Here is a 57,671-nt window from a genome sequence, read left to right as displayed (position 1 = left end):
TAGATCAAGCAGAGCAAACGAATCCATATGACCAAAATAGACAATTCCAACTTCCAATCTCTTTTCCTGGCACTGGAAATCGTCAATTAGAAAGACGCGTAAATGAGCTTGAACAAAGAGTACGTCAACTAGAAAATACAGTTGAGCGCCATACACGTAGACTCAACCGCTTAAACCAACGTTTACGCACAGTAGAAAACAGACTAAACATTCCATTCGCAGCATTAGAAGACGGATTTTAATTGAGAAAATAAAGTAAAACTTTAATCAGTGGGGGTTTTGTTCATCCCCACTGATTATTAGCCCTCACCAATCGGGCTTTTACGGGCATCCCGCCCCCCAACTAACTTCTTTGCTTTCTCAGAATTTTGAGGTGGGGGTCTTACTGCCCAGCAAATAGCGGGATAAAAATTATATAAAGGAAGGGGCTCCCCCTTCCTTATATAAATTGACGAAAGTTTTTTCCATCTCTATACTGATAAGAGTTAATGAAATGAAACAAGGTGATAAATATGGATTTTGAAATAAATTATCTTTCCTTTTATGTTGTACAAGTAGAAGGAAAAGGTGAAGCAGTTGATAAACGCTACAAACATTTTCAAACTTTAGACGCTGAAGAATATGAAGATAGCTCCTTAAAAGAATTTTTGAATGGTGAGTTATTAAAAATATCGAAGCGAAAAGTAGAACGTCATGCAAAAACAGAACAAGCCCCAACAAAGATTGGTCGCTTTATTGTAGAGGAAGGGCACGAACTTGATTCAAACCCTCATTACAACCTTTTTAATCGTATTCGCTTTGCAGAAACAAAGGACAACTTTAAAGATATGAGCGAACCTCTCGTTTATACATATCTTGACACAAGCGCTGTACGCGGTGGTGTATTTTTAATTGCTCAGGCAAAACTACGCAAATACTTTGATGATCCATTTGTATTCGTAATGAAATGCGACTTCGAACCAAAGGTTGCTTCTATTTCTGATGAATCAACACTGATTCGTAACGTTGAAATGGCCATCACAACAAAGAATATGAAATCTATCCAATACCCATACATGCCTGAAGAAGGTATGGTTGAAGTAGGCGAACTAAAAATACACCAAGCATCACATGCCCGCTACTTTGAAGACTTCTTAAAATTCGTCGAATATGAACGCTCTATGCCTGAAATTATGAAAACACAGGTAATGGACATGGTATACGACCAAATTGAAGATGTATTTGAAGAAGGTACGGAAGAACGCGAACAATTCGACCAAGCGATGGAAGTATGGGCTGCCAGTCCGAAGCGGGAAATTATGGAACAATTTTCAACCGAAGAAGTAATGGAAGCTACCGCTCAAATCGTCGAGCACGCTCCTGAAGTGGAATTAAAACTAAAAGCAGATCATATCTCTGTGAAGGCTTTGCTTGCTGATTTCGGGGATCAAATACATATTGCGAAGGTAAATGACCGATATGTACTTATGATTGAAGCAGACACACTTACGTTTGAAAAAGGCTTCTCTCCGATTGAGTTTCTGAAGCCAGATGAGCTGCAGGATGTGATTGAGCGGATTGAAAATAAGCAACAGTATTCGTATGATCCGAGCGGTATTGAATAAATACTTCCATATAATTATTTTTTACTGAGCGCTTTTAACAAGCGCTCTTTTATTTTGAGCTTAGTTGATGTTTATATTAAAAAACGATTCTTAATAGAATCGTTTTTCCTGATTTATAACAAAAATATGCTTATTTTTAAAAATTATTATTGATTCAAGATATCAATTGTCACAGAATCAAGTAAATTCCTTCCTTGTTGTACAAGCGTATTTCCATTAGAGTAGTCACTATGTATGTTGGTAAAATGAAAACTTCACTTCACTACCTCAAATTTATTATACTCGTAAAAAGATAATTGAAAACGATATTCCGGATGCTCTCTCACCCAATCGTAGGCTTCTTCTAAAATTCCCATTTTGTTTTGCAAGTCATTAAGTTCACTACATTTGTCCTTTTTCTGTTTGCACAGAGGGCAGAATCCATTTACTATGTCGGCACTTGTCGCCCTAATAGTTTTACTTTTTAAGTCAACTACTAAACGAAGAAGAAGAGAATGCTCAGCTTTTGTAGTCACCGTCATTTCAGCAACCCCATCCTCATTCCAAAAGACACCGTTTAATTCCATCTGTACGGTGACGTCTTTAATATCCAAGTCTATCACTATCACACCTCCCTTGTATAAAACTCATATTTTACTCTTCGATTTTAATCTTTAATACACCACGCTTTAAAGATATATTAAGCTTTTTCCAATTCTTCTTCTTTGCTATGAAAGGAAGTATAATTACTGCTGATAGCGTGGCAAATATTATCCCCAAAACTAAAACTGTTACAATTTTAAAGATTGCTTCCATTTAACTCTACCCTCTTTCATTTCTATGGGCTCTAATTTTATGAATGTATTTAAAAATTCTTACCACCCCTTAATTTTCAAAGCAATTATAATGGCCCAATCACAACAAATCAATTCCTATTTAATATGAATACTTTATTCATCCATCAGTATAATGATGTTAAATTTATGTAGCTAGAAATAGAGGAGAATGTCATTTAACCTCTACATTCTCCTCCATCTCAGCCAAATACCTAATCTGCCGTTCCGCTTTTCTCACTGCTGTACGAAAATGTTTTTTCAGGAGTTCTACTGTATTTTCACTTATATAATATCTTTCCGTTATACTTTCCCACGTGTCACTACTTTCAAATGTACTCCATTCAAAAGGGCGTTCTGTATTTTTCTTTAGTTCTTTAAACACCCATTTTCGCATCTTTTTTTTCGCTTTTTCCGTTAGTTTCCCGTTCTTTGCAAGTTCAAGTTCACCATGTCTTTTGTATCGCTTATAAATATCTCTCTCGCTATACACTTTAAGAAGTATATTTGCTGTATTTTCGGCATCTGCTAAAGCACGGTGCTGTTTCCCTTCCCACGTTAAAGCGAGTTGTTCTACCGCAAATTGTAAACTTGGCGTATGTTCAAACAATTCCTCATATGCTTGGAAAACAAATTTTTGCAAATCAATTCTACTTTCTTTTTCTATAATGGGGCATTCAACACCATGTAATGTACAATCATGAGATAGAAAGCGATAATCTTCTTTTCCCCATGAAACAAATATAGAATCTTCTCCGATAAACTGAATAAATTTCTCTATAATTTGAGGGAATTTGTCTACAGCCATTAAATCTTTTTTCGTAATACCGGTTAATTTTGTTGTATGACGAGTTAATCGTGCACTTGGTTTTACTAACTCCGAAAATTCTTCAATTATCTTCATTGTACCTATTTCTATTTTTACAGCTCCGATATCAACTATTTCTGACGGATCTTCTGATTTATACGGTCTGAAATTCCTCTCAATATCAAACACAATGAAATGTGTAGCGTTTTTCAATTTATTTACCTCTTTCTAAATTCCTTTTTCACACAAACACTCTATTTTCAGTATTTATTTATTCATGTACTTTATACAAAAATCCCCTGAATAAATAAATGAAAATTCAGTCTTATTATGATATGTAAGTAGGAGGACATCTATAAAAATGCAAAAAAAAGAAGGGTGAGCCCTTCTTTTTTCAAAAATTACTTCTTGTTTACGTTAGTAGCTTGAGGTCCACGGTTACCTTGTTCTACTTCGAAAGTAACTTCTTGACCTTCTTCTAAAGTTTTGAAGCCTTCGCCTTGGATAGCTGAGAAATGAACGAATACGTCTTCTCCGCCTTCAACTTCGATGAAACCGAAACCTTTTTCTGAGTTAAACCATTTTACTTTACCGTTTTGCATGAAAAAAATCCTCCTACAATGTACCTATATGTACATATTCATTTTCAACCACCTTACAATAATAAGCCAGATGTTAAAAAACTGCAACCCCTGAGGAGATTTAACATTGCTATCCTCCTCGGAAGTTACAGCTCATTTAAATCTCTATATTATTAAAAGTAAAATGGTTTAAACATACTATATCATATCAATATAATAAAAGTAAAGTTTTTTCTTAAATTATTTTTTGTTCCCACTGCATTGCTTTTAATTCACCTGATCCAGCTACTACATAACCATCTTTTTGATTAACAATGCGCCATCCGTGCCCTTTAACTGAATCACATACTGTAACAATACCTTCGTCAAGAAGTACACGGCACACACTACTAATACCCGCCTTATTTTGCGTTGAAGTTGTATATAAGACATGTTGGTCTACACTTAAGTCTAAATAACTACTTGCTTTCTGCTCACTTTGACATGTATGCCAATATATTTTTTCACTCGCAATACTGTCATCTATTTTACAATAAGAAATATTCCCGCTAACTCCCTTGCACGATCCACTTGCCGCTACTAAATAAGAATTGTGTAAAGTCAACGCAGAGATCATTTGATTCATCGTAATTTTAATCCTCTTTAATTTACGTGTCTTCAAATCAAAGAGCCAAACACCACCATACTTAGCATGTATTTTCGTACCAATAAATAAGTAATGTTTATATAAAAATAATGATCGAATAGACGGTGCCGCACTGCCATACTCAAGAAATGGATGAATAGTTTCCCATGTCGAACCGAAATTATTAGAAAGATACAGCGTTTTTTCTCCATGAGCAACAACAGCTCCTTGTACATTGCTACATACATTCCAACTCGTTGCTTTTGTTGGAAAACGCTGAATTGTCCAGTTCTCTCCACCATTCATACTGCGAATAAAAATCCCTTCGTCACCTACACCATAAACTACATTATCTTCGCTATGTAAATCCCTAATTCGTTTTTGAAAACCATTTAAAATTCGTCTCCATTCTCCGTCTTGTTCAACAAATAAGCCATTATATGTAGTAGCTAACAACAGTTTTCCATCTCTTAACTTTGTAATAGCAGTTGCACTTAACATTGTCTCCACGTTGACACTCCCATTCTTAGAACTTCTCAGCAAATGCAATTGCAAAATTACTGCATTTTTCAACATCCTCTTCATCTTCTGGAGCTAATTCAATTTTCAGCCCTTCTTGTACAAGCTCTGCACCGCGTTCTACAAGACGTTCTTCAAATATCGTTACCGCTTCACAAAACAGTTCATACGCCGTATCCCCTGATCCGAATACCGCTACCTTTTTCCCAGCTAAATCTATATTTTCTAAGTCATCATGAAAATCTTCCGCTTCAAATGGTAATTCACCATCACCCCACGTATAAGATCCTAAAATGATTCCATCATAAGCTAATAATTCTTCAGCATCCATGCCTTCCATTTCTTGCAATACTACTTCATGATCAAAAGCATCTAAACTAACTTTAATTAAATCAGCAATACTCTCTGTATTTCCTGACATACTTGCATAAGCTATTAAAATTTTTGCCACTTTGGCATCCCCCTCTAAAAATAAATGATTCTCATTCTCATTATATTAATAATGAGAATCAATTTCAATTAATTTTTTTCTACTTTTATTTACATTTCACATTACTTATTTCAATTAAAGTGAAAGTTTAATGAATCCTCACCAATCAGGCTTTTTCAGAAAGCCCACAAATAGTGGAATAAATAAAAAAGCACAGATGACTATACAATCATCTGTGCTTTTTATTACTTTTTAAAAATACCAAACGGCTTTCCAACTGGTAAAACAACTTTTCCGAAGTGTGTGTTTAACACTGCTGCTGCTGAACCGTAGAAAGATAATAATGAAATAAGAAGTTCAGAATATGCTGCTAAATTATGCATTGCATGCGGCATAACACCTAAAGTACTTAATGAAAGACCGATAAATAAGAAATCAATAAGGACGAAAATCATAAATAATACTTTATGTGTTTCCATTGCACCAATTGTCATAAAGATTGTGAAAATCAAATATCCGATAAAGGCTACACCAAGCTGTTTTGAATCTGCAGCTTGTGCTAATTTTTCGCCAAATACTCCAAGTTGAATTAACCAAGTCATTCCAACACCTAGCCAAAATAGACCGTACGCACCGAATGCTGTTGTACCGAATGTATTGTTATGCTTTGCATCATGAATGCAAGCAAAGATTTGTGCAAATCCTCCTAAAAAGATTGCCCACGGTAATACAAGTGAAACGCCATCTGTTAAGCCTAACTTTTGAGATGATGCTACAAGTGTTACCATCGCTAATCCAAATAGACCAATTCCAGATGGATCCGCTGTTGTCATTTTCACATGATGTGTAGTAGTTTGATTGCTCATATAAACCTCCTGATTATAAACATACTCGAATACAATACTTAAATCAGAAGACTATGTCAATGGTTTTTTTTGTATGTTGTCAGACGTTATATTTTATAATGATTAAATATATTTCTGACCACTTCATAAGGTTTTATATTCACTTTTTCCAACTCGTTTATCGGTAGCCATAACGGAATATAATTTCCCCTACCTTCCAGCTGAAATTCCTCAGCTGTTCCGCTTCCGAACACTCCGCCTGTAATATAGGCAGCATAATAATATTCATTTCCTTTATATTTTACCTTTGCAATAAGGTGCTCCACTTTTATATGTACCCCTAATTCTTCGTATACCTCTCTTTTCGTTGCCTCTTCAGGCGTTTCACCTTCCTCAATCCCTCCGCCAGGAAACACATAATATGTTTCCTCTTCTCGAATACGTTTTATAAGAGCGATTTTTCCTTCCTGTACAATGATAGCCGCTCCGCGATTTCTTATCATTTTATTACCTCAATACGAATCGCAACTGTTCCCCACTCTTTTTCTTGTTCTTTCGTATATATTTTGTATGTACTTTCTAACATTTCCTCTAAACTATCATTTTCACAATCCAATAATTTTTTATCGATTTGTTCATACATGGCTTTAAAGCTCTCGTATCGCTTTATTTCCGTTACTTTTACCGTCATCATTTCTTTTGTCGTAAGATTCGTAAATACGATTTCATCGCCTTTGTTTATTAGTTGACGTTTTTCATCGTATAGGCGTACTTCATATACTTTTTTTCCTGATTGAATTGACTGAAACGGTTTATTATATAGACCCATTTCGTATCGCATACATCCCACTTCCTTTTGTTCATTTCACCTATTAATACAGTTCACATTACTACATCTTGCATATAATATTCCATACGTATCACTTAATTGAGAAAGGAGGCTGAAGAAGCATGTTATATTTAAATCAAAAACCTGAATATAATAAATATGATATTGGTGATTATACTTATAGTAAAGTAGGGCCAACCATTTTTTCTTGGAACGATGAAACAAAATTAAAAATAGGTAAGTTTTGTTCATTAGCAGAAGAAGTCGTTTTCATACTTGGCGGTGAACATCGCGCAGACTGGATAACAACTTATCCATTTAATGCACTTTTTGATGAAGGAGCACATATTACTGGTCACCCTTCTTCAAAAGGTGATATCGTAGTCGGCAATGATGTATGGATTGGTTATCAATCCTGCATTTTATCTGGTGTTACAATTGGTAACGGGGCCATTATCGGCGCCAGGAGCATTGTTACAAAAGATGTACCCCCGTATGCAATTGTAGCTGGTAATCCTGCAAAATTTGTTCGATATCGTTTCCCGCAAGAAACGATTGACAAACTAGAGAATCTCGCGTGGTGGGACTGGGACATTTCTGTTATAAAAGGAGCCATTCCATTACTACTCTCCGACAAAATCGACGAATTTTTCACCTCACCCGAAAAAGAATCTACATGATAAATACAGAAAGAGCATCCTTTTTTCCGGATGCTCTTTCTGTATTTATTTTTTATTTATTTGCAAATGATTACACGGAGAACATTGAAAAGGAATTTTCCCTAAGCAATTAAGATTCGTTTCACAAATTTGTTCTATCGTTGGAACAAATGGAATGACAACTATGTTACTTTCTACCATTTGTGTAACAGGTGGCAATACTGTGCCTACTTGATGTTCGAAACGAATACTCGCTTGATTTATATAATTTCCTGAACCATTTGGCGCGCTCTGCACTACTACTTGGAACGAAACTGTCCGTGCTTCACCTGGATTTAAATTTCCTATATTAAAACCTGACACTGGGTTTACATTTGGCACTGGCGTATTATCAATCGTTACAGTTCCAAGGACAAATTGAACACTACTATCTAACATATCTTGAAAACGAATATTTTGTATTGCTGTATCCCCCGTATTTGTAATAACTGTCGTAAACGTAATAACATCGCCAATTGTTGCTGCCTGTAAATTTGCCATTTTTACGACTGTCGTTGAGACATTTTGAGGAATAAACGGGATAACAACTGTATTGCTATCACCTTCAACTACTACTGGCGGCTCATTCGGATTTACAGTTGCGAGCCCATTTGCTATAGCAGTATTTGTAACTAAATTATTTACTTGCCCTCCTGTTATTACAACTTGGAAATTAATAATTGCTGCATCATTTGGCTGAAAATCACCTAACGGAATACCAGTATTCGGATTAGCAAATGGAAGAGGTACATCATTTACCGTTACCGTACCATTTATAAATAGCGTATTCGGATCAATGATATCTGTTAACACAATATTGGTCACAGGAACTGTACTATCATTTATAACAGCGATTCCGTAAGTGACAACATCTCCTACCATCGCTACTTCAAAGTTTGCTCCTTTTGCAACAAATAAGATTGCAGTATTTACCGTCACTATAACTGTATTGCTCGTATCCATCACTGTAACTGGCGGCTCCCCTGGTACTAAAATATATTCTGCTAACGCCCCAGCAACGTTCACTACTGTACCACCATCTGGAAAGCTCGTAATCGTAGCTTCATATGTTATAATCGCCGTCTCACCGACTGGAATGTCTACAATCGTAAATCCAACCTGCGGATTTACTCCCGGACGAGCTACTCCATTTACAGTTACACTATTTGGTACAAAAACAGCTTCCGGAGATAGGACATCGATAAATTGAATATTCATCGCATCAGCAGTACCAGTATTTAATATTCGAACCGTATACTTTACTGTTTCTCCTACTCCAACAATTGAATGATCTACTTCTTTTTGCATATCTAAACTGCCTCTATTTACTGGTGTGACTGTCGTATTACTTGAATTCGTAATTGTAAACGGAGGTTCTCCTGGAATTAATTCAAAATCACCCGTTACTCTTGCTGTATTCATAATGCTACTAGAAGGCGGAACTGCGATTACATTTACTTCAAATGTAATTAATACGCTATCCCCTACTGCAAGATTAGGCAATGCAAAGCCTACAAATGGATCTAAACCTACTTGCGGAATCCCATTTATTTGTACACTTCCAGGAACGAATTCTAAACTAGGTGATGGAACATCGCTAAACTGAACGTTCGTCGCTGTTACCGTCCCCGTATTTGTAACTTGCACACTATACGTTAACGTATCTCCTAATCGTGTCGCTTCTTTATTTACAGATTTTATAACGCTGAATCGTCCTCTATTCACTCTAGTTATCGTCGTATTACTCGGCTCTGTTACTACAACCGGTGGCTCTCCTGGCACTAAAGTAAAGCTTCCTGTTATATTTGCAACGTTCGTAATTGTTCCTGATGAAGGAATGGTTGTAACTGTCGCTTGAAACGTCACTATAACGGTTTCACCAACGAGTATATCTCCAACGCCAAATCCAGTAATCGGATTTAAGTTTGGTTGCGGGACTCCATTTACCGTCACACTATTCGGTACAAATGATGCTCCTGCTGAAATCGTATCAATAAACTGAACATTGTTAGCTGTTACTGTTCCTGTATTCGTTATTTGCACTGTATACGTCAATACATCTCCAACTAGAGTAGCGGCTCTATTTACTTGTTTAATAACATTAAAGCGTCCTCTATTTACAGTTGTGAGTGTTGTATTACTTGGCTGATTTACTATAACTGGTGGTTCTCCTGGTACTAAAATAAAGCTTCCGGTAACATTTGCCGTATTGGCAATTGTTCCGTTTGACGGAACGCTAACAACTGTTACTTGGAATGTGACTTCTACACTTTCACCTGGAGTTATATCCGGAAGTGAGAAGCCAGTGTTAGGGTCTAATCCAGGCTGTAACGCACCGTTTATCGTTACACTATTCGGTACGAATGTTATAGAGGATGGTAATACATCACTATATTGAACATTCGTCGCTATCACTGTTCCCGTATTTTGAACTACTGTTGTATATGTGATTGTATCGCCTACTGCAACAACCGGCTGACTTACTGATTTTAAAACATTCAAACCAGATTCATTTATTTCTGTTAATGTCGTGTTACTTGTCGTCGTTTCAGTAATAGGCGGCTCTGTTTCACTTACAGCAAATGTAGCCGTAACGTCCACAAAGTTAACAACCGTTCCACCTTGAGGTATGCTTGTTACCATCTCCTGGTATGTGACAAGTACAAAATCACCTACAGGTATATCTGGAACTGTAAAGCCTATGAACGGATCTAATCCTGGTTCTGGTACTCCGTTTATACTCACACTTCCTGGAACAAATGCTACACCACTCGTACTAGAATCAAGAAATTGGACATTCGTTGCCGGTACCGTTCCAAAGTTAAAAATTAGTACATCGTAGGTTAATATTTCCCCAACCGTCGCTGCCTCTTTATCTACTATTTTTACTGGGAAAATTGAAGCTATATTAATTGTCGTAACGACTAAATTCGTTAATATCGTTTGCGTAATCGGTGGCTCCTGCGGATTCGGCTGTGAAGTAAATGTAACGTCAGCATCATTTAATATAACTTCATTATCAGGAATTTCCGTAATAGTCACTTGGAACGTTACAGAAATACTCGCACCAGCATTTAATAACGGACTAACTGTAAAGCCTATTTCTGGATTTAATCCAGGTTGCTGTATTCCACCTATCGTTACACTGTTGTCAACAAACGTCGTCCCTTCTGGAATGACATCTTGGAAGAGTACATCTGTAACAGGGATAATTCCTACATTCGTTATTAACACTGTATACGTTAATACATCCCCAACAGCCCCAGTTGCAACATTTACTGTTTTTGTTGCTGTCACTTCACCAGGAGGAGGTAACGGTATTGTAACTACCGTTGTATTACTTGAGTTCGTTGTTGTTACAGGTGGTTGTAAAGGATTCAATAAGAAAGTAGCTGTAGCAGACGCTGTGTTTAGAACTGCCCCAAGCGTTGATGGTGCAACAACTATCACTTGGAACGTTACTGTCAATGATGTGCCAGCTGCAATAGTAGGAAGCGGGAAACCTACATTTGGGTCAAATCCAGGTTGAGGCGTTCCATTTATCGTTACACTATTTGCTACAAATGTTGTTTCTGGAGCAATCGTGTCAATGAAAGAAATATTTGTCGCTGCAACTGTACCTGTATTTCGTATAACAACTGAATACGTGTAAGTCTCTCCAAGTACTGCTTGTTGTACAGATGAAGATTTTTGTATAGTTAGTCTCGCTGTATTTACTTGTGTCACTACAAAATTACTATTTGTAGTAGTCGTTATAGGAGGTCCTGCTGGATTTATAAGGAAGCTTGCAGTAACGTTCGATTGATTTCTTATATTGCCACCACTCGGAACGCTTGTCACTGTCACTTGGAACGTAATTGTAGCAGTTTGCCCAACTGGAATATTTGTAACAGGAAAACCTGCTATAGGATTCGCACCTTGCTGAACAACTCCATTGATCGTTACACTATTCGCTACAAATGTAGCTCCAGATGGGATTGGATCTTGAAAAATAATATTCGTCGCAGGAACAGTTCCTGTATTTTGAATAAGAATCGTATACGTTAACGTATCTCCTACACCTGCTTGTGGTGTATTCACACTCTTTATTACATTAATTGATCCTACATTCACTCGCGTTACAACGACATTACTAATCGTTACAATTGTAATTGGTGGTTGCAACGGACTTACTTGGAAATCGGCAGTGACATTTGCATTATTCGGAAGCACTCTATTCGTTGGTACACTTGTGATTGTCACTTGAAAAGTGACTGTCACCATACCTCCTACCGGAATATTAGCAAGTGGAAATCCAGTTGTCGGGTTTAAACCTGGTTGAGATGTCCCGTTTATTGTTACACTATTCGCTACAAATGTTGTTCCAGATGGAATCGGATCAAGAAATGTTACATTTGTCGCTGCTACCGTTCCGCTATTTTGTATAGCAACTGTATATGTTAGTATATCTCCTACACCTGCTTCAGTAGCGCTTACACTCTTCATTACATTTAGTCCTGAGGAATTCACAACTGTCATAACAGTATTACTTGGAACCGTCACAGTAATTGGTGGCTCTGTTGGATTTACAAGAAAATCTCCAGTTACATTCGCGTTATTTACAACATTATTCCCTGGCGGAATTTCATTAATTAATACCTCAAATGAAATAATTACACTCGCGCCAGTAGGTAAATCATTTAATGGGAATCCTATTCCTGGATCTGCTCCCTCTTGTAAAACACCATTAACCAATACACTATTTTCAATAAATAATGTCCCTTGTGGAATTGAATCTTGGAAAAATACATTTGTAGCTGGTACACTACCTGCATTTATAACTTCGATTGTATATACTAAAACATCTCCTACCGTTGCAACATCCGTATTCACCGCTTTCACAACTTCAAAATTCCCTGATTGTACAGTTGTATTCACTAGGTTACTCGGAATAGTAATCGTTACTGGTGGTTCACTCGGATTGACTTGAAAACTTGCTGTGACATTTGCGCGGTTTAAAATATCTTCATCACCTGGATCCTGTACAATTAACACTTCAAATGTGACTACAACTGTCTGAGCCGCAGGAATATTTGGAAGAGAAAATCCTGTATTCGGATTCAATCCACTTTGTGGTACTCCATTAATTGTTACAGAATTTGCAACGAAAGAAACAGCGGAAGAAATAGTGTCTTGGAATAAAACATTTGTTAGCGGAACGTTTCCTGTATTTTGAACGGCAATCGTGTACGTTAAAGTGTCCCCTACTGCCGCTTGCGTTGTATTCACTTCTTTTATTACATTTAAACCGCCTGTATTAACTTGTGTCACAACTGTATTTGTTTGTCTATTAATCGTTACTGGTGGTTGATTCGGAATAACGACGAAATTAGCAGATACATTTCCGCGATTCGCAATCGTACCTCCTGATGGCGTAGAAGTTACTCGTACTTGAAATGTAACTGTCCTAGTCCCACCTGGAGATATGTTAGCAACTGTAAACCCAGTTGCTGGATTTGCTCCAGGTTGCGAAATTCCATCTACAGTTACACTATTTGCTATAAAAGTCGTTCCAGTTGGGATTGGATCTTGAAAAATAACATTCGTCGCAAGTACATTTCCTGTATTTTGAATTGTTGCCGTGTACGTAAGAACGTCGTTAACCGTTGCAAAAGCTTTATCCACTGTTTTTCTCGTTGTTATATCAGCTATATTAATTGTCGTAACTACAGTATTACTTGTCGCTTGCCCTGAAACTGGTTGTTGACCAGGCACTGGAGTAAAGTTAAATGTTACACTCGCACGGTTTGGAATTGGATTGACAAGAGGGTTCGATGTTACTCGAACTTGAAAGCGCACTACAATCGTTTGCGATGCATTAATACTTCCAAGATTAATACTACTTGCTGGATTCGCTCCTGGACGTGCTACTCCATTCACTGTAACGCTATTTGGAACAAATGTTGTTCCAGCAGGGATACTATCAACAAAAATAACATTGTTCGCAGCGACGTTTCCATTATTCGTTACATTAACCGTGTACGTTAATACATCATTAAGTGTTGCTGTCTGTAGATCTACAGACTTTTGCATACTTATAGTTGCTTGATTCACTGTCGTTTGTACTATATTTGAAGTAGATGTGCTTGTAACGAGTGGACTCCCTACAAAAGGACGGAATTGATAAGATACCATTGCACGATTTGGAATAGGATTTGGGTTCGGAAACGATGTTATTCGTACTTGAAATGTAACAACTCTTTGCGTGTTATTTGGAATTGTACCTAAATTAATTCCATTAGCAGGGTTTGCACTCGGCTGTGTTACTCCACCTACCGTTACACTACCAGCTATAAATGTTGTGCCGTTCGGAATACTATCTTGTAATACAACGTTGTCCGCACTTCCTGTTCCTGTATTCGGAACTGTAATCGTATAAGTGAGAATATCTCCTATACCTGCAACTGCTTTATCAACAGATTTGACAGGATTTATAATCGGTCCCGTCGCATCAATTTGAACACCAAAACCAGCCGCTGCATAACCATCACCATTTGTAACGAACCGAACGGTTGCTGACGTTTGATTATTTACTAATGATGATGAAGCATCTACGTTTGTAATATCCCAACCTTGTCTTCGAACAGCCAAAGCTATCCCTAATGGCTGATTCAAATCTCCAAACGTTCCGGTTGTATCTAATTCCCCAAAGTCATTACAAATTTGAGATTGAAAGAAATTATTTGCCGGATTTCTCGGTCCGAATAATGCAACTGTAGCATTTGGGTTTGGTCCAAAGCGAAGTTGATCTCCAGAAATGTTGGAATCTCCCTCTTGAACAGTTACGAGCACTCTTCCTGTAACAACTCCTGTAGCTGGAGTAGCAAATCCTGAAATAGTAGCATCAACTGGCGGGGATGAAGCCTCAATAATTTCTTGTCCTGCATACACTGATAAATTCCTTAGTGGTAAACTCGCATTTTGATAAACTACCTCAAGCGTCCAGCCAACTGAACGACTTATTGTTGAATCAGCTGATGTTCTTGCTGCAGGCACAGCACCTGTTGTATATGCGCCGGCCCCAGCCGCACTAACAAGGTTCGTTACATTAGCAGAGCGACTATAATAAAACTGCTTCCCTACTGAACCTTGCTGCGCAGTTGCTGGGTCTGGTGCAACAGAAAATGTTCCCACTGGTGTTGTAAAGGTGATATCATCATTTAAAAACGCAGTAACATCCTCCGTATCAGTCCGGTATGTGCCAGCCCACACAAGTTCTGCGTATAAGACGCTACTTCCTGCTGGAAGATTCAAAATTGCACTTGAAGAATTTAATGGCCAATCATTCGTCGTTCCTGCTGGGAATCCAGGTACTTGAAGTGATGTATTCACCGTTGTGAATACATCAATCGTACCAAAGTTATTACCTGGTGCAGGTGATGTCGGACTTAGTCCTAACGTGTTCCCAGTGAACGTGACGGCACCAGTTACTGTTGTCGTAAAGCGATTCATAAAAGGCACACAATCATCTCATTTCATTTATAGTAAAAAGTGCTCTATACTATAAAATGTAGACAAACTATACAATGTACGTTGTCCAACAAAATTCCGCACATATGAGAGGGGTTTATAAAACTATGCGCTACGTTATCATAACAGGAACTTCACAAGGTTTAGGTGAGGCAATCGCTACGCAATTATTAGAAAAAAATACAACTGTCATCTCTATTTCTAGAAGAGAAAATAAAGAGCTTACGAAACTTGCAGAGCAATATAACAGCAATTGCATTTTTCATTCCCTAGATCTTCAAGATGTACATAACTTAGAAACTAACTTTAAAGAGATCATTTCATCTATTAAAAAAGACAATGTATCCTCTATTCATTTAATTAATAATGCGGGTACAGTTGCACCTATGAAGCCAATTGAAAAAGCTGAAAGCGAACAATTCATTACGAACGTTCACATTAATTTACTTGCACCTATGATTCTTACATCTACATTTATGAAACATACGAAAGACTGGAAAGTAGATAAACGCGTTATTAACATTTCATCTGGTGCAGGAAAAAACCCTTACTTTGGCTGGGGCGCTTATTGTACAACGAAAGCTGGTGTAAATATGTTTACACAGTGCGTAGCAACTGAAGAAGTAGAAAAAGAATATCCAGTAAAAATCGTCGCTTTTGCACCTGGTGTTGTTGACACAAATATGCAATCACAAATTCGTGAAACAAATAAAGAAGATTTCATAAATTTGGATCGCTTCATTGCATTAAAAGAAGAAGGAAAACTATTATCACCTGAATATGTTGCGAAAGCTATTCGTAACTTACTAGAAACTGAGGACTTCCCTCAAGGCGAGGTTATTAGAATTGATGAATAACAAAAAGGTGTGCTATTTTAACACACCTTTTTGTTTTACTTCTCTAAAAATATGAGCACAGACTCCGCAATTTGCTCATAACCAATTTCTTGATAAATCTTATTAGATGTTGGATTCGCTAGATCAGTATATAACGTAGTCGTCTTGTAACCTTCCTCTAACATACGTTGACTAAGTGCCGCTACACAATTAGATGCGTATCCCTTTTTCCTTGCTTCTTTCGGCGTATATACAAAATTAACTGTTATATTATTTTTAGTTGGTCTCGTTTTTGCAGCTACAGAAACGAGTTTTCTATCCACTTCCAAACCAAACAGTCGATTTGTAGTTATTAATGTATGCGCAGTTTGTTTTGCTTCTTCTTTCGTAGTAGGAAGCTTTACGTCTTCACAAAATTGATATATCCACTGTTCTATTAATGGTAATTCATCATTATTTACCGCCCGGAAAAGTCCATTCGCATTACACTTCTTCTTTACTCTGTTCAGCTCATACACACCTTGCTCCATTACAACATTCGTTTTCTTATTTTCTAATACCGCAATCTCTTCCGCTAATTTCTGTACAATTTTCTTATTACCGATCAATCCAGGAATATCCGGATATACTTTCGTTAACTCTTTTGCAAGTTCCTCAATAGTTACTCCCGCAATTTCAGAAGTTGCAACAATGATTTGTTTCTTCTCTTCTGTTTGCAGAAATACAACCGCAATCTCTTCTCCTTGTTTCGCTACCCCCATAAATATCGGTTCTTGAACCATTTGTAATACACCTAATATGAGATTGTTTTCCTGCTCATTCTTTTCTAGAAATGGTGTAACATCTTCTTTAAAATGAAAAATCTCTTCATATACATGTAATTGAATCATCGACAATCTCTTCTCTCTATTTATATTTTAATTAAGTATTGGCGATTAATTCATTAAATCCCTCTTTTACGATTCAATAATATTCAAAGCTAATGTATTCAAGGCATTTTCAGCTTGTAAAATTCTCTGTTTTTCCTTTTCAAATACATCTTCTTCTTTTCGAAAGGACTCTTTTCGATTTTTAATCATACGCTTCATTTCTTTTTTACTCGGTCCACCGTATACATTTCTTTTTTGAATAAAAGCTTCTGGCGATATAATTTCTTTCCACTCTTTTTCTAATAAATTTATTTTAAAATGTTCTTGCAAGTACATATTTATCTCTTTGAAGTGTAATTCATGTAGTTCTTTTTTCTGCTCCAATGACATATTTGCAATAGCACTTGCTGCATGATGAGCATGCCGAAATGGAATTTCATAATTTTTCGTTAAAACATCAGCGAAATCCGTTATCGTTATTGCATGTTTATAGGAACGACTTTTTAACGTTTCTTCTTCTACTTTCATCGTTAGGATCACTGCATTCATCATACAAAAAACACGAATCGCCTTTTCAATCCCTTTATATAAATATGGCTGCAAGTCATCTTCCGTATCGACAATATCACCAAATGGTGTATTATGAATCATTTGAAATACTGTAAATGCTTCTCCTAAAGCACTACTCGTAATTGCACGAGCGTGTTCAATTGAAACCGGATTTCGTTTTTGCGGCATAATACTACTAATTTGTACATATGGCTTTGCAACAGTAATACCGTCATATTCTTTCGTTGCTAACAACAAAAAGTCATGAATCCATCTACTCGTATTCGTCATCATTACCATAAGTAGCGAGCTAACTTCTAATAAATAATCCGCTCCGGCAACAGCATCATATGAGTTCTCAATTACAGTTGTAAATCCAAGTAGATGAGCAACTCGTTCTCGTTTAATCGGGAAACTTGTTGTAGAGAGTGCAGCCGCCCCCATTGGAGACTGATTTAAAAGCTGGTACGTTTTTTTCATTCGTTCTAAATCTCTTTGCATCGTATCATAAATTGCTAAAGTATAATGACCAAATGTTGTTGGCTGTGCCGGTTGTGTATGTGTATAAGCTGGCATGATCGTTTCCTTATGATCATCAGCAAGTTGCAGTACACTTTCTTGCAATAGCAAATGATGTTCCATTAATCGTAATATATACCGCCTTAAACTCATGCGATACATCGTTACACCCATATCATTTCTACTTCTACCAATATGCATATTACTTACAAAATCGCATTTCGCTTCTTGAGAAATTAAATGTTCGACTAAAAAAAAGAGATCTTCATGCTGCTCTGTATAGAGCAATTGCTCTTCTGGAATTCCCTCTACCTTTTTTAATGCGTGTAATATAACTTTAGCTTCTTCCTTTTTCATTAAATTTTCTTCCGTCAGCATCGTAATATGTGCTTTATGCACTTGAAACATATCTTTCAATAAGTAATTTCGTTGAAAATCAAATACATGTTGTAATACACAATCCACATATGTTTTCCCAGGGAAATCAGCGCCTTCACTCTTTATAAACTCTTCTTTACTTTGTTTCATCACCTTTTCCCCTCTCACCTAAGTATTACTACCCATCATACCCAGAGATAGAAAAAAAGTGCTTGTACATAAAAATAAACTCGGTGCTCTCTGCACCGAGTTTATTTAATAAAAGTCGCATCATACTTATCACTTTGCAACACTTGGAAATGTAAGTTTGCTAAATGTTTCCGTATTTCTGCACTATCGTCTTCATTTAAATTATTCGCCAAAAACACAATTTCTGTACAGTTTCCACGTTTATCCATAGCATAAACTGCTTTTGTAACCGTCCATGGTGTGTAACCATTCTTTTGCCCAGCATGTCTGAATGTTTTACGGTATTTCTTGGCACTCATGTCTGTTTCAACGATATTTGCCCACACTTTTTCTTCAGCCTCTGTCAAGCCACCTTTATGGTTTGCCTTTTGAAGTAATACCATATAATCATTTGCAGAAGCTGCTGGTAATCTATCTGACCAAATTTTGTCGTAACGTTCCTCTAAATAAAGCGGAATTTCCTTCTGTAATAATGGTCCCTTCTTCTTTAAGCGTTCATGAATAATCATCGCATATTCACGATATTGCTCTTGAGACATTTCTTTTAACTTTTTCTCTATTTTATATTTTGGAACATGTAATTCTTTATGCAAATATCCCGGGATATACAAAGATGAAACGATTGGAAATAGTGGTTGATGTGCAGGAAGTGATAAACTTTGTAAATTTCGATTGATGTTATCTAATCCTAACAATTCCATTAAGTATTCAGCATTTGCATTCGAACTAAACTTAACCATTCCTTTTGCCACTTCTTCTAAAGAAACCGCTCCTTCAGTTATCTTGCCCGTCTTCTCCAAATACTTTTGCCATCTATCTTGTGCACCACCATCTGTATTCGGCACATAATAGCGATTCACATCGTTAATCGACACGAAACTAGAAGAATCAATTTTCCCTTCAGTAACTTGTTTCGTATATTCAAGCGCCACAATTAATTTCATCGTACTAGCAACTGGCAATACAACATTTGGGTTTACAGAATAAACAACTTTATCATTTCTCTTTACTAGAAGCGCACTATTTTTTTCATCTTTATGTTCTTCAATAAAAGATGCAATATACTGTGCATCATCATTATTTGAACTCCACACTTTTTTCACTAAAAAGTTACCCGATATTAGCAAAACAAAAATACCCACAATCACTGCGCATACTATAGTTTTTTTCAAGTAAAATTCCTCTCCTATTGTGTAACTCTTCTCTATTTATCATTTAAAAACAAAATAATGGAGATGGTCATTTAAATAACCATCTCCATTATTTTAACTTGTATGCTCCTATTATGTCTACGTCATAAATTTCACAAAATCCTCAAGAAACTTTTTATAATGTAACGACCAACCAATTCGCACCCAATTTTTTAATGCTTTTGCATCAGGTTGAGGCCGAAAATCAGCAATACTCTCTCCTTTTGCAATTCCAGCTGTATCTACATCGACACGACGATATACATAATCTAAAAGGGATGGATTTGCCGCAACCATCATTGTAACGACGTCATGTACTGGACTTCCTTTTATTTTCGGATTTAACTTTCTATAAGCTTTATAATAGTACGTAAATATCGGCTCGATTAACTTATTAAAACTCGTTTTAGAGTGTTTCGTAATATATTTTACCATTTCCGGTGTAATAATTGCTTCAGATGTAACGTTAAGTGGCACTAATGTCACATTTTTGGCATTTTGCATAACTAATTGTGACGCAATGGGATCACCATGAAAGTTCGCCTCTGCGACTGGTGTTACATTGCCAGGCATTAAGAAAGCACCGCCCATTATATAATATTCTTTCACATACTTCATCATCGGCTTTTCTAAAATAAATGCTGTCGCTAATGTTGTTGATCTACCAGCATCGACTATTATTAATTCTCCTTTATATTTTTCAAGAAGATCAAAAAATGTACAAAAAGGCTTTATATTTGGTGAAAAAGTTTTTGGAGGTTTAATTGGCCCTAAACCGTCTGTCCCATGAATTTCTGGATAATACGTCGTAATATCTCCGGATAAAGGAATTTTCGCACCATTAATAACAGGTATATCTTCCCGTCCTGCCATTTGCAATAAATATGCGGCATTACTTGTCGCCTTTTCTTGTGTTACATTTCCATATCCCGTTACTACACCAACAATATCAATATCAGGATGCAACAATCCATACATAATTGCTAAAGAGTCATCAATTCCTGGGTCTCCTAAAAATAACACTTTTTTCATCGACCTCAACTCCATCCCCTCAGTTGTTATTAATTTATGAATAACCGTGGATATACAGAATAAAAAAGAACAAATTCATACGAAAAAACGCAGTCTTATAAGGACTACGTTCTTCAGCTAACCTATACTGTTTTTTTTACAGCACTCATACTTCCAATAACATAAGCGATAAACGCAAAACAAATCGGGAAGACAACTGTATGTATACCGAACGGATTTTGATAGAAAAGATGAATACACATATATGAGCCTACCCCAACTAAAATAGACGCAAGCGCTCCTGTAGCATTTCCTTTCCTCCAATATAACCCTAATACGATTGGCCAAATGAATGCTGCTTCTAATCCACCGAAAGAAAATAAATTTAGCCATATTAAAAAATCTGGTGGTTTAATCGCCGCTGCATAAACGAGTAGTCCTACAATACCAGTAATCCACAAACTTCCTTTTTTTATCGTACTGTCTGCTGCATCTTTATTTATGTAATTTACGTATATATCTTTAATGATTGATGAACTTACAAGTAATAATAGTGAGTTTACTGTAGACATAATCGCTGCCATCGGTGCAGCTAAGAAAACTCCAGCTAACCAAGGAGGTAACACTTCCATCGCGAGTAGCGGCATTACTTTATCTGGTACCGTTATACCTGGAAGTACGACTCGTGCAAATACACCTGTTAAATGCATACCAATCATAATTGTACCTACAACAATCGTCCCAATTATTAACGCTTGATGCATCGCTTTTGAATTTTTATAAGACATGGCACGCACGCTAATTTGCGGTAAACCGACAACACCAATTCCAATTAAAATCCAAAATGATGTAACATATGATTTCGTTAAACTGCCATCTGCTCCGAATGGTGTAATTAACTTTGGATTAATTTGAACAAGTTCCTGCATAATCTTTTCAATTCCACCACCAGCAATGACAGTAGCAATTAAAATGATTGTCGTTCCAACTAACATAATGATTCCTAATAATGTATCTGATAGAGCAACTGCACGAAATCCACCAATTAATACGTACACAAGTACAGAAAAAGTAAATAAAAATAGTGCTGTTGTATACGATAGACCCGTTAGTGACTCGATTAATCGTCCACCACCGACCCACTGGGCTACTGTCGCTGAAAATAAAAAGATAATAATACATAACGCAGAAAGTATAACAACTGCTTTATTATTGTATCTCCCTTTTAAATAATCGATAAGAGTAATTGCTTCCATCTTCCTGGCGATAATTGCAAACTTTTTACCGATAACCGTTAAAACGATATACCCTGTTACAACTTGAATCGCAGATAACAGTACCCATCCAAGACCCATATTGTAAGCAATACCAGGGCCACCAATAAAGCTACTTGCACTACCGTACGTAGCAATCATTGTCATCGCTAATAATAAACCGCCTAGCTCACGCCCACCAAGAAAATATTCTTGTAAAAATTTATTATGAGCAGTTGCTTGCACACGTCTTGAAGCATATACACCAATTAAAAATACAACGATAAACGAAATTATCATTGGAATGATTACATACCAATTCATCTATTATTCCTCACTTTTTTCTTCCTCATCGAGTGAAATATCTTGAAATACAAAACGAACAACTAAACTAAGTAAAATAACCATAACGATAAATCCAACGATACAGCTATAAAAAAACCATGCGGGAAAACCTAATACATATGTATATTCATTCGGATTTTTACTACCAAGCCCATAAGCAAATCCGTACCATATTATAAAATTAATAATAGCAAGTCCAAGACCAATTAACGCTTCTCTATGGGCTATTCGAAAGCGTGGATCATCATGATAATCTTTCATTTTTACCCCTCCTCTCACGATGTATTATTGTACCATTGTTCTTCTAGTTTTTCCTACTAGAAAGCAAAAACAAGCAGGATTTTTTATAATCATATAGAAGATTCTCTTACATTACATATTTTTTACAATTGTAACACAAATGAAATTTGAATTTTCAGTATTTCTTAATTATGATTTTAATTAGAGGCTTTCCATCTAGTTTCCACATCCTTGATTTCGGAATAAGCGCCGTCTCGTACTGCGTTTACATTATATTTTCAAGGGGGTTATACAATGAGTCAACTAGCTGTAAATCTTCATGAAAAGGTAGAGAAGTTTCTTCAAGGTACAAAAAAGTTATATGTGAATGGATCTTTCATCGAAAGCGCTTCCGGTAAAACATTTAAAACACCTAACCCAGCAACTGGTGAAACACTTGCCGTCGTTTTTGAAGCTGGTCGCGAAGATATTCATAAAGCTGTAGTCGCAGCTCGTATGGCTTTTGACGAAGGTCCTTGGTCTCGTATGAGCACCGCTGAGCGAAGCCGTCTCATGTACAAGTTAGCTGATTTAATGGAAGAACATAAAGAAGAGCTTGCACAGCTCGAAACATTAGATAACGGAAAGCCAATCCGTGAAACAATGGCAGCAGACATACCACTTGCAATTGAGCATATGCGCTATTACGCTGGCTGGGCTACGAAAATCGTTGGTCAAACAATTCCTGTTTCCGGTGATTACTTTAACTATACACGCCATGAAGCTGTTGGTGTCGTTGGTCAAATTATCCCTTGGAACTTCCCGCTTCTTATGGCAATGTGGAAAATGGGGGCAGCGCTTGCTACAGGATGTACAATCGTTTTAAAACCTGCAGAACAAACTCCACTATCTGCTCTATACTTAGCTGAATTAATTGAAGAAGCTGGATTCCCGAAAGGTGTTATTAATATCGTACCTGGATTCGGTGAATCAGCTGGGCAAGCTCTCGTTAATCATCCACTCGTTGATAAAATTGCATTTACCGGTTCTACTCCTGTCGGTAAACAAATTATGCGCCAAGCATCCGAATCATTAAAACGCGTTACACTTGAGTTAGGCGGTAAATCACCAAATATCATCTTGCCGGATGCTGATTTATCTCGCGCGATTCCTGGTGCACTTTCTGGTGTTATGTTTAACCAAGGACAAGTATGCTCTGCTGGATCACGCTTATTTGTTCCGAAGAAAATGTATGATAATGTCATGGCTGATCTCGTCCTCTATTCTAAAAAACTAAATCAAGGTATCGGTCTTAACCCTGAAACAACAATTGGCCCTCTCGTTTCCGAAGAACAGCAAAAACGTGTAATGGGCTACATTGAAAAAGGGATTGAAGAAGGCGCTGAAGTACTTTGCGGAGGAAGTAATCCATTCGATCAAGGCTACTTCGTTTCTCCTACAGTATTCGCTGACGTAAATGATGAAATGACGATCGCAAAAGAAGAAATTTTCGGTCCAGTTATTTCTGCAATACCATTTAACGATATTGATGAAGTAATTGAACGTGCAAATAAATCACAATTCGGCTTAGCGGCTGGTGTGTGGACAGAAAATGTTAAAACAGCACACTATGTTGCAAGTAAAGTACGTGCAGGTACAGTGTGGGTAAACTGTTATAACGTCTTTGATGCAGCATCTCCATTTGGAGGATTTAAACAATCTGGTCTTGGCCGTGAAATGGGATCTTATGCATTAAATAACTATACAGAAGTAAAGAGCGTTTGGCTTAACTTAAATTAATGAGAAAGAACCTGACCTATCCGGTCAGGTTCTTTTCATTATGCATTCCTTTAAACTTGCAGTCCTCCGCTCACATTTAATACTTCACCTGTAATATAAGATGCGTATTCTGATGCTAAAAAAGCTGCTGCGTTCGCAATATCTTCTGGCGTTCCAATTCTACCAACTGGAATCGCGCCAACCATCTTTTCTTTCACTTTATCTGGTATCGTTTTTGTCATATCTGTATCCATAAACCCTGGACAAATCGCATTACACGTAATACCGAAACTTCCAACTTCTTTCGCTGCCGTTTTCGTTAAACCTACAACGCCTGCCTTCGTAGCCGCATAATTTGCTTGACCTATGTTTCCTTCTCTACTAATTGAAGATATATTAATAATGCGTCCATACCCTTGTTGTCTCATGTAAAGAAGCGCTGGTTGCATACAATAAAAAACACCAGTTAAGTTCACTTGTAATACTTGTTCCCAAGCAGACTTCTCCATTTTATGTAACATTGCATCTCTTGTAATCCCGGCGTTATTCACCAAAATATGTAATGTACCGAATTTTTGAACCGCATATTCAATTAACGACTTCGCTTCATTTTGATTACTCACATCACATCGATATGAGCATACTTCATATCCTTCGTCCGATAATTCACGTGTCGTTTTTTGTAGCTTCTCTTCATTTACATCGCTAATTAATACTTTCGCCCCCAGCTTTGCATAAACCCTTGCAATCTCTTTTCCAATTCCCTGTGCACCTCCTGTTACAACAGCTGTTTTCCCATATAAAAACTCCATTCCTATCCCCCATTTCTATTACTTATACTGTATATTTCGGCTTTTTACTTTCCAATTCCTCTTTGTATAAAAAAGTCTATTTGTGTCAAACTAACTTTGCAACGTCGCATAAAGTGCAAGGAGATTATGTCGAATGAACAAAAAAAATTTCAAACAAAGCAAAGCAACTGATGGCATTGATGTTGAGTTCTCTCGCGAACTCGCTGACCACAATGACTTAGAAGCAAACGCACGTGCAAATGCCGCTGATGCACGTCAAAAACGCCAATCAACCGAAAAATAAGGTACATCACAACCTTATTCTTTTCAAAAGGGACCTACTACCCAACAAAATAAACCGAGAGACATCTCTCGGTTTATTTTCTATATTTTTTTGCATAATGAGCCAAAGTAAGCAACGGATATATATGAGCATAACTATGATAACAAATATAAAACCCACCTGGTAAACCTGTTCCAGTAGGATATTTTTCATTTATATAAGGGTTGGAGAGCAAATATGAAATACCTTTTCGAATGACTGGCGTTTCTTTATCATAGTAAGAAATGAGGGCATCTAACGCCCATGCTGTTTGGGATGGTGTACTAAATGGTAAAGTAACGAACCTTTTCTCCACACTACTGTGGCAAGATTCTCCCCAGCCACCATCTTCATGCTGTATATGTTCAAGCCATAAAGCGGCTCGTTTTAATGATGGGTTGCTAGATGGAGTTCCTAGTGACCGTAAACCAGTCATAACCGCCCACGTACCATATATATAACAAATCCCCCATTTCCCATACCATGATCCATTTTCCTCTTGTGCATTCGTTAACCAATTTATCGCACTTTGTTTTTGTTTCTCAGGCAATTCGTTTTGTCCATACGTCCCGAAAAACTCTAGCACTCTCCCTGTAATATCTGGTGTAGAAGGATCTGTAATCATATCACTCGCATTTTCGATTGGTAAATTTGCTAATATACGGCTCGTTACCCCTTTTTCAAAAGCTCCCCAACCACCATCATTATTTTGCAATCCTTTAACCCAATTAACCGCTCGCTTCCAAGCATTGTCTACATTTTCGTTCCCTCTACTTCGCGCCAATGCTCTTAACACAGCAGTTGTATCATCAATATCTGGAATCGTCGTATTCACATCCGAAAAGCCCCAACCACCTGGGAAGAGATCCGGTGCATGTACACTCCAATCTACTTTCTTTGTTTGCTGTTTTCTTAGTAAATACGCTGATGCATTTTGAATCACTTTACTTGCTTTCGGAACTTGAGCTTCTTGCAAAGCATAACTGAGTAAAGCTGTATCCCATATAGTTGACGGAGAGTTTTGCAAATGGCTCCCTCTTTCCATCTTCCATATATAAGATGTAATTCCCATTATAGCCTTCTGAATAATTGGTGATTGAATAGAATGTCCTAATGCAAGTAAAGCATAAATCATATAAAACGAAGCAGTTGCGTAACTATATAATGTTCCATTTTCATCAATACGCTCTTTCATAAAACGTTCTACTTCCTCATATCCTTTATGATGCAAAGAAAGTGGATACGTTATAATTTTCTTCACGTCACTTGCTAACGTTTGAAAAACTGGAGACCGATCCTCTCGAAACCATTCTCCGCCCCCGCCTGCAATGTGATTTAAATTTGGCAATAACTTTTTCCCTACTCGAAACCTTTTATTTAAGCACAGCATCATCGGAATTAAATGGATACGTGCTGAGCTACTCAATTCAAATATACTGAGGGGGGAATCATTCTGTAGAAACATGATTGGTGTTGGTAAATGGAAGAGTGAAGGATATTCATATTCTCCATGAATTGCTAATAAAAACTTCGTCATAAAATGAGCACGCGCCACGCCTCCGCGTTCCTTAATAAAATTTTCCGCTCGCTTCATATTCGCATCTTCTTTTGTATATTTTTTCGATGCAAGTAAGGCGGCATAAGATTGAATGGTAGCTGATAAATTACCTCCCACTTCATCTTCATACAATTTCCATGTTCCTTCATTTGTTTGAAGTGATGCTAATCTTTTTACAAACGGTTCTATCTCTTTATCTCTACCTAATAATTTTAATAAAAAAATCATATGGCAATCTGTTAATGGAGCTCCTTCAAAACAAAATCTCCACGTACCATCTTGCCGTTGCATCGATTGAAGTGTAGTTGCTCTTCTCGCTATTTCTTCATGCACTTTTTCATATAATAACAAGTTATTCACCCACCCTTTCGAAATCCGTATAACGATATTCAAAAAAGCAGGTGAATATGTATGAAAACAAAGAAAAGCAGAACATATAAAATGTTCTGCTCATAAACAATATCCTACTCCGACAATAATCCCTAATAAAGCACCAACTACTACTTCATACGGTGTATGCCCAACAAGTTCATTTAACTTCTTATATTCTGTTTGTCTACCGTGAAAAAACTCATTCAATATTTTCGCCTGTTTACTTACAGCAAGCCTTACTCCTGAAGCGTCATACATAACTATAATGGCAAAAATAGCAGCAATTGCAAACAAAGTACTTTCCACACCTTCCACAACGCCAACACCTGTCGCCAATGCTGTAACAGTTGAAGCATGAGAACTTGGCATCCCACCTGAAGCGAAAAACTTTGCAAAATCAAATTCACCCGTTTTGACTAATTTAAAGACTACTTTCGTTAATTGTGCTAAAAACCATGAAATTACAGCGGCCATAAGCGGATCATTATGTAAAATTGTTTCCACGTTCTCAGCTCCCTACTAGCTATAATGGAAATCCTATATAGTATCAGTATAAAGAAAAATGCGTAGAAAATACTACGCATTATGATACTTTTGCTGATTTATTTTTTATAAATTTCGGTTGTTTCTGCACTAAAAACTTTGTCTTCGCTACCGAGAATACAAATAAAGCAATCCATATACAGAAAAATGCAATCATATGTGTAGATGTGAAATGTTCACCAAATACAAATACACCTAAAATTAAGCTAATTGTTGGCGCAATATATTGTAAAAACCCCACCATATAAAGCGGAATAAGTTGTGCTCCTTTTGCAAAATAAAATAGTGGTAATGCCGTTACAATACCTGCTCCTATTAAAAGTAACGTTGATAACATTGAGATAGATCCAAATGAGCCGAAACCATGTGCTCCTGTCATAACAAGATAAATGATTGCAAACGGCGTCACTAACATCGTTTCCATCGTAAGTCCAATTGTGGCATCATAGTTTAACAGTTTTTTCGTTAATCCGTATAATCCAAATGAAAAGGCAAGTGAAAGAGAAACCCACGGAATAGATCCGAAACGTACTGTTAAAATGACAACCCCTACTCCTGCTAAACCAACTGCAACATATTGCCAAAAGTTTAACTTTTCCTTTAAAACGACTGTACCAAGTAAAATACTAATAAGCGGATTAATATAATAGCCAAGACTCGCTTCAATAACATGATTATGATTAACGGCCCATATGTAAACAAACCAGTTTCCGCTAATCAAGACTGAAGCTATTGTTAATGACATTAATAATTTAGGTCGTTTAAAAAGATTCACAAATTCCCCAATAAACTGGCGAAACCTCTTCGTAACACCTAATACAAGTAACATAAAAACAAATGCCCAAACGATGCGGTGTGCTAATATTTCATCTGCTGGAACTTCCTCAACCCATTTCCAATAAATCGGTAGAATTCCCCACATCGTATAAGCACCAGCCGCATATAGTATCCCTTTTTTTTGCTCTGCTGATTGACTCCCCATCTTCCTTTTTCTCCTCTTCTCATTTTTTCTCCATTATACGGTCTCACATGCTCACTTTACCAATAATCAATCTGCATTTCTTTCGACATTTCTCATACAACGAATAATAAACATACCGTTATTACAACAAGTAACGGTATGCCGAAAACAAATTTCTTTTTATGAGTTTTATGATGAAACATATACATACCGATCCAAGCTCCAACTGCTCCCCCAGCTGCCGCTGATAAAAACAGCGTACTTTCTGGCGTTCTCCACTGTTTCTTCTTTGCTTTTCGTTTATCAAGCCCCATAAGGCTAAAAGCTATAACGTTAATAATAAGAAAATAAATCCATTTCATCGCTTTCTCTCCTTATGAAAAATTCGCTTAATGGTAACACGAAAAAACGCCGGAAACAACTGAAGAACTCTTTTTATCAAACTAGTTTCATTCCTTTTTCTTAATTAGTTACCTTCATATTTACAAAACCAACTAAAATCGCAATTAAAGCATTTAAATAGAAAAATGTTATGAGCAGAATCTTATATTTCATTACATTCACCCACTACCATATCATCAAAAAAACTACTCTCAATCACTTTCTCCTCAAAATGAAGAACTACAATTAGCCCTACATATAAAGAAACCAAATTTAGAAACCATTCCCCATTCTCATCTTTCTTAGCTAAGCATTTAAATATCTCTTGAAATTGCATACGCTCGTCTGCAGCAACAATCGGACGCACACCAAAATATTTCAATACGAGATTCAGCTTCAACTGCACGGATAATGATAAAATATATTTTAATAGCTTCGTATACTCTGTACTATCTTTTTGACTATACAACTTCACAAGCTTTGGATGTAAATTCGAAATCGATAATTCCTCGTCAGTCACTCTAGTTACTTCTATCGTTTCAATCATCTTTTTCATATCCATCACATTCACCTCTTCTGAAAAAATTCTAAAGCCAAAGAGTACTTAATTCAAAATGTGCAATAATTGTGCGTTTCTCGTCTCTCGTTCTTCCTCACTGACTAAATCATACTTTTTTAGAAGGTGAAAAATATCATTTAATAATTTCTGTGAATGATTACCTTGTAAAAAACTCTTTAACTCTTTAAAGATCCCTTCAGGTAAAGAATTCTTTTGACTTTCGAGCTTATTCATCACATCTTCAATAGAATGATCAATGTTACACGCCATACTAAACTTCCCCCTCTATCCTCTATAAATAATATCCTCAGCTAACGATGTAAACACTTCTCCAACAAGAGAATCTTCATCATATACAGATGAACCGCTATTTTCTTCACGTTTTGCAAAAGGTACTTGTGCGATTACTTCTGTTTGCAATTGTTCTGCTAACATTTCGCCACCGCCTTTTCCGAAGAGATAATTTTTCGATCCATCTTGCTCTTCATAATAAGCCATATTTTCCACAATACCTAAAATCTCATGCTTCGTATGTTTTGCCATTACACCGACTCTTGAAGCAACAAATGAAGCTACATTGTGCGGAGTTGTAACAATTATTTCTTTCGCTTGCGGAATCATCGCTGCAACATCAATCGCAACATCTCCTGTACCCGGTGGTAAATCAAGTAATAAATAATCTAATTCTCCCCAGTGCGTATTCGCAAGGAAATTTTGAATCCATTTATTTAGCATCGGACCGCGCCACATAACTGGGTTATTTCCTTCTGTAAAAAATCCCATCGACATGATTTTAACACCGTGACTAATGACTGGAATTGCCGTTTGATCAATCATCGTTGGTTTCTTATTCGTTTCCATCATAGCTGGAATACTAAAACCATATATATCCGCATCTAATATCCCCACTTTTTTCCCCATACGAGCTAGTGCAGTTGCAAGATTAATTGTCACCGTTGATTTTCCAACTCCGCCTTTTCCGCTCGTTACAGTAATAAAACGTACTCCTGAATCCGGGCGAAGCATGCTCGGCATACCAGTTTCTGTTCTAGTATTTTTCTTTAACTTCTCTGTTAAAGCTGCACGTTCTTCTTGTGTCATAGAACCAAATGTTATCTCCACTTTAGAAGCACCAATTGCGTGAAGTGATTCTTCAATATCTTGTTGAATTTTTGCTTTTAACTGACAACCTTGGATTGTTAGTACTACTTCAAGTTTAACCTCTGTTCCGTTCATTTGTATATTTCTAACCATATTTAATTCTACAACACTTTTGTGTAACTCTGGATCCTCTACATGTTTTAATGCATTCATTATTTGTTCTTGAGTAAGCATGGAACTCATCCCTTCTCTTATTCTAATTTATATACAACATCTTCTTGGCGCTTCATCTGGTGAAAAAGCTTATTACCCGCCGCTAACGGGCGGGATTAATGCGACTATATCTCCAGCCTTTATCATCTCTTCATTCATTACAAACTCCTCATTAACAGCCACCATCACTTTATCCAGCGATTGTAAACAATAGCTGACTTTGAGCCATTCTTTTAATTGCTGCACTGTCATTTCTTGCTTTTCTGAAATTACTAATCGATCCGATCCAACTTCCTCACGCAAATTTGCAAATAATAAAATTGTAATCATTTTCTCATTCTTCCTTCTTTGGTTTTCCTTCTGGATATGGTGTGTTTTCAAGTTGATCTCCAATCCACATCGTTCCATCTTCCCAAAATTCTTTTTTCCAAATTGGAACAATTCGTTTTATACGTTCAATCGCGTACTCATTCGCTTCATAAGCTACTTTACGATGCGGTGATGAAACTGCAATGACTACCGCAATATCCATTATTTCTAGCCGCCCTACACGGTGCGTAATTGCTACTTTTGCATCCGGCCATCTTTCACTAATCTCTTCACCAATTCTCATAAGTTGTTTTACTGCCATCGGTTTATATGCTTCATACTCTAAATGTAGCGTTCGTTTTCCTTTTGTTAATTCTCTCACCGTACCAATAAATGTTGTAATCGCACCTGCTTCCCTTCTTGCGACTTTATTCGTTACTTCTTCAACTAAAATCGGATTATCTACAATTTCAAATAGCGCTTGTCCCATTAGAAACACCTCTCACTTTATGAAATGTCCAAGGCCATTCACTACCTTCGTTATCTTCTAATAAAAGAACATCAACAAACATATCTTTTTTATATCCTCTTGTCCCGCCCGGCAATACGATAAACGCATTTGATTCTGCCAATGAAGAAACTGAGCTAGATTTATCAAACCCTGATGGATAAGCGATTAATTTCCCCTCATCATATTGCAATTTTGCTCGTACAAATCTTGTAAATGGATTCGGTTTTAGAAAATCTTCTCCTAATAACGCTTTTTCTCTTTTTAAATGTACTTTTTCACTAAACATATACGTCCGAATACACGGTCTTACGAATAATTCAAACCCTACGTAACAAGCTGATGGATTTCCTGATAAACCAAATAATAACTTGCCATTTAATTGTGCTACAGTCGTAACACTTCCTGGTCGCATTGCAACTTTATTAAAAAGAACAGATGCACCTAACTTTTCGTAAATAGCTGGTAAATAATCATAATCTCCTACTGATACACCGCCCGTTGTAATTAACATATCTACTTGGCCAAGCGCTTCTTTCACAGCTGTAAAACACGTATTAAAATCATCACTAAACTTCCCAAAATATTTTACTCTTCCGCCTGCTCTTCGAATTTGAGACAATATCATGTACGTATTACTGTTTCGGATTTTCCCTGGCTGTAATGAATCATTGACATCCAGTAATTCACTCCCAGTCGCTAACAGTCCAATTACAGGCTTTTTCGCAACTGGTACTTCACTATAACCGAATGTAGCAAGAAGAGCTGAAATACCTGGATTAATGTACGATCCTTTCTTTGCAAGAACTGTTCCTTTACGAGCATCTTCACCTTGAAAAGAAATATTGTCACCATTTTTGAATGATCGCTTCACTTCCATATAATTGTTGCCATTCTTCTCATATTGACGAGTCAGCTCTAACATAACAACCGCATCACACTCATTCGGAATTTGTGCTCCCGTCATAATTCGAACTGCTTGAAACGGACCTACTTTCTCATGGAATAGCGATCCTGCACCAATTTCACCCACTACTTCAAATACAATTGGCGTTTCATAACTTGCTAAATTAGTATCTTCTGCTCGAATAGCAAATCCGTCATACGGCGAACGATTAAATGACGGTACATCATGGTCAGCTACTAAATCCTCTGCTAATATACATCCATAAGCTAATTCAATTGGTAATAGCTCCTTTAAGCCTTTATCAGCAAATCCCATCACTTTACGAACAGCTTCTTCAACCGTAATTGGCACTCTTCTTTCCATTGTTGACACCCTCTCTATTAACCGAATACGCGATAATATAGTTGTTTCGCTTTCGAAATATCATTTGTACCATGAATAAAAACACGACCATCCCGAAAAACAACGATGCGGTAATCATCGAATTGGCAAGATAGTAAATACGGATTCCGATCTACTTTACCCAGTTTTTGTAATACTTTTTCTATATCATTAAAATTGTATTTCCTATTGTCTACTGTTCTAATTTGAACTGTATTTCTTCCGCATAAAACAGCTGCTTTCGTTTGATTTTCGTATGATAAATAAGGATAAGTTCGATTCAAACCGCATGAGAGACAAGCGTCTGTTTTTATTTTCCCTAATTTTATAAAATGATTTTGATTACTCCATATATCAAACATGAAAAATGTTTTTCTAATTGCTGAGAAATCTTCCACTAAAATTTTGAGTGCTTCTGCCACTTGATATGCTGCGACGATTTGAACAGTCGAGCTAATAATTCCAGCGGTATCACATGTCACACCTGTAACAGGAATATTTTTCAGCATACAACGTAAACACGGTGTCTCTTGCGGAATAATTGTATAACTCATACCATACGATCCAACGCAAGAACCATATACCCAAGGAATATTATGTTTTTGTGATAAATCATTTATTACAAATCGAATATCAAAATTATCTGTTGCATCAATGATTACATCTACATTTTTTAATAGACCTTCCATATTTTCTGGAGTTGCATCCATTACGAAAGCATGTATTTGTACTTCCGAATTAATTTGTTCTAACCGATTTTTTGCAGCAATTGCTTTCGGCATTTTCTCTCTCGCATCTTGTTCAGAGTACAATTGTTGCCTTTGTAAATTACTCCATTCAACGTAGTCACGATCAATAATCGTCAACTTGCCAACACCTGCACGTACGAAACTTTCGGCACTTGCACTTCCTAATGCGCCTGCCCCTACAATTAACACATGTTTATTTCGAATTTTTTCTTGTCCTTTACTCCCAATTGGTTTGAACAACTGTTGTCGTGAATACCGATCAGCCATTACATACCCTTCCTCTCAAGAACTCTATTTCATATCAGAATGTTGTTTCTGATAACAAGCAAAGTAAGCAAAACCAACAAACCCAGCTCCTCCAATTACATTTCCGATAAAAACAGGAACAAAATTTTTAGCCAAATCCATCCACGTTAGATGACCAGCAAAAATAACAGCGGAAATGACAAACATATTTGCTACTACTTGCTGAAATCCAATCACTACAAATGCCATAATTGGAATCCAAATTCCGATGATTTTTCCGACAAAATCACTCGTCCCGTAAGCGAGCCAAAGAGCAAGACAAACGAGCCAATTACAACCAATTGCTAAAATTAAAGTTCTTCCAAATGATTCATGTAACTTCCCTTCCGCTATCGCTACCGTTTTATTTAAATACTCTCCCTCTGTTAATCCGCCAAGATGTCCAAAGCAATACGCAACGAAAATTGCCCCAATAAAATTCATGAGAGTAATCCAAACCCAGTTATTCAGTACACTTATCAATGTAATTTTCTTTGCATAAAGCGCCATAGACAGTGACATCATATTTCCCGTAATTAATTCTCCTCCTGCTAATACTACGAGCATGAGTCCAACAGGAAATACTGCTCCTCCTAAAACATTCACTAGACTCCCCCAGCGCTCAGGTAAATTCCCTAAAACTCGAATGTTAAGTAAAAAACCTATCGCAATAAACGCTCCTCCTAAAAAACCGAGAATAAGCATCGCTGGCAATGTCTGTCTTACTTTTTGAACACCGGCCTCAATGACAAGCTCAGCAATTTGTTCCGGCTTATGAAATGCCATTACCCATTCCTCCATTTTCTCCAAATAAAAAAGCAGCTTCAAAAAACCTCCTCAAAATAAAGGTTTTTGAATGCTGCTTAATTTCTCTGCACATCTTTTACAGAGATATCAATCATCACTTTTACTATAAAATAGAAAATCCACAACTCTTGTAAATTTTCCATTTTTCACTATGACGCTAGCTTTATATATTAACCACCGATATGTGACATTTCAATTTTAGGTATTGTTTTCTTATTTGTATGATTTAAGCGTTCATCTGAATAACGATCTTCCCTATTATTCCATATATCGCGTACTACATCTGTAATGTCCTCATCTGTATGTTCAGAACGAAGCAATTCTCTTAAATCATTTCCTTTAGAAGCAAATAAGCAAGTATATAATTTTCCTTCTGCAGAAATACGAGCTCTCGTACATGATGAGCAAAAAGAATCTGTTACTGATGAAATAATACCTATTTCCTCATCGCTTCCTATATAACGATACCTAGTAGCCACTTCACCAGAATAATTTGCTTCTATCCGTTCTAACGGCATAACTTGATGAATCGTATCTACTATTTCTTGTTTAGAGACGACCTCTTTTAAATCCCAACCATTATAATTTCCAACATCCATATACTCAATAAAACGAAGAATATGCTTATTTTCCTTAAAATATTGCGCCATCTGCAAAATGTCCTGTTCGTTTTTTCCCTTTTGAACGACCATGTTTATTTTAATTTTCATTCCAACTTCAGCTGCAGCCTGTATTCCTTCCAGAACCCTTTGCACTTTGCTCCTATTACCATTTAAATAGAAAAACCGCTCTTCTTCTAAGGAATCTAAGCTAACTGTTACACGTGATAGTCCCGCCTTATATAAATCAGGAGCAAACTTTTTAAGTAACGATCCATTGGTTGTTAAACCGATATCTTCTACACCATCAATTTTATTAAGGCGCTCAATAAGCTTTGGAAGCCCTCTTCGAAGTAACGGTTCTCCGCCTGTAATCCGTAATTTTCTCACACCTAAAGAAACGAAAATACGTGTTATCCTTTCAATTTCATCAAAAGATAAAATTTTATCATTAGACAAAAACGAGTAATCAGGACCAAATATTTCTTCTGGCATACAATATCGGCAGCGAAAATTACAGCGATCAGTAACTGAAATGCGTAAATCCTTTAACGGACGTTGCAACTTGTCTAATGTAACTGATTTCATCTTCATTGCCTCACTTTTATTTTATATTTAAAACACGTTCTGGATGAGTATATACATTTAAGGAGTGATTACGAATAAATCCTATTGTCGTAATACCTAAATCTTCCGCTAGTTGCAAAGCTAACTCAGTTGGAGCTGATTTTGATAGTATAATTTCACAACCGATTTTTGCAACTTTCAATAATATTTCCGAAGAAATACGACCACTAAAAACAATGATTTTATCTTTTATAGAAATATCGTTTCTTAAACAATAACCGTAAATTTTGTCTAGTGCATTATGCCTACCAATATCCATTCGGCTTAAAATAATACCATTCACATCACATAAAGCTGCATTATGAACCCCACCAGTATGATGAAACGTATCCGCAGATTGCTGCATTTCTTTCATTAACCGAAAACAATCCTCTGCCGTAACCTGTACATGGACACCCTTCATTTTTTTTGCACTTAGTGCATCATTTGCAAAAACAAACCCTTGCCTACTCATACCACAACAAGACGTAATATAGCGTTTATTTTGCATTTGTTCATAATACGGATTTACTTTTGTCGTTGTTACATGCACAAAGCCTTCTTTCTCCTGCACCCATACACTATCAATATCTTCATACTTCCGAATGATTCCTTCAGACGCTAAGAAGCCTATTACCATATCTTCTATATATTCTGGAGTACTAACCATTGTAACAAACTCCTGTCCGTTCATTTTAATGGTGACAGGAAACTCTGTTACAATGCTGTCCTCTATATGTTTAAATGCTCCTTGTTCATAACGAAAGATTTCTCTTTCTACCTGTATCGGTTTCACGATCAGTATCCTTCTCTCACGTTATATTTTTATCAAAAACAAATACAGAAACTGCAATATCTTCTTCTACTTTCATATCTGAAAACAAATTCACTAATTTTGCTCCAACAAGTTCCTCCAAATGTTCACGGGAATTCGCAGCATACACCTCTTGAATCATTTTCGTTCTAGCCATATGAACCATTTCCGCACCGTCCATCGTACTTGAAATAAATTTTTCAGTAGGTGTTAAATTTCCATAAAGAGTCGCTATAGCCATATTTTCTGCAAAAACAGTATGAATTCGTTCTGGTCCTTTTCCGAAAAGTTCCTTTCGAAGTTTTCGTATCATATCATTAAATTCATGTACTTTTTTTGACATACAATTATACCTCCCAAAAGCCTCATTTTACTTTATTATATATTTTACCAAAATGAGCCTTCCGCCCAAACTATTTCCTACAAATATTTGGGCGGAAAGGTTCACTTCATGAAGTTTATTCGTCTTTTAACCCTTTCCCCATTCCTTTTAAGAAATGAAGCCCAAACCCGATAGCACGGTTAATATCTGGGTCTTTCAATACTTTCATAAGATCGAATACCCCTACTTTTTTATTACTTTCTAGATGTTCATTACCTTCTTCTAGCCCGACTAATAAACTACCTATAAGCTTTTTCGTAAGTTCTGGGTCAAGTTCAGTTAACGCACCTGCAGCGCCCATCATATTATTAATTAAATTTGTAACAGGCTCACGAGTTACTTGACCTAGAACAATCTTCGCAATTGGTTCTTTCGCTTTTAGCATAGAATTTGCAGCTTCTAGCATTCCAATGTCATTTAATTCCCCTACTATATTAAACATCTGATTTAGAGCTTCTTCATTATTAGTTAGAATCTCTTTTAAATCATCTAATTTTTGCTGTTTTATTTCTTCCTCAGTTAATTCTTGTTTTTGAATCATTTTTATAGGTGCAGCCATAGTTTTCTCCTCCTACTTATCCGTTAAATGCACATACCCTGGACGTGCCCACTTACGATGTACCTCAATTCCAGCTTGAGGGTGACGTTTTTTATTGCGTGGGTTCGCTTTTGGCATCGGATTTTCGCCATCAACTTCTAACACTTCCATACGCACTTTCGTTTGTTTATACGCAGGTGTATTCGTACGTACATCCACAGCAGGACCTGTTAAGAAATTAATTGCCGTTTCGTTATCTGTAGAGTTCATCGGTAAATATAACTCATTCGCTTTTACACGATCTGTAACGAGTGCACGTAATTTTAATGCTCCAAAAGGAGAGACAAGACGAACTAACGAACCTGTTTTTACGCCACGTTCTTTTGCAAGGTCTGGAGAGATTTCAACGAAAACACCAGGTACTTTCGTTTGAATACCTGTTGATTTATTTGTCATATTCCCTTCATGGAAATGCTCAAGCATACGACCGTTGTTAATGTGAAGGTCGAACTCAGCTGGAAATTCAGCTGGACGTACCCAGTCAGCAATCGCAAAACGAGCTTTTTTATCTGGGAAGTTAAATCCATCTTGGAACAGAAGTGGTGTATTTGTTCCATCAAAATTTCCCCAATGGAAACTGTTCCATCCTTCAAGCACTTCATAGTTCGCTTGCGAGAATAATGGTGATAAACTTGCCATTTCAGCAAAGATTTCACTTGGGTGGCTATAATTCCAGTTTGCCCCTAGTTTATTCGCAACCTCCTGGACGATCCACCAGTCTGGTTTCGCATCTCCTAGCGTAGGAAGAACTTGATATAATCTTTGGACACGGCGCTCTGTATTTGTGAAAGTACCTTCTTTCTCAAGAGATGGCGCTGCTGGTAATACAACATCTGCATATTGAGCAGTTTTAGAAAGGAAAACATCTTGCACAACGAAGAAATCAAGGCTCGACAACACTTCATGTACATGATTTGCATTAGAATCTACAAGAGCCATATCTTCTCCGACAAGATACATTGCTTTCATTTTTCCTTCGTCAATTGCGTGAAGCATTTCAATATTATTAAGACCTGGTTCACTATCAATTTTCACTCCGTAAGCAGTTTCAAATTTCGCACGTTCCATTTCGTTAGTAACGTGCTGATATCCTGGAAGCCATCCTGGTAAAGTACCCATATCACAAGCACCTTGTACGTTATTGTGACCTCGAAGTGGGTATGCACCTGCTCCTGGACGACGATAGTTCCCTGTTGCAAGAAGTAAGTTTGAAATTGCAGCGGAAGTATCAGAACCACCTGTATTTTGCGTTACCCCCATACCCCAAAGGATACATGTACCATCTGCATCACGAATCATTTCAGCCATTTGAATAAGTGTTTCTTTTGAAATACCTGTTACTTCTTCTGCATATGCAAGTGTATATTCTTCTAGACTTTCTTTGAAATCTTCAAAGAAATTTACATTCTCATTAATAAATTCCTGATCATGCCAACCTCGATCAATCATATATTTTGTAACAGCCATTAACCAAACTTGATCTGTTCCTTGTTTTGGACTAATAAAGACATCTGATCGCTCTGCCATTTCTGTTTTACGAAGATCAGCTACAATTAACTTTTGTCCGTGTAATTTATGTGCACGTTTAATACGTGTAGCTAAAACAGGATGACCTTCTGTCGGATTACATCCTACAATAATAACAAGACCAGATTGCGCAATATCTTTAATCGTCCCTGCATCACCGCCCATACCAATTGTACGGAACAAACCATCCGTTGCTGGTGATTGGCAATAACGTGAGCAGTTATCAATATTATTCGTTCCAAATACTTGTCGAGCTAATTTTTGAATTACATAATTATCTTCATTTGTAATTTTAGAGGAAGAAATAAATCCGATAGAACCTTTACCGTACTCTTCTTTAATAGTACCTAATTTATTTGCAACTACATTCAGTGCTTCTTCCCATGTAGATTCAACAAACGTTCCATTTTTACGAATTAAAGGTTTTGTAATTCGTTCTTTAGAATTTACGAAATCCCAACCAAATTTCCCTTTTACACAAGTGGAAATTGCGTTAACTGGTGCATCTGAAGATGGCTGTACTTTAAGGATTTTACGCCCCTTCGTCCACACTTCAAATGAACAACCTACACCACAAAATGTACATACTGTTTTCGTTTTCTTCGTACGAGTATCACGCATGGCCGCTTCCACTTCTGATACCGCAAAAATACCGCTATATCCAGGCTCAACTTCTTTAATTAAATCTACCATCGGTTCAAGGATATCTGGTTTTAATCCCGTCATAAATCCAGCTTCACCGAGCATCGTTTTCTCCATTAAAGCGTTACAAGGGCAAATCGTTACACATTGACCACAGCTAACGCATGAAGAATCATTAATATTTACTCCTTCATCCCAAATAACTCGTGGGCGTTCCGCTTCCCAGTCTATCGATAACGTTTCATTTACTTGTAAGTTTTGACACACCTCAACGCATTGACCGCATGCAATACATTGATTAGGGTCATAGCGATAAAACGGATGCGTCATATCAACTTCACTTACATCTACTTTCGGTTCATAAGGATATTTTTGATGTTCAATTTCCATTAATTCTGCTGTATTATGCAGTTTACAGTTCCCATTGTTGTTGTCACATACTGTACAGTATAATAAATGATTTTCTAGTAACCGATCCATCGCCTCTGTTTGTGCTTCTTTTGCGCGAACAGAAGCACGCTCAACGTTCATACCTTCCGTTGCTATCGTCGAACAAGAACGCATTAACTTTCCGTCAACTTCTACAATACAAGTGTCACATGTTTGAATAGGATCTACTTCCGGCACGTAACAAATTTGCGGATGTTCAATCCCGTTCTCATTAATAACACCCAATATCGTTGAACCAGGCTCCGCTGTATACTTTTTTCCGTCAATTGTAATATGAACCATGTTGTCATTCATGGTCTTTCCCCCTTTTTGAGAATAAAAAAACTCCACCACGAAAATATACGCACCACATTTTGGGCACGCTATCATCATGGTGGAGTAGTTTATTAGCACATCTTGCTAAAATACCAATCCATTTATTCATAAATAAAACGATAGATTCATAACAGGTCATATCACGATTCCATCTTTAACACTATAATTATAGCGTTAAATGTACAAATATACAATATAAATTTTAAACTGCGCATATGTCTGTATGTAACTATCCATAATAACCCATATAAAGTTCAACGAGGAATAAGGTGAATATATGGGATCTTTTCGAAAATGGATAAGGGGCGAAAAATCTTTCTCTACACATGAGCAATCTGAAACTGTATTAAATAAAGAAATTTCTTCCTCCATGCCGCTTAATCTTAAACACTTATCCAAATTATTTAGTGGTATTCCAGAATTAATTACACGCACTTTCCCGTTAAAAAACGGACAAGAAGCTGCTCTTATATATATGGAAGGACTTGTAGATAAAACTGTTATTAATGTAGATATTCTTCGTCCTCTCTTATTTAAAGAATGGAATGAAGACGATTTTTGGGAATCTTCTATTTCTATAGGGAATATTAAAAAAGTTCAGAAGTGGATAGACATTGAGCAATCTCTCTTACATGGCAAAAGTATTTTATTTATAAACGGGCAATTATCAGCTTTAGAACTAGATACACAGGCGGCGCCAAAAAGGAGTATTGAAGAACCTACAACAGAGACTTCCATAAAAAGCTCACACGAAGGATTTAATGAAGTGGCAAGTGATAGTATCGCACTTATTCGTCGCTATATTCCAAATCGCGAATTAAAAGTGAAGGAATTCACTGTTGGAGAACGAGCAACATCTAAAGTTTTTTACTTTATCTTGCAGATGTTGCAAACGAAGATGTTGTACAAGATATGGCATGCCGCATTGAATCAATCAAAGTAGATGCTATTCTTACTACCGGTGAATTAGAAGGATTTGTTGAAGATAATTCCTATACTCTCTTCCCACAATTGTCTATCACTGAACGTCCTGACACAACGGCACATCATATTTTGAATGGGCGAATTGCTGTTGTTGTAGATCGCTCACCAGGCGTATTAATAGGACCTATGACCTTTTCATCCTTCTTTCAGACGATAGATGATTACAGCTTCAGACCTATGATTCCATCTTTTATACGACTCCTTCGTTTCACTGGGCTATTTATTGCAATATTTGCTCCTGCTCTTTATATTGCTATGATTTCCTTCCATTATGAAGTGATTCCGCTCAAATTGTTGTTAACGATTGGAGAATCTCGAGCCAAAATTCCTTTTCCTCCCATATTAGAAGCTTTATTAATGGAATTAGTTCTCGAAATGCTCCGAGAAGCAGCGATTCGGCTTCCTGGGCCTGTTGGACAAACAATCGGCGTCGTAGGAGGAATTGTAATTGGACAAGCTGCGGTTCAAGCTGGGATTGTGAGTAACGTTATGGTTATCGTCGTATCAATTACTGCGGTTGCCTCCTTCATTATTCCTAACTTAGAAATGTCAGCAGGAATTCGGCTTCTTCGATTCCCAATGATGATAGCCGCCTCTTTATTTGGCGTCATTGGAATTATGGTTGGAATGGCAATCATTATCATCCATATTCTTTCTATGGAATCACTTGGTGTACCATATGGTAGTCCTTTTTCTCCGTCATATGCTTCGGATTTAAAAGATACCCTTATACGTTTCCCATGGAAAATTATGAAGAAACGGCCACTATCTCTACAATTAAAACAAGATAACCGGCAAAGAGATGTTGAAGAAAAGGAGGAGAATTAGTGACAAAACGTGCAAAGAGGGAGATCACTTTATTTCAATACATTTTAACTATTAGTGGTGTTCAAGTCGGATTCGGCGTACTTACACTTCCGCGTGAAGTTGCACAAGGAGCGAATACAGATGGCTGGATGTCTATTATTATCGGATGTGTCATTACTACTTTAGTCAGTCTATGTATTGTAAAAATCATGGAAAAACATCCAGGATATACTTTACTTGATGTGCTGATACGCTATCTTGGAAAATGGCTAGGAAGAGTAGTAATGATTTTTTGGATTTTATATGCTGTACTCGCAGCTGTTTCCTTAATTTTTTCCCTCTTATACGTTATTCATATTTGGATTTTACCTAGATCTCCTATGTCTTTAATTATGATTTTGCTATCTATTCCAATGCTTATGCTTGCATGTAAAGGAGCACTTATTATTAGTCGTTTTGCTGTTTTCACTGTCATCTTTACACTTTGGATGCCATTATTATTATTTATTCCTCTTAAAGATGGGCATTTTATATATCTTCTTCCTCTTATCAAGGAAGGATGGCTACCAATTATAAACACCGTAAAATCAACTATCATTGCGTTTCTCGGATTCGAGTTTGCGTTTGTCCTTTATCCTTATTTAACTAACAAAGCATCTGCAAAAAAAGGAATTGTTATTGCAAATTTGATTACGTTATTTATTTATCTTCAAATCACGTTCGTTTCTTTTATTTATTTTAGTCCAGATGGTATAACAAAGTTTTTATGGCCAACTCTTTCTCTTGTTACACCGTTTCACTTCTCATTTCTTGAGCGGTTTGAAATTATCTTTTTGTCATTTTATCTCTTTATTATTTTTGATTCCTGTATTCCTTATATTTTTACTGCTTCAGATGGTATTAATCAATTACTTAACAAAAAAGGCAGTTCATTACCTATTTATTTTTTATTATTCGGGTGTATTTTCATCTTATTCTTTTATATCCCTTCTTCTTATCAGATAAGTGCGTTGCGGGAATTTTGGGGAACTGCTAGTTATTTTATCGTTTTTCTATTCCCAGTTGTATTTCTCTTATACATGACACTTTATCAGCATTGGAAAAGGAGAAAAGTTTAAATGAGACGCTTTATTCATTTTATTATATTTTGTTTTCTCATAATTTTTTTAGTAGGCTGTGAAGATCGGCTTGATTTAGAAAAACAATCCATCTCATTAATTTACGGTTTTGACGCAAAAGCAAAAGGAAAATTAATTGTGTATCACGTAAATCCTATTTTCAATGAAGATGTAGAGAAAAAGTACGAAATTCATGAAGCGAAAGTACATACACCCCGAGAAGCAAAAGATACGTTTAACAGTTCAAGCAGCGGTTTAGTGTCCACAGAAAAGTTACAGCTTATATTGTTTAGCACGAATTTTTTAAAACAAGAAGGAGCTATGCCTTATCTGGATGTTTGGTATCGCGACCCTAAAAATACAGGGAATATGCGCATGGTTGCAGTAGATGGACCCATTTCTTCTGTTATATATAATAATTTCAAAGATAAGCCTGCTCTTCCTGAATATTTAACAGATTTAATTAATACGAACAAACTATACAATCGGACCGTGTTTACGACATTCCATGAATTTCATAGACAAACTTTTAATAAAGGCATAACTCCTGCTATTTCAGAAATAAAAAAAGGGAAGAAAGATGTTATTGTTACCGGTTCGGCACTATTAACCTCTCGTGGAACTTATAAGATGTCTTTAAATCGCTATGAAAGCGCCCTTCTTCTTATGGTGCAAAAGAAAGCTAATATACCCGTTTCACTTACAATGAAAATCCCCTCTAATTTAGTTGAAAGTAATAGCCATCTAAAAGATACAAAAGGCGACGATTTTATAACAATAAATGTTCTTAGTATGAATCATGATATCGGTACAGACTATAGCGATAACCGCTTCAAATTTAATATTAAAATGGATTTAAAAATTGCCGTATCTGAACTTACATTCAACATGGATATAGATAATGATAGAAAAAAATTAACTTCTCTTATTACAAAACAACTAAACAATGATTTAAACGATTTAATCCACAAAATTCAAAAACAGCAACTTGATCCATTCGGATTTGGTGATTATGCGAGAGCATTTCAATATAAAGAATGGAAACAAGTTGAAGATGATTGGCCAAGTGCCTTTTCAAAAGCTAATGTGAAAGTGGCACCAACTATTAAAATTTTAGAAAATGGGATTATTAAATAGAAAAAACACGCTACTTGTTCTTATATGAATAAGTAGCGTGTTTTCATTTCCATTACAAGTATTATTTCAATGGACTATACTCTATTTCCATTTCTAACATTACTATGTTTTTTAGCATATACAAAATATATGAAAACGCCTATTATAATCCATGCCACAAAACTAATTAAAGTAAGCTTAGAAAGGTTCAAAGCCAAATATATACAACTTACTATTGAAACGATAGGTAAAAAAGGTACTAGAGGGGCACGGAATGGCCTCTTCATATCAGGATGTGTCTTTCTTAATACAATGACAGCTATAGATACAAACACAAACGCTGTTATCGTTCCCATATTCACTAAATTAGCTAATAAATTCAAATCCACTAATCCCGCTAATAAAGCTGCTAGTATACCTGTAACCCACGTATTAAAAAATGGAGTTTGTAAACGTTTATGGACACTTGAAAGTCTTTTTGGTAACAGTCCATCTCGACTCATCGAGTAAGATACACGAACAAATGCAAACATAGCTACTAACAGAACTGTTGTTAGCCCTGCTATCGCTCCCACCGATAACAACCCAGCAATTCTATCTTCTCCTACAGTGCGCAACGCATATGCAACCGGATCAGCAACATTTAATTCCGTAAACAGAACCATTCCAGTTAGCACGAATGAAACACCTACATATAGAACGGTACAAATGAACAAGGAAACAAGTAGCCCAATTGGCACGTTACGTTGTGGACGCTTCACTTCCTCTGCGGCTGTTGCAACTGCATCAAATCCTAAAAAAGCAAAAAATACAGTAGCAGCGCCCCCTACCACACCGTGAAAACCAAACGGTAGAAATGGTTGCCAATTCTCTGGTCTTACATATTGTGTCCCTACAACAATAAATCCTACAATAACAGCCAGTTTAATAATAACCATTATATTATTAATTCGTGCACTTTCTTTTGCACCACGGCTTAATAAAAATGTAACAACTAAAATAATAAGAACTGCTGGTAAATCAATGATTCCACCCTTCCCCATTCCTGGTGCCGAAGCAAAAACCGTAGGAATGTGAATATTAAAACCTAGTAGCAATGACTGAAAATATGCTGACCAGCCTGCTGCAACCGCAGAAGTCGCTAATAAATACTCCAGCATAACACACCAGCCAACTATAAATGCAAAAATCTCACCTAGTGTCATATATGTATATGAATATACACTTCCCGAAACTGGAACTGTAGATGCAAATTCAGCATAACAGAAAGCTACACATGCACATATAATTGCCGCTAATACAAAAGATAATACAATCGCCGGACCAGCATGTTTCGCTGCTACAATACCAGTTAATACGAAAATACCTGTACCAATAATTGCTCCAATACCTAAAAGAGTTAAATCAATCGCTCCTAAAGTTTGATTCAATACTTTTTTCTTTTCTTCATCCATTGCTTTCTTTATGAAAAGACTCATTCTTTGAAACCTCTTTTTCAAGTTTATCTCTTACTTGTTACATTCTTTATTACTGTTCTATTTTAAAAATAAAAATATACATAGTTCACTTCCCCTATAGACTTAGTAACTCGTCTCAATAAAAACAGAAAAATCAATCTCTTTATATCGTATTGAATTTTCAAAATATTAATCGTACCAAAAAACCATTAAGAATGCTGATTGAATTTATCATACAATTAATTATATTGTCAATAATAAATCACTCAAAAATAATCGGTTGATTATGTATCAAATGTTATTTTTATACATAATTATTTTCTCAAAAACATTGTTGTTTTCCACCTTAATATTCATATGCATTTTATTACATTGATTTTCATACAATTTTCATTACATACAATGTAATGAAAATCATAATAACCTCAAATGAATTATTATTCAAAAATAATAATTCATTTGAGGTTATTTCACCATTTTAATACTAACAAAAAAGTGCAGATTTTCATCTGCACTTTTTTTATTCTTCCACTTCAGCTTCTGCACTACTATTTTCAAGATGCTCCTTCTGAGCTTCCTCTTGCAGCTCCGCTGAAATCATCCCATAATAAAGTTCCGGATATAACCCAAATATTTGATATACACTTCCTAAAAACGGCATCAGAATCCCTCTTTTCTAAAGTTGTATTGCCACTTTTAAGGATTCCCTTTTCATTCACTATACATTCGTTTTTGGCGTTTCTTCTTCATCTTGAATACTTAATAAATTTTGCCATTTTTTATACGGAGCGCTATTTGGATCTACATATCCTTTCGCATGCGAGCGATCCCACAATTGTTTAATAAACATTTCTTTCTCTTTCTTTGCAACCATATCAGCACCTGTACCGTAATAGTTCTGGAAATACAACTCGATTTCATCAAGGAATAGTCTTAATAATTCATCTGATGTTTCTTCTAACGTCGGATCATACTTCGCTTCACGGTCATACATTAAAATCATGTCTAAAAGATTGTGGACATGTTCTTTTCTAAGCCATCTTACATCTTGGGCTCCTAATACGAACGGATGTGTATATAAATGTCCACCTTGTATCATCGCCTTTTCTTGCTCTTCTTCAAATCGTGACAAAATGTTTTCATAAATAAACGGATTATGAAGCAATGCTCTGTGTAATTTATAACTTTCGCTTGAAATATTTTTCCCCATCGACTGAATTAAAAAGCTACGTCCCACACCGTTATATTGATACACAAACTGTCCATCAACAGCAACTAAACTAATCCAGCGATACATATATGCGTATAGTAATGCACGATTACATTTATCATAATCTAATTTTGTTTGAGTCGCATTCAAATCTGGCATAAAGGCTGGTAAGTGCCAATACTTATCTAAATGCGGCGTTAGACTAGATTTTTTACTATTTAATTTGTTTACGCGGCGATAATACGATTGGAAATAGTCACCTTTATCATTCATAAATCCGTTTGAAATATGTCCTGATGATAATTTAGGAAAATCTTGCAGCGATAAACCATAATGTGCTCGATAACAGATCACTTCAAATGGCGAAAAGGCTTCGTGTACTGTATCTTTTTCTTTAAACATTTCTTGAATTAATTCCTCTTGTAGCTCTTTCTTTAAAGAAGGATGTATACCCCAATATTGTAATTCCCTATGATGAGCAACTTTCGGAACGAATGGACTCGCTAAATGGAACAGGTCTTCAATTTTTTCACGAACGTATTCATCGCGATCACGTTTCTTATAATCTGCTTCTTTTCGCAACGCTTCAATAATATTCAATTCTAATTTATCACGATAGCGTACTTGCAGTTCGTCATAACAATAGCTCAGTATATGTTCGCGATAGAAATCCTCTACCTTTTTCGACTGAATCTCTTCTGTTTTCGCATCACGACAATATTCCCCATACAAACTCATATAAATTTCCGCTGATATATCTTTCGGTAGTACACCTAAATTTAAATGTTGCTGCATATCTTGCCATATCTTTTCTTGCAGCTGTTCCTCAGCTAATACATATACATTCGTCGGGTTTGTTTTCCCTTCAAATTCCTTACTGCGCTTTTGAATTTCAAACAATAAATTCTCACGTGTTTCATGTAAATTATCAAAAAACCTTTCCCAATATTGAATCATTTTATTAACTGCTTGATATAGCGATTGATACACAAGTTCTAATAGCATTTCTTTTCGATATTCATTTAATTTGTGTACATATTGCGTTACGATGTCTTCAAATTCTCTTTTGAATAAACGTTGCTGATTATTAATCATTTTTCCGAACCAGCCTTGTTGTTGAGCAATTTCAACTCGGCGTACAGCCGTTACCGTTCCATCGATATTACCCACATTAAATTTTTTATCGTAGTTTTGAATTACATTACGCTTTTGTTCATTATTTTCATGTAGTCGATTCATTTTTTCTACTAACTGCTTTCGAATTTCATATAACATAAAACGTGCTGCTACTGGGTGAACTGGATCTGTTTTCTTTAAAAACCATGTATTTAATTGATAGGACTGCCCTTCAGAACCACTTGGTGAAAAGCGGTCTGATTCAATCATGTCATATAAAAGTGTCGTTACATGTTCATGTACACGGCTCGGAATCGCATACGCATATAAACGAACCGCGTGATCCACTCTTGCTACTTCACCTTTCATTTGTTCCATCATTTTCAGTTTCGCAGCTGAAATTTTACACTCATGTTGCAGACGATTTAATTCCTCATCTTTTTGCACCGTGCGTTGTACATAACTTTCTACAGCTTCTAAAAACAGTTTTGATTTCGCAACTCCGAGCTTACCACCCTCTGCTCCTTCACGTGTTTCATTGTACATTTGTCTATAGAAAATATGAGCTTGCTCTGGACGCGTAGCAAGATGTTCCAAGTCCTCTAAATAACTTTTACCTCTCTCCGGCTTTTCACGCTGCATCCCTCGTTTTACATCTTGGTCATATCTTTGCTTCTTCTCTTGAAACAGTTGATCTAAATGAAGCCACGATTCATCTAAACCTTGCACAGCCCATTTTAAAGCACAATATTTTAACACATGCTCATACGGATAAATGAGTTTTGCCGTTCCTGCCCCGCAATATCGCCCTTTTCCGCTTGATTCTGCTAATTGCTGAATTTGATTGTCTTCTTGCGCAAAATGACTTGTGGACATCGGGCTAAATAACTGTAAATAAATTGTATTTGCCATCTGTTCCATATAATCTGATAAATTGTGTAAATGGTGTCCATGTAGGTTTTCATAATCGTATAAGAAACAATAATTGTACGGTAAATGATGTTGTTTAATTGTATGATTCGTTCTTCCGTCTTCATCTACTTGATCAGGGCGATACTCTAATTCAATTGTTACACCGCCGCGTTTTGATAACTCTCCAGTAGAACCGAGCGTAATAGCATGTAATTCTTTTAACGATGCATAGCCGTTTGCTTGCACCGTTTCAAACTCTTTCGCACTAACTGTTCTCGTCTTTACTAAAACATCCGGCATTAAAAACGCACCGCGTATTAAAATGTTATGATGCTGCAATTTCTTCCGAAGCATTTCACGTAAATATAATGCAATTTGTAGAAACATCCCCGAACCCGTTCCGCCTGCTAGTGATGTTACTATAATGACACGCACACCATATTCCGTTTGATCACTTGTAACCGGAAAAATTTTCTCGATTTCTTGCCAAAAAGACGTCAATTTATCTTCTTTCATCGCAGCACGTAACGCTAAACGTGAAATGACGCGTAACTGTCCTGCTCCTTCTGTTAAGGGCTTATCAAGTATAGTCGGATCCATCGGAAACCACTCTGGGATTGTTGGATCTCCCGCAATATACTCCCTAGGCGTTTTACTAGAACTTGTTTGTGTCTTAAACTTTCGAATATGATCAAATTTACTTAATGTATTCACATCTGTATCAAATACGTGCATTGCTACCTTTTTTCGGCGCTCTTCAGGCAGTTTTTCATATATTTGATGCGTCACAGTACTACCGATTCCACCTAATCCAATTAATATCGTTGGAACTTGTAATGTCATGTGAACCACCTTCCTATTCTTGCTTGTTTAAAAAGAAAGGGAAAGAAAGCTAAGACTTCCCTCTTATCCCTATCTACTATTCACATTCATATTTGTAAATCTCCTTACCATATCCTCTATCAATTAGTAAAAGTTCATTTGGATATAGTGTCTTATGTTCTATTCCTACTTCATCCTCTGTTATAAACATTCCATCAATAATCATTCCAACTACTTGTGATTCTTTCGCTACAAAGACAGATTTCGAACCTTTCTTCGCTATAAATGTAACGGATTGCACAGTTTTTCTTTCTGCTCTAAATGGGATACCAAAATAATGGTTCCACCATTTATTTCGAAGTAATTCTGGTTCAGATTGATATAGCCAATCTTTTGCTACCTCTTGATCCCATTCGTAATACAGTAGTGCTTTCCGGTGAAATCTCGGCCTAACAATCCACCCTAAAACAATGATTCCTACTACTAACAGTAATAAAGTGATAGGAATGACAAATTTAAAAATGAGCGCATATTTTTCATAAAACGGAGCATCTTGAATATGGAATTTTATGTTTTTCTTTACTTCTTGTAACTTTGAATCCTGCATTGCGATGGTAGCTTCTACGGTGCCGGTATCTGTAAAATTGAATGTGTCGGAGTAATAGGGACGAGGATAAACATAGATTTGATTTCCATGTTGCTTTATTTCATAGTTGATTGATTGTTTAGATGTGACATCAGTAGATTTTACTAGTTTTTTTACAGCTTCTTCTGTCATCGGCTTACCATCTAACTGCGGTTGTAAAATAAATGGTTTACTACTCTCTAAATTTGTTACTTTTTCTTCATAATCTTTTGTAACAGTTTGAAGTGATAATTTCGGTTTTTCAGTTGCTTCAATTTTAAATTCTTTCGTCTGTCTATAAAACCCCTTTATATTCATATGAACTTTCCCGCGTACTAACCCTTTACCAAGCTTAGTTTCGTAATAAAACACATGCCTCTTATCGTCCCACTTCATCGGATATTGTTTTCCGTCAATTTCTACTTCTGCCTGAAAGTAAGAAGATTGAACAGGCAACTCAGTAGGCTTTGCTTCAATAACAGCAGTAGCCCCTTCGTACATTTTTTCAACATTCTTTTGACTATCATCATCTTTATCATAAGTAGAAACGGTATAGTTAAGCGCCGGTTCAACAAGTACTTGTAATCCTTCTTTTTCAATGTCCTGGTCCACTTCTATCGTATACGTTCCTGGCTTAATGACTTCCTGATTTTCCGTACTTATATGAACTATATTTCCGAACAATTTCGCTTCTCCTGGTGCATGTATGGAAAAAGAAGATTGTAATTGTAATGGTTTAGAAATTTGTGTGACCTGATAATCGGGCAGAGAAGGCGATTGTCGTACAAGCGTCATACGCTTTAACGGAAATGGTGTTGTAATCTCTACTTTTTTCCCTACTACTTTCGTTTTTACAATCGATTCAACAGAGGAGAATGGATCACGATTTGCAACTAATGCTGCCACTTGATTTACACTTTTTACAATACCATCTTCTCCGCTTGACGGCATCGTAACACCATTTATCTCTTTCTTCCATATTTCTTTGAACGTATTTAGTTGTTCTTTTTCTTGTTGGCCTAAATCTTCTTCCATCGTAATTAAGACTGGATGTAACGATATTTTTTTTGCATCCATTTCTTTCTTAAACTGGGCTAATTTCTGTGTAATTTGTTCTTTTCCGCCAACCTTATCTTTCTCTAAATCATTAAATGCCCCGTCAGTTAATACAATAAGCCAAAATTCACGTTTTCCATCTATATCTGCTTCCTTTTTTATAGATTGCATCGCCGTTTCTACCGCGCTAAACGGAGTATTTAAATACGTTTTCCACGCTCCAATTCCCTCAATTTCCGTTTGCCTTTTATCCTTCGTTAACGAAATATTTAACGGATCATTTGGCTTACTCATTGGAACGTAAGAAAATTTATCTTTTGCATCTAATAGCGCAACTAAACTTTGCAAAGCGTAATTGGCATATTTCCAGCGATCGTTATTTCTCATGCTGCCCGAATCATCATATACAAGTGAAACGACCCTTTCCTTTGCCTCCTCTCCTTTTGCAAATGTCCAAAAAGGATGTAACCATATAAATAGAAACAACATGAATGTGGCACAAATTCGAATTTTCATGATGAGGCTTCGCCACCTTTGTAGACAAATTCCTATGTTTAAATTTATGAGAGGAAACAAGATATATGACTTGTATTTTAGGACAACTAACATAGCATAACTTTATTATGTAAACAGTTATATAAACTGAATATTATTCCTTCTAGCGTTTTCTATCCAATAATATAAGTAAAAAAGCCCGTTTAAGCTCTACACTTAAAACAGACTTTTCCTACTTTTCATATTGAAAACATATATCAAAAAGTTTGATTTTGAATTAACACATCACTTCAATTGTAAATCCACCAGGTGCTTCAACATAAAACGTATACGCATGTGCATGCTTAGGAGGTTTGACCAAAAAGCCATCCTCCTTCAATCTTTGATTTATCTTATCTACTTGTTCTTCATTTTCTTGAGGAAACCCTACATGAAATGTTTGTGGATAATGTACGTCTTTCCCTTTCATTAATGTCAATATAAACCCATCATTATCACGCAAAACTGCAAAGCCATTTCCCCTTGTTCCGCTACAAGTTAAACCAAAATATTTTTCTAAAAACTCTCTAGCAGCTACTACATCTGAAACTGTTAAATTAAGATGTTTAATTTTCAAACCGCTACCTTCTTTCTTAATTTTCTAACATTTTATCATAAAAATAAAAAACACGCCTTTCACAGCGTGTTTCATTGCTTCACATACACTTCAACAATCGGATTATCTTTATTATCCGCATGCAAGCGTAAATTCTCTTCACTTGTACTATAAATACTAGCTAATAACATAATCGTTAGCACATTAGGAGTTTTTGCATCGCTTCCGTATTTTCTTTCAAGTGCTTCCTTATATTCAAACTCCAAATCCCCCTGCACATATGTATACACCTCAAAGCCATCTTCTAAATTGCAAACTACTGTATCAATTATATCTGCCCCTACTTGCTTCTTCATTTCCTCTCGCAATGCTTCAATAAATTCTTCCCACGGTACTTCGTATGTCTGAAACTGATCTGTAGATTTCATGCCTTTTTCCTCCTTATATATCCTCTTCCTATATTTCCCCTTTCCTATAACAATTATGATAGATAGGGCATTCGTACAAGCCGCACTTGTCCCCTTTACATATCGTATTACTGTAATGGAGAAGGAGGAAAGAACATGCATAGACAAAAATGTTACGATACGTGCCAACGTTATTTCGGTAAAGTCGTTCGAATTGAAGATCGTGATGGTCGCATTCATTTAGGTAAAATAATTGATGTGACAAAAAGCTCTGTATGGATTGAACCAGTGCAACAGCGCTCATCTTTTGATACAGGATTCGGATACTATGACGCATACGCAAACGGTGGTTGCGATCTTTGCGGCGGCCTTAGTAGATGTGACAGATGTGGATTCGGTTGTGGTGGTGGATTCAGTGACTGCGGTTGTGGCGGTCGTGGTTGCGGTAATTGTGGTAGCGGTAATTGTGGTGGCGGCGGCTGGGGTGGCGGTTGTGGCTGGGGCGTTGAACTCGGATTCGGTTTTATATTCGGTATCACTTTAGCTGCACTATTCTTCATTTAACATAGTAAAGAGTTGGCTACCTTTAGCCAACTCTTTTTCTTTACTTTTCACATATAAATATACGATGCCCTAAAACGTGTTGATACATAAGCCGTACATTTTCATGCTGTACCCATGCCTCATATAAATCATTTGGAATATATGATGATACATTCCATTCTGGTTCTTCTATATAGCTAGAGACCGTTTCTGCAATTGTACCACCGCCAGCAATTGTAACCCTTTTAAAATTCGCTTTCTTAAATAATTGTACCCACTCATTCTCAGTTAGTAGTTCTTTCATACCATATAATTGGGCAATTTTTTCTTCCTCGCCCTTCCCAATATGTCTATCAATAATCATTTCAATGACAACTAGCATGCCATCCTGCTGTAGTACACGATAACACTCCGAAATTACCCTTTCTTTATCTGTAAAAGCGAGTATCGATTCTCCAAGTACAAACTCAAATGAGTCATTCAAACACGGTAATTGCTCTACGTCACCTTGAATCAATTGTATATTCAACCCTTCAAACAACCATCTAGCTTTTGCCTTTTGAACCATAATTTCATTCTTTTCAACCGTTGTTACTTTATAACCAAATTCCCTTGCCATATACGCCGCTGTTTTCCCTGTGCCGCAACCTATCTCAAGAACATTCGCTCCCTGTCTAAGAGGCAGCTGCGCTAGCAATTGTTTTGTTAACGTAAAACCACCCGGATGAGCACTTCCTATTCCGTAATAAGCTAGGAAATCGATGTATGTGTTTCGTTTCATGGGATTCTCCTTCAAGTTTTCTATAATACATATATTCATCCAGAAAAAAATCGTGCACAGAAAAAAAGCATTTTCAAGTGCGATACCGCAACTTGAAAATGCTCTTCTCTTTTTTATTTCTCTTCTACATACGCCCATTTGAAACTATATTCCGGACTAATATTATGTTTCACAATTCCCTTTACATTTGGTTTCATAACATAGGATCTACCACTTTGATATAAAGGTACAAGTGCTACATCTTCTTCAAGTAACAATTTTTCTGCTTTCCCTAACTCTGTCCAACGTTTTTTTGCATCAGCCATCCATTCCGTCTTACTTTTATTAATAATGTCATCATATTTTGAATTTGAATAGCTCATCTGGTTCTGCGAATTTTTCGTTTCAAACATATCAAGATATGTCATTGGATCCGCATAATCTGGATTCCAGCCGCCATATGAGAAATCATAATCTTGGTCTGATTCTAATTTTAGTTTTTGCTTAAATGGCTGAAGTTTAATATTTACTGTTACACCTTTTAAATTCTTTTCAATTTGATCTTTTACGTACTCTCCAACCTTTTTCGCATTACCTGTATCATAATTTAATAACTCAATTGTCACTTGATCTTTTCCAAGTTCTTTTTTCGCTTCTTCCCAAGCTGTTGCTGCCTTTTTAGAGTCTTGTTTTAAACCATTCTTGAATGATTCTGCGAAATCTTTACCGTCTGGACCACTTGCTAAACCTTTTGGTACTAAGTAATCCACTGGTTTTGAACCGTCATTTAGAATTACACTCGTTAAACCTTTCTTATCAATTGATAACGCAATTGCTTCACGTAATTTTTTGCTCTTTAACGGTGTATCTTGCCCACCTCGTTTTTGATTTAAACGTAAGTAAAACGTACTTGTTTCTGAATATGCTCCAAACTCCTCTTTATTGTTTCTATATTTATCAACAAATTCTCCTGATAAAAGTGCGAAATCAATTGCACCTGTATCATATAAATTTACTCTAGTAGCCCCTTCTTTTACTACACTATAATTAATTTCATCCAGTTTCACTGTCTTTTTATCCCAATACTGATCATTTTTCTTTAATTTCCAACCTTGCTCATGTTTCCAATCGGTAAGCACAAACGGTCCATTATAAACTGTCGTATCAGACTCTAAACCGTATTTAGCTCCTTTTTCTTTTACGAATTTTTCATTTAATGGATAGTAAGACGCGAATGCCATTAAATTCAAGAAATACGGTACTGGTCTTTCTAGTTCAACTTCAAGTGTATAATCATCTACCGCTTTTACACCTAATGTAGAAACTTCTGCTTTCCCTTGATTTATTGCCTCTGCATTTTTAAGATAGTATGCAATAAACGCATACTCCGCAGCTGTTTTTGGATCTACTAAACGTTGCCATGCAAATACGAAATCTTTCGCTGTTACAGGGTCACCGTTTGACCATTTTGCATCTTTCCTTAATTTGAATGTATATTTTTTGCCATCCTCGCTTTTCGTACTAGATTCTGCCGCAGCTGGAATTGGCTTATTATCTTTATCTAAACGATATAACCCTTCCATCGTGTTTCCTAAAATTTGAGAACCTAACGTATCTGTATTTTTCGAAGTATCCATCGTCGGAATTTCATTCGTTTCTGTACGATTCATTACTTGCTTTGCCGCATATTTAATATCGGATTTCTTCTCTTCCCCACCACTATTAGACGTCGTAGTCGTTTTCTTCTCCCCACCAGAAGATCCAGAACATGCTGTTAACGCCACACTCATTGCTAATACTGGTGCTACAACTGCCGTAAACTTTTTCATCTTTTTCTTCATTTTTGTACCCTCCCCAATTATATGTACGAAACTAACTTTGAGAGACTTTCTTTTGAATTATTTTTAGAAAATTCTTACTAATTATTATTCTACTAATTTCTTTTGATTTGTAAAGTGTTTTTATGAATATTCTGAATAATTAATTTAAAAACCTTAATAACTATTCTATTACTACTATACGAATTCTCCCACATCTACTATATGTAAGTACCACTTTTCTTATTCTTCTCTATTTATTTAAATTTAATTGAATAGGAAAAGTGAACTGCACCCCAATTGTTAGACACAGTCTAACAATTGGAGGTGCAGTTTTTCTATGGCTAAATTTACAGCTGATGAAAAAATACAAATCGTTCTACGTTATTTGAACGGAAATGAAAGTTATCGAGAAATGGGTAGATCGCTCGGTATAAGTGACACAATCATTTTGAATTGGGTAAACCAATATAAACAGAATGGTCTGGAAGCTTTTCTAAAACGATGTACAAATTACACACAACAATTTAAACTAGACATACTAAACTTTATGATTGAAAACGGTATGTCCTTATTTGAGACAGCAGCTATCTTTAATATTCCTGCCCCTTCAACGATTTCTGTTTGGAAAAAACAGCTCGAAACACAAGGAATTGATGCCCTTCAATCTAAGAAAAAGGGGCGTCCATCCATGAAAAAAGATTCAAATAAACAATTAAAACAACCTTTAGCTGAAGGGTCAGTCGAAGCACTT

Annotated in this window: 52 protein-coding genes and 1 pseudogene (1 of these 53 running past the window's edge); 11 read left to right on the top strand and 42 right to left on the bottom strand. The window is 36.4% G+C overall.

The features are described 5' to 3' along the window. Together ACTJJY_RS23315 and ACTJJY_RS23310 are read left to right on the top strand one after the other, a co-directional pair. On the top strand, nucleotides 1-242 hold the 3' portion of the coding sequence (locus ACTJJY_RS23315) for a hypothetical protein (protein ID WP_000283707.1). The gene continues 88 nt to the left of window position 1, outside the view; the window shows 242 of its 330 coding nt (coding positions 89-330); the start codon falls outside the window, past its left edge; it ends in the stop codon at nucleotides 240-242. A 270-nt stretch (nucleotides 243-512) separates the two neighbouring features. After that, the gene (locus ACTJJY_RS23310) at nucleotides 513-1,604 is read left to right on the top strand and encodes a DUF3900 domain-containing protein (protein ID WP_088023553.1); all 1,092 of its coding nucleotides are present in this window, start codon (nucleotides 513-515) and stop codon (nucleotides 1,602-1,604) included. A 254-nt stretch (nucleotides 1,605-1,858) separates the two neighbouring features. Here ACTJJY_RS23310 and ACTJJY_RS23305 read toward each other — a convergent pair whose 3' ends face one another. The 9 genes from ACTJJY_RS23305 to ACTJJY_RS23265 all read right to left on the bottom strand — a co-directional run bounded on the left by ACTJJY_RS23305 (nucleotide 1,859) and on the right by ACTJJY_RS23265 (nucleotide 7,065). Continuing rightward, nucleotides 1,859-2,206 (bottom strand): hypothetical protein, encoded by a 348-nt coding sequence (locus ACTJJY_RS23305; RefSeq protein ID WP_141481203.1) that lies wholly within the window; start codon nucleotides 2,204-2,206, stop codon nucleotides 1,859-1,861. A 31-nt stretch (nucleotides 2,207-2,237) separates the two neighbouring features. Continuing rightward, nucleotides 2,238-2,399: a hypothetical protein gene (locus ACTJJY_RS23300; protein ID WP_440606670.1), complete on the bottom strand. Its 162-nt coding sequence runs from the start codon at nucleotides 2,397-2,399 to the stop codon at nucleotides 2,238-2,240. Between the two features lie 192 nt (nucleotides 2,400-2,591). After that, nucleotides 2,592-3,437: an exonuclease gene (locus ACTJJY_RS23295; RefSeq protein WP_440606669.1), complete on the bottom strand. Its 846-nt coding sequence runs from the start codon at nucleotides 3,435-3,437 to the stop codon at nucleotides 2,592-2,594. 188 nt (nucleotides 3,438-3,625) lie between these two features. Then, entirely contained in the window at nucleotides 3,626-3,826 is a 201-nt protein-coding gene (gene cspB / locus ACTJJY_RS23290) for a cold shock-like protein CspB (protein WP_001179150.1), read from the bottom strand. 214 nt (nucleotides 3,827-4,040) lie between these two features. Then, nucleotides 4,041-4,940: a WD40/YVTN/BNR-like repeat-containing protein gene (locus tag ACTJJY_RS23285; RefSeq protein ID WP_440606668.1), complete on the bottom strand. Its 900-nt coding sequence runs from the start codon at nucleotides 4,938-4,940 to the stop codon at nucleotides 4,041-4,043. A 16-nt stretch (nucleotides 4,941-4,956) separates the two neighbouring features. Beyond that, nucleotides 4,957-5,400, bottom strand: coding sequence for a flavodoxin (locus ACTJJY_RS23280; RefSeq protein WP_001062752.1), 444 nt, complete (start codon nucleotides 5,398-5,400; stop codon nucleotides 4,957-4,959). Between the two features lie 224 nt (nucleotides 5,401-5,624). Next, on the bottom strand, nucleotides 5,625-6,245 hold the full coding sequence (locus tag ACTJJY_RS23275; protein WP_000070938.1) for an acetate uptake transporter: 621 nt from the start codon (nucleotides 6,243-6,245) through the stop codon (nucleotides 5,625-5,627). Nucleotides 6,246-6,331: 86 nt separating this feature from the next. Further along, nucleotides 6,332-6,727 carry an NUDIX hydrolase gene (locus ACTJJY_RS23270; protein ID WP_152121588.1) on the bottom strand — a complete coding sequence of 132 codons (396 nt, stop codon included), beginning with the start codon at nucleotides 6,725-6,727 and terminating at the stop codon, nucleotides 6,332-6,334. Next, entirely contained in the window at nucleotides 6,724-7,065 is a 342-nt protein-coding gene (locus tag ACTJJY_RS23265; protein ID WP_001268348.1) for an ASCH domain-containing protein, read from the bottom strand. The genes ACTJJY_RS23270 and ACTJJY_RS23265 overlap by 4 nt, the downstream gene beginning before the upstream one ends. 110 nt (nucleotides 7,066-7,175) lie before the next feature. Between ACTJJY_RS23265 and ACTJJY_RS23260 the strand changes: the two genes are divergently transcribed. Further along, the gene (locus tag ACTJJY_RS23260; RefSeq protein ID WP_000966305.1) at nucleotides 7,176-7,733 is read left to right on the top strand and encodes a CatB-related O-acetyltransferase; all 558 of its coding nucleotides are present in this window, start codon (nucleotides 7,176-7,178) and stop codon (nucleotides 7,731-7,733) included. 45 nt (nucleotides 7,734-7,778) lie between these two features. Here the strand turns inward: ACTJJY_RS23260 and ACTJJY_RS23255 are convergent, their stop codons facing one another. Continuing rightward, nucleotides 7,779-15,251: a DUF7507 domain-containing protein gene (locus ACTJJY_RS23255; RefSeq protein ID WP_440606667.1), complete on the bottom strand. Its 7,473-nt coding sequence runs from the start codon at nucleotides 15,249-15,251 to the stop codon at nucleotides 7,779-7,781. 116 nt (nucleotides 15,252-15,367) lie between these two features. On the opposite strand from ACTJJY_RS23255, the gene ACTJJY_RS23250 reads away from it, so the two are divergent. After that, entirely contained in the window at nucleotides 15,368-16,117 is a 750-nt protein-coding gene (locus ACTJJY_RS23250) for a (S)-benzoin forming benzil reductase (protein WP_025687002.1), read from the top strand. 35 nt (nucleotides 16,118-16,152) lie between these two features. Here ACTJJY_RS23250 and ACTJJY_RS23245 read toward each other — a convergent pair whose 3' ends face one another. From ACTJJY_RS23245 to ACTJJY_RS23220, 6 genes are all read right to left on the bottom strand, one after another. Next, on the bottom strand, nucleotides 16,153-16,986 hold the full coding sequence (locus ACTJJY_RS23245) for a GNAT family N-acetyltransferase (protein ID WP_440606666.1): 834 nt from the start codon (nucleotides 16,984-16,986) through the stop codon (nucleotides 16,153-16,155). 66 nt (nucleotides 16,987-17,052) lie between these two features. Continuing rightward, nucleotides 17,053-18,561, bottom strand: coding sequence for an argininosuccinate lyase (gene argH / locus ACTJJY_RS23240; RefSeq protein WP_440606665.1), 1,509 nt, complete (start codon nucleotides 18,559-18,561; stop codon nucleotides 17,053-17,055). 101 nt (nucleotides 18,562-18,662) lie between these two features. Next, nucleotides 18,663-19,772: a serine hydrolase gene (locus ACTJJY_RS23235; RefSeq protein ID WP_000751366.1), complete on the bottom strand. Its 1,110-nt coding sequence runs from the start codon at nucleotides 19,770-19,772 to the stop codon at nucleotides 18,663-18,665. A 117-nt stretch (nucleotides 19,773-19,889) separates the two neighbouring features. After that, a complete protein-coding gene (locus ACTJJY_RS23230) occupies nucleotides 19,890-20,822 on the bottom strand; it encodes a nucleoside hydrolase (protein WP_000756458.1) in 933 nt (310 codons plus the stop codon). Nucleotides 20,823-20,944: 122 nt separating this feature from the next. Beyond that, nucleotides 20,945-22,378, bottom strand: a complete 1,434-nt coding sequence (gene panF / locus ACTJJY_RS23225; protein WP_440606664.1) for a sodium/pantothenate symporter — start codon at nucleotides 22,376-22,378, stop codon at nucleotides 20,945-20,947. A gap of 3 nt (nucleotides 22,379-22,381) precedes the next feature. After that, on the bottom strand, nucleotides 22,382-22,660 hold the full coding sequence (locus ACTJJY_RS23220) for a YhdT family protein (protein WP_000656239.1): 279 nt from the start codon (nucleotides 22,658-22,660) through the stop codon (nucleotides 22,382-22,384). Nucleotides 22,661-22,933: 273 nt separating this feature from the next. Here ACTJJY_RS23220 and dhaS point away from each other — a divergent pair, with 273 nt between their 5' ends. Beyond that, nucleotides 22,934-24,418, top strand: coding sequence for an aldehyde dehydrogenase DhaS (gene dhaS, locus ACTJJY_RS23215; RefSeq protein WP_440606663.1), 1,485 nt, complete (start codon nucleotides 22,934-22,936; stop codon nucleotides 24,416-24,418). A gap of 50 nt (nucleotides 24,419-24,468) precedes the next feature. Here the strand turns inward: dhaS and fabG are convergent, their stop codons facing one another. After that, nucleotides 24,469-25,209 (bottom strand): 3-oxoacyl-ACP reductase FabG, encoded by a 741-nt coding sequence (gene fabG, locus ACTJJY_RS23210; RefSeq protein ID WP_440606662.1) that lies wholly within the window; start codon nucleotides 25,207-25,209, stop codon nucleotides 24,469-24,471. A gap of 133 nt (nucleotides 25,210-25,342) precedes the next feature. Here fabG and ACTJJY_RS23205 point away from each other — a divergent pair, with 133 nt between their 5' ends. Further along, the gene (locus tag ACTJJY_RS23205; RefSeq protein ID WP_001035815.1) at nucleotides 25,343-25,492 is read left to right on the top strand and encodes a YfhD family protein; all 150 of its coding nucleotides are present in this window, start codon (nucleotides 25,343-25,345) and stop codon (nucleotides 25,490-25,492) included. A gap of 73 nt (nucleotides 25,493-25,565) precedes the next feature. Here the strand turns inward: ACTJJY_RS23205 and ACTJJY_RS23200 are convergent, their stop codons facing one another. From ACTJJY_RS23200 to fdhF, 17 genes are all read right to left on the bottom strand, one after another. After that, nucleotides 25,566-27,419, bottom strand: a complete 1,854-nt coding sequence (locus ACTJJY_RS23200) for a terpene cyclase/mutase family protein (protein ID WP_440606661.1) — start codon at nucleotides 27,417-27,419, stop codon at nucleotides 25,566-25,568. Between the two features lie 99 nt (nucleotides 27,420-27,518). After that, on the bottom strand, nucleotides 27,519-27,944 hold the full coding sequence (locus ACTJJY_RS23195) for a divergent PAP2 family protein (protein ID WP_000447823.1): 426 nt from the start codon (nucleotides 27,942-27,944) through the stop codon (nucleotides 27,519-27,521). Nucleotides 27,945-28,023: 79 nt separating this feature from the next. Next, nucleotides 28,024-28,965: an EamA family transporter RarD gene (rarD, locus tag ACTJJY_RS23190; protein WP_440606660.1), complete on the bottom strand. Its 942-nt coding sequence runs from the start codon at nucleotides 28,963-28,965 to the stop codon at nucleotides 28,024-28,026. A 92-nt stretch (nucleotides 28,966-29,057) separates the two neighbouring features. Next, nucleotides 29,058-29,306 carry a DUF1294 domain-containing protein gene (locus tag ACTJJY_RS23185; RefSeq protein ID WP_000871349.1) on the bottom strand — a complete coding sequence of 83 codons (249 nt, stop codon included), beginning with the start codon at nucleotides 29,304-29,306 and terminating at the stop codon, nucleotides 29,058-29,060. Nucleotides 29,307-29,488: 182 nt separating this feature from the next. After that, nucleotides 29,489-29,887, bottom strand: a complete 399-nt coding sequence (locus ACTJJY_RS23180; RefSeq protein WP_000367304.1) for a hypothetical protein — start codon at nucleotides 29,885-29,887, stop codon at nucleotides 29,489-29,491. 42 nt (nucleotides 29,888-29,929) lie between these two features. Continuing rightward, on the bottom strand, nucleotides 29,930-30,154 hold the full coding sequence (locus ACTJJY_RS23175) for a hypothetical protein (RefSeq protein WP_000752378.1): 225 nt from the start codon (nucleotides 30,152-30,154) through the stop codon (nucleotides 29,930-29,932). Nucleotides 30,155-30,169: 15 nt separating this feature from the next. Next, nucleotides 30,170-31,219 carry a P-loop NTPase gene (locus tag ACTJJY_RS23170; protein WP_440606659.1) on the bottom strand — a complete coding sequence of 350 codons (1,050 nt, stop codon included), beginning with the start codon at nucleotides 31,217-31,219 and terminating at the stop codon, nucleotides 30,170-30,172. A 72-nt stretch (nucleotides 31,220-31,291) separates the two neighbouring features. After that, nucleotides 31,292-31,528 carry a molybdopterin converting factor subunit 1 gene (gene moaD, locus ACTJJY_RS23165; RefSeq protein WP_000628502.1) on the bottom strand — a complete coding sequence of 79 codons (237 nt, stop codon included), beginning with the start codon at nucleotides 31,526-31,528 and terminating at the stop codon, nucleotides 31,292-31,294. A 4-nt stretch (nucleotides 31,529-31,532) separates the two neighbouring features. After that, nucleotides 31,533-31,997: a molybdopterin synthase catalytic subunit MoaE gene (gene moaE, locus ACTJJY_RS23160; protein ID WP_065229179.1), complete on the bottom strand. Its 465-nt coding sequence runs from the start codon at nucleotides 31,995-31,997 to the stop codon at nucleotides 31,533-31,535. Next, complete coding sequence (locus ACTJJY_RS23155; protein ID WP_440606658.1) at nucleotides 31,978-33,285, bottom strand: molybdopterin molybdotransferase MoeA; 1,308 nt, start codon at nucleotides 33,283-33,285, stop codon at nucleotides 31,978-31,980. Before ACTJJY_RS23155 ends, moaE begins: the two co-directional genes overlap by 20 nt. 17 nt (nucleotides 33,286-33,302) lie before the next feature. Next, nucleotides 33,303-34,319 carry a molybdopterin-synthase adenylyltransferase MoeB gene (locus ACTJJY_RS23150; protein ID WP_440606657.1) on the bottom strand — a complete coding sequence of 339 codons (1,017 nt, stop codon included), beginning with the start codon at nucleotides 34,317-34,319 and terminating at the stop codon, nucleotides 33,303-33,305. A gap of 24 nt (nucleotides 34,320-34,343) precedes the next feature. Continuing rightward, the gene (locus ACTJJY_RS23145) at nucleotides 34,344-35,123 is read right to left on the bottom strand and encodes a formate/nitrite transporter family protein (protein WP_097961095.1); all 780 of its coding nucleotides are present in this window, start codon (nucleotides 35,121-35,123) and stop codon (nucleotides 34,344-34,346) included. A 191-nt stretch (nucleotides 35,124-35,314) separates the two neighbouring features. Further along, nucleotides 35,315-36,331 (bottom strand): GTP 3',8-cyclase MoaA, encoded by a 1,017-nt coding sequence (gene moaA, locus ACTJJY_RS23140; RefSeq protein WP_000844124.1) that lies wholly within the window; start codon nucleotides 36,329-36,331, stop codon nucleotides 35,315-35,317. Nucleotides 36,332-36,347: 16 nt separating this feature from the next. Continuing rightward, nucleotides 36,348-37,145, bottom strand: coding sequence for a formate dehydrogenase accessory sulfurtransferase FdhD (fdhD, locus tag ACTJJY_RS23135; RefSeq protein WP_440606656.1), 798 nt, complete (start codon nucleotides 37,143-37,145; stop codon nucleotides 36,348-36,350). A 16-nt stretch (nucleotides 37,146-37,161) separates the two neighbouring features. Further along, nucleotides 37,162-37,506, bottom strand: a complete 345-nt coding sequence (locus ACTJJY_RS23130) for a DUF2294 domain-containing protein (protein ID WP_000039582.1) — start codon at nucleotides 37,504-37,506, stop codon at nucleotides 37,162-37,164. A gap of 115 nt (nucleotides 37,507-37,621) precedes the next feature. Continuing rightward, nucleotides 37,622-38,104 (bottom strand): DUF1641 domain-containing protein, encoded by a 483-nt coding sequence (locus tag ACTJJY_RS23125; protein WP_214631878.1) that lies wholly within the window; start codon nucleotides 38,102-38,104, stop codon nucleotides 37,622-37,624. Between the two features lie 12 nt (nucleotides 38,105-38,116). Beyond that, nucleotides 38,117-41,056, bottom strand: a complete 2,940-nt coding sequence (fdhF, locus tag ACTJJY_RS23120; protein ID WP_440606655.1) for a formate dehydrogenase subunit alpha — start codon at nucleotides 41,054-41,056, stop codon at nucleotides 38,117-38,119. A gap of 298 nt (nucleotides 41,057-41,354) precedes the next feature. Between fdhF and ACTJJY_RS23115 the strand changes: the two are divergent. The 3 genes and pseudogenes from ACTJJY_RS23115 (at nucleotide 41,355) to ACTJJY_RS23105 (ending at nucleotide 45,123) form a co-directional block, all read left to right on the top strand. Further along, nucleotides 41,355-42,889, top strand: a pseudogene (locus ACTJJY_RS23115) (spore germination protein). Continuing rightward, on the top strand, nucleotides 42,889-43,986 hold the full coding sequence (locus ACTJJY_RS23110) for an endospore germination permease (RefSeq protein ID WP_078994453.1): 1,098 nt from the start codon (nucleotides 42,889-42,891) through the stop codon (nucleotides 43,984-43,986). Before ACTJJY_RS23115 ends, ACTJJY_RS23110 begins: the two are co-directional and overlap by 1 nt. Beyond that, nucleotides 43,987-45,123 carry a Ger(x)C family spore germination protein gene (locus ACTJJY_RS23105; RefSeq protein WP_440606654.1) on the top strand — a complete coding sequence of 379 codons (1,137 nt, stop codon included), beginning with the start codon at nucleotides 43,987-43,989 and terminating at the stop codon, nucleotides 45,121-45,123. 74 nt (nucleotides 45,124-45,197) lie between these two features. Here ACTJJY_RS23105 and ACTJJY_RS23100 read toward each other — a convergent pair whose 3' ends face one another. From ACTJJY_RS23100 to ACTJJY_RS23075, 6 genes are all read right to left on the bottom strand, one after another. Next, nucleotides 45,198-46,580 carry an APC family permease gene (locus tag ACTJJY_RS23100; protein ID WP_440606653.1) on the bottom strand — a complete coding sequence of 461 codons (1,383 nt, stop codon included), beginning with the start codon at nucleotides 46,578-46,580 and terminating at the stop codon, nucleotides 45,198-45,200. Nucleotides 46,581-47,079: 499 nt separating this feature from the next. Beyond that, nucleotides 47,080-47,220 (bottom strand): hypothetical protein, encoded by a 141-nt coding sequence (locus ACTJJY_RS23095; RefSeq protein WP_001116193.1) that lies wholly within the window; start codon nucleotides 47,218-47,220, stop codon nucleotides 47,080-47,082. A gap of 57 nt (nucleotides 47,221-47,277) precedes the next feature. Then, nucleotides 47,278-50,640: a tubulin-like doman-containing protein gene (locus ACTJJY_RS23090; protein WP_074790210.1), complete on the bottom strand. Its 3,363-nt coding sequence runs from the start codon at nucleotides 50,638-50,640 to the stop codon at nucleotides 47,278-47,280. Nucleotides 50,641-50,716: 76 nt separating this feature from the next. After that, a complete protein-coding gene (locus ACTJJY_RS23085) occupies nucleotides 50,717-52,816 on the bottom strand; it encodes a vWA domain-containing protein (RefSeq protein WP_440606652.1) in 2,100 nt (699 codons plus the stop codon). A gap of 256 nt (nucleotides 52,817-53,072) precedes the next feature. Beyond that, nucleotides 53,073-53,411: a VOC family protein gene (locus tag ACTJJY_RS23080; RefSeq protein WP_440606651.1), complete on the bottom strand. Its 339-nt coding sequence runs from the start codon at nucleotides 53,409-53,411 to the stop codon at nucleotides 53,073-53,075. A gap of 71 nt (nucleotides 53,412-53,482) precedes the next feature. Beyond that, a complete protein-coding gene (locus ACTJJY_RS23075; RefSeq protein ID WP_440606650.1) occupies nucleotides 53,483-53,818 on the bottom strand; it encodes a hypothetical protein in 336 nt (111 codons plus the stop codon). A 135-nt stretch (nucleotides 53,819-53,953) separates the two neighbouring features. Here ACTJJY_RS23075 and ACTJJY_RS23070 point away from each other — a divergent pair, with 135 nt between their 5' ends. Next, nucleotides 53,954-54,361 carry a hypothetical protein gene (locus ACTJJY_RS23070; RefSeq protein WP_440606649.1) on the top strand — a complete coding sequence of 136 codons (408 nt, stop codon included), beginning with the start codon at nucleotides 53,954-53,956 and terminating at the stop codon, nucleotides 54,359-54,361. Between the two features lie 40 nt (nucleotides 54,362-54,401). On the opposite strand, the gene ACTJJY_RS23065 is transcribed toward ACTJJY_RS23070, so the two are convergent. Together ACTJJY_RS23065 and ACTJJY_RS23060 are read right to left on the bottom strand one after the other, a co-directional pair. After that, entirely contained in the window at nucleotides 54,402-55,121 is a 720-nt protein-coding gene (locus tag ACTJJY_RS23065; protein ID WP_440606648.1) for a class I SAM-dependent methyltransferase, read from the bottom strand. Between the two features lie 113 nt (nucleotides 55,122-55,234). Next, nucleotides 55,235-56,941, bottom strand: a complete 1,707-nt coding sequence (locus ACTJJY_RS23060; RefSeq protein WP_213744145.1) for a peptide ABC transporter substrate-binding protein — start codon at nucleotides 56,939-56,941, stop codon at nucleotides 55,235-55,237. 316 nt (nucleotides 56,942-57,257) lie between these two features. On the opposite strand from ACTJJY_RS23060, the gene ACTJJY_RS23055 reads away from it, so the two are divergent. Then, nucleotides 57,258-57,671: transposase (locus tag ACTJJY_RS23055; RefSeq protein WP_440605686.1), on the top strand; the 414-nt coding region annotated here is incomplete at its 3' end.

The sequence above is a fragment of the Bacillus sp. 22475 genome (assembly GCF_052044835.1).
Taxonomy (GTDB): Bacteria; Bacillota; Bacilli; order Bacillales; family Bacillaceae_G; genus Bacillus_A; species Bacillus_A cereus.
This window is presented reverse-complemented; position numbering and strand designations above follow the sequence as displayed.

What these genes read in the sequence shown, in the direction of transcription:
- ACTJJY_RS23170 (WP_440606659.1), bottom strand. Translation starts at nt 31,219, where the DNA reads ATGCTTACTCAAGAACAAATAATGAATGCATTAAAACATGTAGAGGAT.
- ACTJJY_RS23230 (WP_000756458.1), bottom strand. Translation starts at nt 20,822, where the DNA reads ATGAAAAAAGTGTTATTTTTAGGAGACCCAGGAATTGATGACTCTTTA.
- moaD (WP_000628502.1), bottom strand. Translation starts at nt 31,528, where the DNA reads ATGATTACAATTTTATTATTTGCAAATTTGCGTGAGGAAGTTGGATCG.
- ACTJJY_RS23060 (WP_213744145.1), bottom strand. Translation starts at nt 56,941, where the DNA reads ATGAAGAAAAAGATGAAAAAGTTTACGGCAGTTGTAGCACCAGTATTA.
- ACTJJY_RS23185 (WP_000871349.1), bottom strand. Translation starts at nt 29,306, where the DNA reads ATGAAATGGATTTATTTTCTTATTATTAACGTTATAGCTTTTAGCCTT.
- ACTJJY_RS23105 (WP_440606654.1), top strand. Translation starts at nt 43,987, where the DNA reads ATGAGACGCTTTATTCATTTTATTATATTTTGTTTTCTCATAATTTTT.
- ACTJJY_RS23065 (WP_440606648.1), bottom strand. Translation starts at nt 55,121, where the DNA reads ATGAAACGAAACACATACATCGATTTCCTAGCTTATTACGGAATAGGA.
- ACTJJY_RS23095 (WP_001116193.1), bottom strand. Translation starts at nt 47,220, where the DNA reads ATGCCGTTTTTAGGAAGTGTATATCAAATATTTGGGTTATATCCGGAA.
- ACTJJY_RS23090 (WP_074790210.1), bottom strand. Translation starts at nt 50,640, where the DNA reads ATGACATTACAAGTTCCAACGATATTAATTGGATTAGGTGGAATCGGT.
- panF (WP_440606664.1), bottom strand. Translation starts at nt 22,378, where the DNA reads ATGAATTGGTATGTAATCATTCCAATGATAATTTCGTTTATCGTTGTA.
- fdhF (WP_440606655.1), bottom strand. Translation starts at nt 41,056, where the DNA reads ATGAATGACAACATGGTTCATATTACAATTGACGGAAAAAAGTATACA.
- ACTJJY_RS23100 (WP_440606653.1), bottom strand. Translation starts at nt 46,580, where the DNA reads ATGAGTCTTTTCATAAAGAAAGCAATGGATGAAGAAAAGAAAAAAGTA.
- ACTJJY_RS23155 (WP_440606658.1), bottom strand. Translation starts at nt 33,285, where the DNA reads ATGGAAAGAAGAGTGCCAATTACGGTTGAAGAAGCTGTTCGTAAAGTG.
- ACTJJY_RS23250 (WP_025687002.1), top strand. Translation starts at nt 15,368, where the DNA reads ATGCGCTACGTTATCATAACAGGAACTTCACAAGGTTTAGGTGAGGCA.
- ACTJJY_RS23260 (WP_000966305.1), top strand. Translation starts at nt 7,176, where the DNA reads ATGTTATATTTAAATCAAAAACCTGAATATAATAAATATGATATTGGT.
- dhaS (WP_440606663.1), top strand. Translation starts at nt 22,934, where the DNA reads ATGAGTCAACTAGCTGTAAATCTTCATGAAAAGGTAGAGAAGTTTCTT.
- ACTJJY_RS23085 (WP_440606652.1), bottom strand. Translation starts at nt 52,816, where the DNA reads ATGAAAATTCGAATTTGTGCCACATTCATGTTGTTTCTATTTATATGG.
- ACTJJY_RS23175 (WP_000752378.1), bottom strand. Translation starts at nt 30,154, where the DNA reads ATGGCGTGTAACATTGATCATTCTATTGAAGATGTGATGAATAAGCTC.
- ACTJJY_RS23070 (WP_440606649.1), top strand. Translation starts at nt 53,954, where the DNA reads ATGCATAGACAAAAATGTTACGATACGTGCCAACGTTATTTCGGTAAA.
- ACTJJY_RS23245 (WP_440606666.1), bottom strand. Translation starts at nt 16,986, where the DNA reads ATGATTCAATTACATGTATATGAAGAGATTTTTCATTTTAAAGAAGAT.
- ACTJJY_RS23180 (WP_000367304.1), bottom strand. Translation starts at nt 29,887, where the DNA reads ATGGATATGAAAAAGATGATTGAAACGATAGAAGTAACTAGAGTGACT.
- ACTJJY_RS23150 (WP_440606657.1), bottom strand. Translation starts at nt 34,319, where the DNA reads ATGGCTGATCGGTATTCACGACAACAGTTGTTCAAACCAATTGGGAGT.
- ACTJJY_RS23205 (WP_001035815.1), top strand. Translation starts at nt 25,343, where the DNA reads ATGAACAAAAAAAATTTCAAACAAAGCAAAGCAACTGATGGCATTGAT.
- moaA (WP_000844124.1), bottom strand. Translation starts at nt 36,331, where the DNA reads ATGAAATCAGTTACATTAGACAAGTTGCAACGTCCGTTAAAGGATTTA.
- ACTJJY_RS23130 (WP_000039582.1), bottom strand. Translation starts at nt 37,506, where the DNA reads ATGTCAAAAAAAGTACATGAATTTAATGATATGATACGAAAACTTCGA.
- ACTJJY_RS23275 (WP_000070938.1), bottom strand. Translation starts at nt 6,245, where the DNA reads ATGAGCAATCAAACTACTACACATCATGTGAAAATGACAACAGCGGAT.
- ACTJJY_RS23145 (WP_097961095.1), bottom strand. Translation starts at nt 35,123, where the DNA reads ATGGCATTTCATAAGCCGGAACAAATTGCTGAGCTTGTCATTGAGGCC.
- ACTJJY_RS23220 (WP_000656239.1), bottom strand. Translation starts at nt 22,660, where the DNA reads ATGAAAGATTATCATGATGATCCACGCTTTCGAATAGCCCATAGAGAA.
- ACTJJY_RS23265 (WP_001268348.1), bottom strand. Translation starts at nt 7,065, where the DNA reads ATGCGATACGAAATGGGTCTATATAATAAACCGTTTCAGTCAATTCAA.
- ACTJJY_RS23300 (WP_440606670.1), bottom strand. Translation starts at nt 2,399, where the DNA reads ATGGAAGCAATCTTTAAAATTGTAACAGTTTTAGTTTTGGGGATAATA.
- argH (WP_440606665.1), bottom strand. Translation starts at nt 18,561, where the DNA reads ATGAAACAAAGTAAAGAAGAGTTTATAAAGAGTGAAGGCGCTGATTTC.
- ACTJJY_RS23075 (WP_440606650.1), bottom strand. Translation starts at nt 53,818, where the DNA reads ATGAAATCTACAGATCAGTTTCAGACATACGAAGTACCGTGGGAAGAA.
- ACTJJY_RS23270 (WP_152121588.1), bottom strand. Translation starts at nt 6,727, where the DNA reads ATGATAAGAAATCGCGGAGCGGCTATCATTGTACAGGAAGGAAAAATC.
- rarD (WP_440606660.1), bottom strand. Translation starts at nt 28,965, where the DNA reads ATGGGGAGTCAATCAGCAGAGCAAAAAAAAGGGATACTATATGCGGCT.
- cspB (WP_001179150.1), bottom strand. Translation starts at nt 3,826, where the DNA reads ATGCAAAACGGTAAAGTAAAATGGTTTAACTCAGAAAAAGGTTTCGGT.
- fabG (WP_440606662.1), bottom strand. Translation starts at nt 25,209, where the DNA reads ATGGAGTTTTTATATGGGAAAACAGCTGTTGTAACAGGAGGTGCACAG.
- moaE (WP_065229179.1), bottom strand. Translation starts at nt 31,997, where the DNA reads ATGGGACAAGCGCTATTTGAAATTGTAGATAATCCGATTTTAGTTGAA.
- ACTJJY_RS23310 (WP_088023553.1), top strand. Translation starts at nt 513, where the DNA reads ATGGATTTTGAAATAAATTATCTTTCCTTTTATGTTGTACAAGTAGAA.
- ACTJJY_RS23125 (WP_214631878.1), bottom strand. Translation starts at nt 38,104, where the DNA reads ATGGCTGCACCTATAAAAATGATTCAAAAACAAGAATTAACTGAGGAA.